Genomic DNA, 56768 nt, shown 5'->3' on the forward strand with positions numbered 1-56768 from the left:
GCCGCCGACCGCGGCGGGCAGCGCGAGCCCCGGCAGGCCGAGCGCCCGCGCGAGATGGCGCCACAGCGCCTCGTCGTGCCCCGCCGCCGTGGCGACGGCGGCGCGCACATCGTCGGGACCACAGCGTTTGTGCAGCAGGTCCCGCAATGTGCGCCGGATTTCGGCCTGCTCGTCGGTGAACGCGGCGTCCATCGGCCGCTCCTCCCTGCCACGACTGCGATCTGACGGGGCGTCATCTTAGGTGTCCCCCGCCACGATGCCCAGGCCCGTGCACCGCCGATACGCGATCCGACCGCAAGGCCGCACCTGGTGACGGTCGCCCCACCGGCACCTGGGCGGATAAGTGAACCCGTAACACCGCACGGCCGCCACCTCTACGGGTCCCGTAGGGACCGCCCGCGCGGGACCGTTACGCCGACCCGCCCCGGCCACCCGCGCACGCCCCCGCACTGACGCGCGCACCCTGGCGGGGCATCATGTCCCGCATGACCAGCAGCAGCCAGCCGCCGGGGGCGCCGCGGCGCAGCGCCCTCCGCCGCTTCCTCTCCCCCGGCCCCGACTCCTCGACGACCCAGCTCAGGGCGTACGCGTGGACGTGGGCGATCTTGCTGGCGGTGTGGATCAGCGCGCAGTTCTGGGCGCATCCGGACGGGTCGCGCAGGGCGCTGTACATCGTGCTGTCACTGGTCTCGATCACGCAGGCGCTGAGCGCGCTCGCACTGCTGAGCAAGCGGTCGGGCAGGCGGCGCTGAACCCGCACCGGGGCCGTATCGCCGCCACCTGAATCTGATGTACCGTCAGATTCATGGCTCAACGCCCCCGTGGACAACGTGCTGTGGCGGTCGTCGGCGTCGCCCTGTCGGAGTGCGGACGGGTGGACGACGCCACCGCGTACGCGCTGCACGCGCAGGCGGCCAGGCGCGCGCTCGCCGACTCCGGCCTTGACCGGGCCGTGGTGGACGGCCTGGCCTCCGCGGGGCTCGGCACGCTGGCGCCGGTCGAGGTGGCCGAGTATCTGGGACTGCGGCCGACCTGGGTGGACTCCACGGCCGTGGGCGGCTCGACGTGGGAGGTGATGGCCGCGCACGCGGCGGACGCCATAGCCGCGGGCCATGCCAACGCCGTGCTGCTCGTCTACGGCTCCACCGCCCGCGCCGATCTCAAGGCGGGCCGGCGTACCGCCAATCTGTCCTTCGGGGCGGGCGGCCCGCTCCAGTTCGAGGTCCCCTACGGCCACACGCTGATCTCCAAGTACGCGATGGCCGCGCGGCGCCATATGCACGAGTACGGCACCACCTTGGAGCAACTCGCCGAAGTCGCCGTCCAGGCGCGGTCGAACGCGGCCCGTAATCCCGACGCCATGTACCGCGCGCCCATCACCGTGGACGAGGTGCTGTCGGGGCCGATGATCGCGGACCCGTTCACCAAGCTGCACTGCTGCCTGCGCTCCGACGGCGGCGGCGCCGTATTGCTGGCGGCCGAGGAATATGTGACGGATTGCGCCAAGCCGCCGGTGTGGGTGCTGGGCAGCGGCACCTCGGTGTCGCACACGTCGATGGCGCAGTGGCCGGACTTCACCGTCTCCCCCGCCGCGGTCTCGGGACGGCTGGCCTTCGAGCGCGCCGGGGTGACGCCCGCGGAGATCGACCTGGCGGAGATCTACGACGCCTTCACCTATATGACGCTGGTAACGCTGGAGGATCTGGGGTTCTGCGCCAAGGGCGAGGGCGGCGCCTTTGTGGCGGACGGGCGGCTGACGGTGGACGGGGCACTGCCGGTGAACACCGACGGCGGCGGCCTGTCCGCCTGCCACCCCGGTATGCGCGGGCTGTTCCTGCTGGTCGAGGCCGTACGGCAGTTGCGCGGCGAGGCGGGTGAGCGGCAGGTGCGCAAGGCGGGCGGACGGCTGCCGGAGCTGGCCGTCGCGTCGGGGACCGGCGGCTGGTTCTGCTCCTCCGGCACGATGGTGCTCGGCCGGGGCTGAGGCCGGCGGTCCGAACGGGCCCGTGCCGGTGTCCCGGCCCTGCGCGGCCGGGTGCGCCCGATAACCTTCCCGCGTGCTGCGACGTCTCCTGCTGCCCGCCGTGTGCACCGCCGCGCTGGTCCTGGTGTCGGTGCTGCTGCCCGGCGCCGGACACCCGCGTACGGCGCCGCACTGGACGAACAGGGCCGCCGCGAGCTTCTGGACTCCCGAGCGGATGGCCGACTCCATGCCGTCGTCGGTCCGGCAGCTCGGTCCGGCGGCGGAACCGGGCGCCGTGCCGGGGCCGTTCACCCGCTCCGAGACCGCGACGCACTTCGGGGGCGTCCCGACCGTCGGCATGCTCTTCTCAGTCGACGGCGACATGACCGCGCACTTCTGCACCGCGAGCGTCGTGCACAGCCCCGGCCGCGACCTGATCCTGACCGCGGCGCACTGCCGACCGGGAGCGAACATCGGCTTCGTACCGCAGTTCCGCGCGGGTGCGGCCCGGCAGCCGTACGGGATCTGGGCCGTCTCGCAGGTCTTCACCGACGCGCGCTGGGCGCCCGCGGACGACGCGGAATCCGCCTACGACTTCGCCTTCGCCCGGGTCGCGCCGGACGCGGACGGGCGGCGGATCGAGGAGGTGACGGGCGCCAATCGCCTGACCCGTACACCCGGCTTCCACAACCGCGTCACCGTCATCGGCTACCCGCGCACCTCCGACGACCCGTCCGACGAGGCGATCACCTGCACGACGACCACCTCGCGGCTCGAAGGGCTGCGCCAATTGCAGCTGGTGTGCGCGGGGTACTTCGCCGGCACCTCCGGCAGCCCGTGGCTGCTCGACTACAACACCCGTACCAAGAGCGGCGGTGTCATCGGCCTGATCGGCGGCGAGGACGAGGGCGGGCTGTCCGACCGGATCTCGTACAGCCCCTTCTTCGACGACGCGATCCAGGCGCTGTACCGGAAGGCGGTACGGGCCCGGTCGCATACGCCGCACATGGTGACGGCCAAGCGCTGACGCCCGCCTCACGCGAGCGGCAGGGGCTCAGGCCGGGCGGAAGACGGGGATCACGGGCTGGTCCTCGGGCGGGGTTCCCGCGTCCGCGCCACGGCGGAAATCCGCCCTCAACGGCATGCCGATCCGTAATCCTTGCGCCGCGCAGCCGATGACTTCCGTCATCATGCGCGGCCCTTCGGCGAGGTCGACGACAGCGGCTACGTAGGGGAGGCGGTCGCGGAACGGCGGCAGGTCGTTGAGGTGGACGACCGACCAGGTGTAGAGGGCGGCGAGGCCGGAGGCGGTCTCCCAGACCACGTCCTCGCTCCAGCAGTACGGGCAGAATTCGCGCGGGTAGTGGTGCGCGGCGCCGCATCCGTCGGCCCGGCAGCGCCGGATGAGCAGCCGCCCCTCGGCCGCCGCGTCCCAGTAAGCGCGGGTGAAGGGGTCGGCCTGCGGCAGGTCGAACCGCGCCGCGCCGCTCACCGGAACAGTCCGAAGGCGTCGTCCAGCGACCACGTCTGCCAGCTCACGGCGAAGAACGCGACGAGCGAGATCAGCGCCATCATCGCGTTCTGCCCCTGCTCGGCCCAGTCGTGGATCATCAGGACGAGATAGAGCAGGTTCAGCAGCAGGCCGCCGACGAGGGCGACGGGGGTGAGCAGGCCGGTGATCAGGCCGAGCCCGAGGGCGAGTTCGGCGTAGACCACGACGTACGCCATCAGGCGCGGGCGCGGGGCGACGACCGCCGCGAAGCCGGAGCGCACGAAGGACCAGCGGTGCCGCTCGGCCACATCGGCGGCCCAGGCGATGCCCGTGCCGCGCGCGAACCACGCCTTCTTGTCCTTGTGCCGCCAACTCTCCAGCCACCACAACCCCAGCCCTATGCGCAGTACGGCCAGCCATTCCGGGCCGCTGAGCCAGATCGCGCGCATGCCGGACCTCCTCCGAATCTGACGGTACGTCAGTTCAGCGGACAGTGGGCGGTGTGCGCAAGAGGCCGGACCAAACCTCGCCGACCGATCCGTTCCGGGCTACGCTCACACGCGCGCGAGCAGTTACCTTCCGGTACCGCCGCAACTCGTTCTCGTACGACTTTCAGGCCCCGGGAGTTCTCCATGTCCCACCTCAGCAAGGCCGGTTCGGGCACGCCCGCGAGCAGCGCGACCGCCGAGCCGGACGCCATCGTCATCGGCGCGGGACCCGGCGGCCTGGCCGCCGCGGCCGCGCTCAGACAGCGAGGGGTACGCCCCCTGGTGCTGGAGCGCTCGGAACACCTCGGCGCCTCCTGGCGCGCCCACTACGACCGGCTGCGGCTGCACACCACACGCCGGCTGTCCGCGCTGCCCGGCCTGCAGATCCCGCGCGCGTACGGCCGTTGGGTCGCCCGCGACGACGTGGTGCGCTACCTGGAGCAGTACGCCGAGCACCACGACCTGGACATCACCACCGGCATAGCGGTGGAGCGCGTCGACCGCGCCGCGTCGGGCTCGGGCTGGGAACTGCCCGCCAACGGCGGCCGGGTGCTGACCTCGCCGGTGGTCGTCGTCGCCACCGGCCACAACCACGCGCCGCACGTACCGGACTGGGAGGGCCGCGACACCTTCCCCGGCGAACTCCTGCACTCCGCCGCCTACCGCAACGCCGCCCCCTACGCCGGACGCGACGTGCTCGTCGTCGGCGTCGGCAACAGCGGCGCCGAGATCGCCGTCGACCTCGTAGAAGGCGGCGCCGCCCGGGTACGGCTCGCGGTCCGCACCCCGCCGCACATCATGCGCCGCTCCACGGCGGGCTGGCCCGCGCAGGCCAGCGGCATCCTGTGCCGACGGCTGCCGACCCGCGTCGTCGACCGCGTCGCCCCGTACATCGAGCGGGCCAGCGTGCCCGACCTGTCGGCGTACGGCCTGCCCCGCCCGGAGACCGGCCTGTACGAGTGCGTGCTCGACGGCTCCATCCCCGTGCAGGACGTGGGCCTGATCGAGGCCGTACGCGCCCGGCGGGTCGAACCCGTCGCCGCCGTCGAGCGTTTCGACGGCGACAAGGTGCACCTGGCAGACGGCTCGCAGATCAGCCCCGAGGTCGTCATCGCCGCCACCGGGTACCGGCGCGGCCTCGAACCGCTCGTCGGCCATCTCGGCGTACTCGACGGGCGCGGGCGCCCGGTCGTGCACGGCGCCCGCTCCCCCAAGGGCGCCCCCGGCCTGTACTTCACCGGATTCACCAACCCCATCAGCGGCATGTTCCGCGAAATGGCCATCGACGCCCGCCGGATCGCCCGGAAGGTGTCCCACACCCGCTGACCCGTACGCGCCCGCTCCGTACGCACCGCCGCGGCGACCGGTCGTGCGCGCGCTGACGCACGCCCGCTCCCCCACCCCCTCTCTCCCCATGGCCGCCGACCCACTTGGGCGCCCCGAATCCCGCACCCCCGCGAGGGCCCGGACGCCGCGCGTCCGCACCCCGCGCGGGGCCGCACATTTCTTTTCCGTGACCCGACTGTTCCTGACAGGTCGTCAGTTCAGTAATCTGACTATGCGTCAGCTCTGTAGACCCAGCAGCAGGAGGGGGCGAGACCGATGCTCGGATCCACGTTCAGCACCCGCAGTCCCGGCCCGGGGCCCGTCGCGCGCGGCGGGCCGGACACCGATGTCGGCGGCCGTCCGCTGCACGCCCCCGTACCCGACCTCGACCGGTTCTTCCGGCCACGGACGGTGGCGGTGGTCGGCGCGTCCGACACCGAGGGGCGGCCCAACACCGGCATCACGCGACAGCTCCTGACCTGGTCGCAGCGGGTCGGCGCCCAGTTGCTGCCGGTCAATCCCGGCCGGGAGACCGTCTTCGGCCTGCCCTGCCACGCCTCGGTGACCGACCTCCCGGAGGACGTGGACCTGGCCGTGCTGCTGGTCGCCGACCCGCTGCCGGTGATCGAGCGACTGGGCGAGGCGAAGGTCTCCTTCGCCGTGGCCTTCGCCTCCGGCTTCGCCGAGACCGGCGCCGAGGGCGCGGCGGCCCAGACCCGGCTGGCCGAGGTCGTCGCCCGCTCCGGCATGCGGCTGCTCGGGCCGAACACCAACCTCAACGCCTTCGAGGAGTTCCGCGAGGACCTCACGGGACCCGCCATCGCGCTGATCACCCAGTCCGGCCACCAGGGCCGCCCCCTGCACTCCCTCCAGCAGCTCGGCATCCGGCTCAGTCACTGGGCGCCCACCGGCAACGAAGCGGACCTGGAGACCGCCGACTTCATCTCCTACTTCGCCGGGCAGCCCGAGGTCGGCGCCATCGCCGCGTATGTGGAAGGGCTCAAGGACGGCCGGTCGTTCTGCCTCGCCGCCGACCGCGCCGCCCGGCGCAAGGTGCCGGTGGTGATGGTCAAGGTGGGCCGCACCGACGCCGGGGCCAGGACCGCCGCCTCGCACACCGGCAAGCTCACCGGCACCGATTCCGTGATCGACGCCGCCCTGCGGCAGTTCGGCGTGATCCGCGTCGACGGGCTCGACGAACTCCAGGACACCGCGGCCCTGCTGGCCCGCGCCCGGCCGCCCGCCGCGGACGGGGTCGTCGTCTACTCCATATCCGGCGGCACCGGCGCGCACTTCGCCGACCTGGCCACCTCGGCCGGGCTGCGGCTGCCCGCGCTGTCGGAGGCCAAGCGCACCGAACTCCACCAGTGGATCCCGGACTACCTCAACGTCGCCAACCCGGTCGACAACGGCGGCCACCCGGTGGGCGACTGGCGCGGCCGGAAGATCATCGACGCGATCCTGGCCGATCCGGCCGTCGGCGTACTGATCTGTCCCATCACCGGCCCCTTCCCGCCGATGAGCGACAAACTGGCGCGCGACCTGGCGGACGCGGCCGAGGAGACGGACAAGCTGATCTGCGTGGTGTGGGGCTCCCCGGTCGGCACCGAGGACGCCTACCGCACGACCCTGCTGGGCTCCTCCCGGCTGGCGACCTTCCGGACCTTCGGCAACTGCGTCACCGCCGTGAAGGCCTACCTCGACCACCACCGCTTCACCGCCGCCTACCGCTCGCCCTTCGACGAAGCGCCGCGCACACCGTCGTCCTCGGCGCGCAAGGCGCGCGGCCTGCTGCGCGCGGGCCACCAGCTCAGCGAGCACGCGGCCAAGCAACTGCTGCGGGCGTACGGGATCCGGGTGCCGCGCGAGCAGTTGGTGACCAGCGCGGCGGGCGCCGTCCGGGCCGCGGGCCTGGTCGGCTACCCGGTGGTGATGAAGGCTTCCGCGGCGCAACTCGGGCACAAGACGGAGCTGGGCCTGGTCAGGCTCGGCCTCACCTCGGCCAGCCAGGTCAGGGACGCCTACCGCGAACTCACCGACACCGCCCGCGCCGCCGACATCGACCTCGACGGCATCCTGGTCTGCCAACTCGTCGAGCGCGGCGTGGAGATGGTGGTCGGCATCTCGCCCGACCCGCTCTTCGGCCCGACCGTCACCGTGGGACTCGGCGGAATCCTGGTCGAGGTCCTCGCCGACACCGCCGTACGCGTACCGCCCTTCGGGCCGGACACCGCGCGCGGCATGCTGGACGACCTGCGGGGCCGCAGGCTCCTCGACGGGGTCAGGGGGGCGCCGCCCGCCGACACCGACGCGCTCGTCGACGTGGTCATGCGCGTGCAGCGGATGGCCATGGAGCTGGGCGACTCGCTCGCCGAACTCGACATCAACCCGCTGATGGTGCTGCCGCGCGGGCAGGGCGCGGTCGCGCTCGACGCACTGGCCGTCTGCTACTGACCGCGCCGACACGTACGCCGACGATTCGCCCCTCCCGGATCCGTGCCGGAACGGTCCGCGCCGCAACAGTCCGTGCCGCAACAGTCCGTGCCGGAAGGGCGCACGCCGACACGTCCCGCTCCCGGACGCCGCGCGCCCCATCGTCCCGCGCCCGAATGCCCCGCGCCCGCTCTTCCCGCTCTTCCCGCTCCGACCGAGGATTCCCATGGCCGACTCCCCCTCCACCGACTCCGACAACACCGCCGCCGACTCCGCTGAGTCACCGGATGATTCCGCTGAGTCAGTTGTACGTCACGCCACTGACAACGGGGTCGCGTGGATCACGCTCGACCGCCCGCACGCCATGAACGCCCTGACCTGGGACCAGCGCGAACGCCTGATCGGCCTGCTCGAAGCGGCCTCCGCGGAACCGGACGTGCGGGCCGTCGTACTGACCGCGACCGGCCGGGCGTTCTGCGCGGGCGCGGATCTGAGCGGAGGCGCGAGCGCACCGGCCGAGCGGGTGCCGGGCGATGTGGCGCGGACGATCAGGCGCGGCGCGCAGCGGCTGATCGCGGCGGTGCTGGACTGCGAGAAGCCGGTGGTCGCGGCGGTCAACGGCACCGCGGCCGGGATCGGCGCCCACCTCGCCCTCGCCTGCGACCTCGTCATCGCCTCGGAACGGGCCACGTTCATCGAGGTGTTCGTCCGGCGCGGCCTGGCCCCCGACGGCGGGGGCGCGTATCTGCTGCCGCGGCTGATCGGCCCGCAGCGCGCGAAGGAACTGCTCTTCTTCGGCGACGCGCTGCCCGCCGCCGAGGCGGAACGCCTCGGGCTGGTCAACCGTGTCGTGCCGGCCGCCGAGTTGGACACGACCGCGCGCGCCTGGGCGGATCGCCTGGCCGCCGGGCCCACGCGCGCGACGGCGCTGGCCAAACAGCTCGTCAACGCCTCCCTCGACACCGACCGCGCCACCGCGTTCGCCGCCGAGGCGGCGGCGCAGGAGATCGTCATGACCACCGCCGACGCGCTGGAGGGCGTCCGCAGCTTCACCGAGCGGCGGCAGCCGCACTTCCGGGGCCGGTGAGCCGATGCCCGGAACTCGCCACACGCCAACCGCCGAGAAACCCCGTTCCCGGCGATCGACGTCACCCCGACGTCACCTCACTCTTCCTATCTGACGATCCGTCAGATTCAATGGAAGGGTGATGGGACATGCGGGAATGGCGGAGACCGCCGTGCGCTACCTGAGGTCGGTCGGGGCGGCGACAGCCGTGGCGCCGAGCGCCGGAGGTCCGGCGGCGGCGCCTGCCGTACTGCCGGGCGCCACACCACCGGGCAGGGCGCGTACCCCACTGCGGGCGGTGGGCCCGGACGAGCGGGCGCCGGTGGACCAGGGAGAATTCCGCGGGGTGCTCGGCCGTTTCGCGACCGGGGTCACACTGGTGACGGCGGCCTGCCCCGACGGGCCGGTCGGCTTCGCCTGCCAGTCGTTCGCGTCGCTGTCGCTGGATCCGCCGCTGGTGGCGTTCATGGTCGGGCGTACGTCCACGACCTGGCCGCGCATCGCCCGCTCGGGCGTTTTCTGCGCCAACGTACTGACGGCGGGGCAGGCCCTGCTGTGCAGGCAGTTCGCGGTGAGCGGCGCGGACAAGTTCGCGGGCGTGGACTGGACGCCCGCGCCCGTTTCTGGATCGCCCCGGATCGGCGGCGCGTCCGCGTGGATCGACTGCGCGATCCACGCGGTGCACACCGGGGGCGACCACCTCGTGGTGGTGGGCCGGGTGGTCGCGCTGGGCGCGACGGACGGCGCCGACAGCCCGGACGCCCCGGCCGGCCCCGAGAACCCTTCCGGACCTTTGCTGTTCTACCGGGGCGGATTCGGAACTTTCGCTCCTTTCGGTCCGTTCACCCCGTAACCGCCAACGCCGGTACCGCGGCGCCCGGTCGGCGGCGGATGACGAGGGACATCAGCGCGGCCACCGCGCACAAGGCACCGGAGGAGTACCAGACGACGTCGTACGAGCCGAACGCGTCACGCGCGACACCTCCCAGATAGGCGACGAGGGCGGCGCCGATTTGGTGGGAGGCGAGGACCCAGCCGAAGACGATCGCGCTGTTCTCGCCGTAGTACTCGCGGCACAGGGCGATGGTCGGCGGGACCGTGGCGACCCAGTCGAGGCCGTAGAAGACGATGAACAGCACCATCGGCGGATGGACGCTGTCCGCGAGCAGGATAGGGAGGAACATGAGGGAGAGTCCGCGCAGGCCGTAGTAGATCGCGAGCAGGCGGCGCGGTGATATGCGGTCGGTGAACCAGCCGGAGGCCACCGTGCCCGCGATGTCGAAGACGCCGATCACGGCCAGCAGGGAGGCGGCGGCGGTGACGGGCATGCCGTGGTCGTGGGCGGCGGGCACGAAGTGGGTCTTGACCAGGCCGTTGGTGGACGCGCCGCAGATCGCGAAGGTGCCCGCGAGCAGCCAGAACGGTCCGGTACGCGCCGCGTCGCGCAGGGCTCGCAGCGCCCGGCCGGCGGCGCCCGCGACCGGTGCGGGCTTGGGGGTGAACTCGGCGGCGCCGTAGGCCGCGAGGCCCACGTCGGCGGGGTGGTCGCGCAGCAGGAACCAGACGAAGGGGACGACGGCGAGCGCGGCGCAGGCCACCAGCGCGGCGGCCGGGCGCCAGCCGTGGTGTTCGGTGATCCAGGACAGCACGGGCAGGAAGACCAGTTGTCCGGCCGCGCCGCCCGCGGTGAGGATGCCGGTGACCAGGCCGCGGCGGGCGACGAACCACCGGTTGGTGACGGTGGCGGCGAAGGCCAGCGCCATCGAGCCGCTGCCGAGACCGACGAGCACGCCCCAGCACAGCACGAGTTGCCACACCTGCGTCATGTAGACGGTCAGCCCCGCGCCGAGCGCGATGGTGACCAGCGCGCACGCCACCACGCGCCGGATGCCGAAGCGGTCCATCAGCGCGGCGGCGAAGGGCGCGGTGAGCCCGTACAGCGCGAGGTTCACCGAGACCGCGAAGCCGATCGTGCCGCGCGACCAGCCGAATTCGGTGTGCAGCGGGTCGATCAGCAGTCCGGGGAGCGAGGCGAAGGCGGCGGCGCCGACGAGGGTCACGAAGGTGACGACGGCGACGGCCCAGGCGCGGTGCGGTCGTACACGGGCGCCGGGACGGGGGCGGGGGCGGGGACCAAGGTCCGGAGCGACGCCGGATACGGCTCCAGGCACGACACCGACACCGACACTGAGATCGACACCGACGCCGGGTACGGCACTGGTTACGGCGGCTTCGCCAGGTGTGGCGGCCGGCCCTGGTGCGGCGGTCACGGTGTCAGGGACCTGACCGGCGGAGTGCGATGTCTGCGTCACTCGAACAGTCTCCGGAGATCGGTACCGCCGGACGAGTGGCCCGATGGCCATGATGTGAAAGGATCGGGCCATGGCCGTTTTCCAGCACCCCGACCGGCACAAGGTCGCCGTCTTCGCACTCGCCGGGGTGATCCCGTTCGAACTGGGCATCCCTCTGCGGATCTTCGGCGCCGCCCAGGCCGTCGAGGACGGCAGGAAGCTGTACGAGGTCGTGACGTGCAGCGTCGCCCCCGGCAGCGTCCGTACCGACGCCGATTTCAGCGTCGTCGTCGAGCACGGGCTCGAAGCGCTGGCCGAGGCGGACACGGTGGTCGTGCCCGCCTCGCACGAGTTGGGGCCCGTCTACACCGAGGGGGTGCTGACGCCCGCGCTGGCCGCCGCCTTCCGCCGGATGCGGACCGGCACCCGTACCGTCTCGATCTGCACCGGCTCCTTCCTGCTCGCCGCCGCGGGCCTGCTCGACGGCCGCCCCGCGACCACCCACTGGAGCAGCGCGGACCACTTCCAGCGGCTCTTCCCCCAGGTCAAGGTGGACCCCGACGTCCTCTACGTCGACGACGGCGACGTCCTGACCTCGGCCGGGGTCGCGGCGGGCATCGACTTGTGCCTGCACATCGTGCGCCGCGACTTCGGTACGGCGGTGGCGAACGGGGTCGCGCGCCGCACCGTCGTCCCGCCGCACCGGGAGGGCGGCCAGGCGCAGTACATCCGCAGGCCGCTGCCGGAGCCGCAGTTGGCCAGTACGGAGCGGGCGCGCTCCTGGGCACTGGACCGGCTGCACGCGCCGCTCACACTGCGGCAGCTCGCCGAGCGCGAGTCGATGAGCGTACGCACCTTCACCCGGCGGTTCCGCGAGGAGGTGGGGATGAGCCCGGGACAGTGGCTGACGCAGCAGCGCGTCGAACACGCCCGCCACCTGCTGGAGTCCACCGACCTCGGGGTCGACCAGATCGCCGGGCAGGCGGGTTTCGGCACGTCGGCGTCGATGCGTCAGCACCTCCAGGCCGCGCTCGGCGTGTCACCGACCGCGTACCGCCGCACGTTCCACAGCGCGGCCGGACGGTAGGCCCTGAGGGTCCGCAAGACGCGGAGGGCCGGGAGAGGTGAGTCAGAAGGTGAGCACGCCGCGCGCCACCCGCCCGTGGGCGGCGTCGTCCACCGCCTTGGCGAAGTCCTCCACCGGGTAGGTCTCGGTGACGAGTTCGTCCAGCAGCAGCCGCCCCTGCCGGTAGAGGTCGGCATAGAGGGCGATGTCGCGCTGCGGGCGCGACGAACCGTATCGGCAGCCGAGGATCGCCTTGTCAAGGAACATCGAGGAGACGCGGAACGACGCCTCCGCGTCGGCGGGCGGCACCCCGAGCAGCAGCGCCTGGCCGTGCCGGTCGAGCAGGTCGATCGCCTGCCGGATCAGGGCGGTGCGGCCCACGCACTCGAAGACGTGGTCGGCGCCGTGCGGCAGCAGGTCGCGTACGGAAGCGGCGTCGGCGACGAAGTCCGTGGCGCCGAACTGCCGGGCCAGCGGTTCCTTGGCCGGGTTGTTGTCGACGGCGACGACGCGGGAGGCGCCCGCGATCCGCGCGCCCTGGAGGACGTTGAGGCCGATGCCGCCGGTGCCGATGACGACGACGCTCTCCCCGAGGCCGACGCGCGCCCGGTTCAGGACGGCGCCGACACCGGTCAGCACACCGCAGCCGATCAGGGCGGCCGAGGTGAGCGGGATCTCCGGTGCGATTTTCACCGCCTGGACGGCCTTGACGACGGTCAACTCCGCGAAAGCGGAATTCGAGGCGAAGTTGAAGAGCGGCTTCCCCTGCCGCGTGAAGGGCTTTCCCGGGCGGCCGATGGCCTGACGGCACATGGTGGGGCGGCCACGGTCGCATTCGGGGCACGTCCCGCAGTTGGCGAGCGTCGAGAGCGACACATGGTCGCCGACCACCACGTGGGTCACCCCCGCGCCGACCGCCTCGACCACGCCCGCGCCCTCGTGGCCGAGCACGACCGGCACCGGGAACGGGATCGTCCCGTCGATCACGGACAGGTCGCTGTGGCACAGCCCGGCCGCCGCGATCCGTATCCGCACCTCACCGGGCCCCGGCGCGCGGACCTCCAGGTCGTCCACGACCTGTGCCTGCTGACCGTCGAAGACGACGCCCCGCACCAGCGCCTGGACGTCACCATTGGTGCCGCCCGCATTCCCGTCACCATTAGTGCTGCCTACCGTGCCGCCGTGCCCGCTCATGTGCGCCCCCTCAAGGGTGTCAAGGGTGTTGGGACGAGACGGAGACCACCTCGCCCGTCAGATAGGAGCTGTAACCGCTGGCCAGGAAGACGATCGCGTTGGCGACCTCCCAGGGCTGCGCGGCCCGCCCGAACGCCTCGCGCGCGGTCAGTTCCGCCAGCAATTCGTCACTGGTGACCTTCGCGAGGTTGGCGTGCATCGCCAGCGACGGCGCGACCGCGTTGACCCGTACGCCGAACTCGGCCGCTTCCACGGCCGCGCACCTGGTCAGCGCCATCACGCCCGCCTTGGCCGCCGCGTAGTGCGCCTGCCCGGCCTGGGCGCGCCAGCCCAGCACGGACGCGTTGTTGACGATCACCCCGGCGCCGCGCTCCCGCATGTGGCGCAGGGCGGCCCGGGTGCAGCGGAAGGTGCCGTTCAAGGTGACGTCGAGGACGGTCGACCACTGCGCGTCCGTCATGTCGACGAGCGCGGCGGTGCCGCCGAGGCCCGCGTTGTTGACCAGGACGTCCAGGCCGCCGAACCGCTCGGTGACGGCCGCGAAGAGCCGCCGCACATCGTCCTCGGCCGTCACGTCGCACGGCACGGCCAGCGGCGTCCGGCCGGTCAGCTTCTCCAACTCCGCGGCCGCCTCGGCCAGCCGCCGCTCGTGCCGGTCGCTGATCGCCACGACCGCGCCCTCCTCGGCGCAGCGCCGCGCGGTCGCGAAGCCGATACCGCTGCCCGCCGCGGCCGTGACCAGGACCGTACGACCGCGCAGCAGGTCGTGCGCGGGTTCGTACGGCGGCTCGCTCCCAGGGCCGTACCGCGGCGGTACCGACGAAGGCAGGCGCGGGCGAGACGCGCTCACCCTGATGGCCTCTTCGTCCTCGGACGCGCTCACCCTTTCGGCTCCCTCGGCAGCCCCAGCGCCCGCTCCGCGATGATCGTGCGCTGCACTTCGTCCGAGCCGCCGTAGATGGTGTCGGCGCGGGAGAAGAGGAACAGGTGCTGGGCGGCGTCGAGTTCGTACGGCGCGGCCGGTGTCCAGTCGCGCGGGCCGGTGGCGGCGGACGGGCCGCGTACGGTCATCGCCAGCTCGCCGAGCCGCTGGTGCCAGGCCGACCAGAGGAGTTTGGCGGCGCTGGGCGCGGCGAGGTCGGCGGTGCCGAGGGTGCGCAGCGCGTTCCAGCGCATCGTCCGCAACTCCGCCCACAGCCGTATCAGCCGCTGCCTGATCATCGGATCGGTGTCGGCCCCTGTGCGCCGCGCCGCCTCCGTGACCTCCGCCAGCTCCCGCCCGAAGCCGATCTGCTGAACCAGTGTGGACACGCCGCGCTCGTGGCCGAGGAGCGCCATGGCGACCTGCCAGCCGCCGCCCTCCGCGCCGACGGCCCCGACGGCGCGGGCGCCGTCGAAGAACACCTCGTTGAAGTCGGCCGCACCGGACATCTGCCGGATCGGACGCACGTCGATCCCCGGCTGGTCCATCGGCAGCAGCAGGAAGCTCAGACCGTGATGGCGGCGCGAGCCGGGCTCGGTGCGCGCGAGCAGAAAGCACCAGTCGGCGTCACGCGCCAGTGACGTCCAGATCTTCTGCCCCGACACCCGGTACGAGCCGTCCGCCGGATCGCGTACGGCGGCCGTCCGCACGCCCGCGAGGTCGGAGCCCGCGCCCGGCTCGCTGTACCCCTGGCACCACAGCTCCTCGCCGCGCGCGATCGGCGGCAGGAAGCGCTCGCACTGCTCGGGTGTGCCGTGCGCCTCCAGAGTGGGCGCCAGCAGCTTCTCGCCGATGTGTCCTGTGCGTACGGGGGCGCCCGCGCGGGCGTACTCCTCGCCCCACGCGACCTGCTGGGCGAGCGTCGCGCGCCGGTTGCCGCCGTACGTACCGGACCAGCCGAGGCCGATCCAGCCCGCCGCGCCGAGAGTACGTTCCCAGGCCCGGCGGTCGGGCGCGGCGCGCATGTCGGTGGCGACCGGGCTGTTGGCGGGGGCGTTGGCAGGGGCGTTGGCGGGGGCGTTGGCGGCGAGCCACTGGCGGGCCTCCGCACGGAAGGCGTCGACCTCGGGTCCGAAGGTGAAGTCCATGGCGCTCCCTAGGCGTTGGGGCGGTCCTTGGCCGCGGCGGCCCTGCGCATGGCGTCGAGCTGTTCCAGCAGGGGCATGGGGTCGGTGCCGATGGTGGCCGGGATGACGTCGGCCAGCCGTTCCGGCGTCCAGGGCCCGTCCTGCGACCAGGCGGAACGTATCTCCCTGGGCTGCGCCCACAGCGCGATCTTGGGGCCCGCGACCGTGTAGACCTGCCCGGTGGTGTCGGCGGCGCGGTCGGAGAGCAGGTAGACGACGAGCGCGGCGACGTCCTCCGGCTCGCCGATCTCCTTCAGCTCCATGGGCACGCCCGCGGACATCCTGGTACGGGCCACCGGCGCCACGCAGTTGGCGGTGACACCGTATTTGTTCAGGCCGAGGGCCGCGCTGCGGACGAGCGAGATGATGCCGCCCTTGGCGGCGGAGTAGTTGGCCTGCGAGACGCTGCCCTGGTGGTTGCCGCTGGTGAAGCCGATCAGCGTGCCGTGGCCCTGGCGGCGCATGACCGCGCTGGCGGCCCTGAAGACGGTGAAGGTGCCTTTGAGGTGGGTGGCGATGACGGGGTCCCACTCGTCCTCCGCCATGTTGAAGAGCATGCGTTCGCGCAGGATGCCGGCGACGCAGACGACGCCGTCGAGCCGTCCCCAGCGGTCGGTCGCGGCCGAGACGATCCTGTCGCCCGCCGCCATCGTCGACACGTCGTCGGCCACGGCGACCGCCTCGCCGCCCGCCGCCTTGATCTCCTTCACCACCGACTCGGCGACCTCACTGGCCGGTTGGCCCGCGCCGTCCATGGCGACGCCGTAGTCGTTGACGACGACTCTCGATCCCTGCGCGGCGCAGGCGATGGCGACCGCGCGTCCGATGCCGCGCCCCGCGCCAGTGACGGCCACGACTTTTCCGGCCAGGAAGTTGCCCACGTCACGCCCCTTCTCATCGTTTCTGACGGACCGTTAGATTTGACGGGTCGTTAGATATTACGAGTGCGGACCCCGTCCAGCACAAGACCCGTACACGACCGCGTACGTGACCCCTCACACGATCTGGAGATTCCGGTGGCCCTCCCCGACGCGTTCCTCGACATCGCCCGCCGGGTCAACAACTGGGGCCGCTGGGGTGCGGACGACGAGATCGGCACCCTCAACCTGATCACCGACGAGGTGGTGCGCGCCGCCGCCGCGACCGTACGCAGTGGCCGCCGCGTACCGCTCGCGCTGCCGCTGCGGCAGGACGGCGTGCAGACCGGGCTGATCCCCGGCCGGGTCAATCCGCTGCGCACGATGGTCGCGCTCAACCAGGAGATCTTCGGGCCCGGCACCATCGCCACCAGCGACGACGTGGTGACCCTCGGCCTTCAGGCCGGAACGCACTGGGACGGCCTCCCCCACGTCTCGCACTCGGGCCTGATCTACAACGGGCGTCCGGCCGACTCGGTGACCGCGCACGCGGGCGCCGCCTTCAGCGGCATCGAGAAGGTCACCTCGGTGGTGTCGCGCGGTGTGCTGCTGGACGTGGCGCGCGCGCTCGGCGTCGACCGACTGCCAGGTGACCACGCGGTGACACCGGAAGACCTGTCCGCGGCGGAGGAGTTGGCGGGCACCGCGGTACGGGCCGGGGACGTGGTCCTGGTGCGGACCGGCCAGATACGGGCGTACCTCGGCGGCGACAAGGAGGCGTACGCGTATCCGTCACCCGGCCTGTCGATCCGCACGCCGGAGTGGTTCCACGCACGGGATGTGGCGGCGGTCGCCAACGACACGCTGACCTTCGAGATCTTCCCGCCGGAGGTCGAGAATCTGTGGCTGGCGGTGCACGGGCTCGACCTGGTCGAGATGGGCATGCTCCAGGGCCAGAACTGGAATCTGGAGGGCCTCTCGGCGGCCTGCGCCGAGGAGGGGCGTTACGCGTTCTGGCTCGATGCCACGCCGGAGCCCTTCGTGGGCGGGGCGGGCGCCCCAGTGGCTCCGGTGGCGGTGCTTTGAGCGGTGCTGTGAGCGGTGCTGTGAGCGGTCCGGCGGCCCGCGTCCTAGGTGAGGACCGGGGCCTGACGGCGGTCGACCTCACACCAGATCTGCTTGCCCGCGCCTTCCGGCTGCCAGCCCCAGCGGTCGGCGAGGCCGTCGACCAGTTCCAGACCGCGACCGCCGGTCTCGTCGCGATGCGCGTGCCGGGGGGCGGGCGGAGCCTCGCTGCTGTCGGCCACCTCGACCCGGACCGGGGAGGCGGGCGCCGCGGGGAACAGCATCCGCAGGACGGCGGGGCAGCCGGTGTGCACCACCGCGTTCGTCACCAGCTCGGAGATGAGCAGGATCAGCGTCTCCGCGACCGGCTCGTCGGCTCCTATACCCGAACCCACGAGCCGGGACCGCGCCCAGCGACGCGCCCGTCCCACCTCCGCGGGGTCCACACCGACCTCAAGCTGCACCTGAAGCACCTGCACCGCTCACACCATCCGAACCGGCGGACACAACGCCTCGCTTCTGCCCGAGATCACCGTGCGTGACCCCGGCACAACACAGCATGATTGACCTACAGTCACGCCAACAAGCGCTTCGGGCATATTCCAGCGCAACGGAGTACGCGTGCTGCATACTGTGCGGCACATCCGACGGGGATTCGAACGCCCAGCCGTGACGCCCGTCCGACTCAGCCGGACGGCGCCTCTGGGCAGCCTGGAACCTACACGCACCCGATGGAGCGTACCCGAGGTGTTCCCCGACTCCACTGCGTGGCAAGTCACGCATCGGACACAACACCGTGCGGACGCTCCGTAATCGGAGGGTCAGCGAACGGCCACGGTGTGTGCGCAGCGTCATCACAGCAGCCATTCGGCAAGCATGTCCTCGTCAGCCGCGGACTCCTGGCCGCACACGGAGGGTATCCAGGAGCGCTTGATGTGCAGCTGCACATCCGCCTCCCAGGTGAAGCCCATGCCGCCGAAGACCTGCAGGCAGTCGCGTGCGTTACGGGTCGCGGCCTCGTCGGCGAGCAGGCGCGCGGCGGCGGTCTCGTACGGGTCGGCGGTGACGGCCGCCGCGTAGAGCGCCGTACGGGCCAGTTCGGCGCGGACCAGCATCTCGGCGCAGAGGTGCTTGACCGCCTGGAAGGAGCCGATCGGTCGTCCGAACTGCTCGCGCTCCCGGGCGTGTTGCACTGCCATACGCACCATCCGCCCCGCGCTCCCCACCCGTTGCGCGGCCTCCAGTACGGCCGCCTCGCGCCGTAACGCGACGGCTCGCGCGGGCACGGTCCCGTTCAGCGTTATTTCCGATATGTCCGCCATGGTGAGCAGATGCAGCGGGGTCAGCGGGTCCACCGACCGCAGCGGCTCGGCGCGCCGCCGTACGGCGGACGCCTCGGCGACCGTGACCTCGGCCGTTTCCCGGTCAGCGGTGAGGACGAGCACGGCGTCCGCCGCGTCGAGGTGGGCGACGGAGTGCGGGCCCGCTACCCTCGCGTCGAGAAGGGTGACCACGGCCTCGCCGGTCGCGGCCCCCGGTACCGCTCCTGCCGCGAGGTGGGTGGCGGTCAGCGGGCCGGGCACCAGCGCGCTGCCCGCCTCCTCGAAGAGCAGCGCGGCCTCCGGCAGCCCGAGCCCGACGCCGCCGTCCGCCTCGGGCAGGCGCAGCCCGAAGAAGCCGGTCTCGCCGAGGGCGCGCCAGATGTCCCGTGGCGGGGTGGCGGTACCGCCTTCCGCCTCGGCCGCGTCCACGGCGGCGCGCAGGGCGGTCCGGTCGAAGCGGGCGGCCAGCAGGTCCCGCAACGCGCCGACCAGGGCGCGCTGGTCGTCGGTCAGCCGGAAGTCCATGGCGGTGCGCTCCTCTCCGGTAACCCTCTCGGCTCCTTGGGCAGGCCGAGGACGCGTTCGGCGACGATGTTGCGCTGGATCTGCGAGGTGCCCGCGGCGATCGTGTAGGACAGCGAGCTGAGGCGTTCGGCCGTCCACGGGTGGTCACCGTCGGGGGCATGCGGACCGAGGACGGTGGCGGCGGTGTCGTAGAGGAGTTGCCTCGCCTGGGAGTAGCGGAGCTTGAAGACGGAGGCGCCGGTGCCGGGGACGGCGCTGCCGCCGGTGCGCAGGGCGTGCTGGGAGGCGCTGACGTTCCACTGGGTGAGGCGCCACAGGACGGAGAATTCGGCGGCGAGCCGGCCGAGTGTGCGGCGGACGGCGGGGTCGTCCCATGTGCCGTTGGCGCGGGCCGCGCGGGCGACCTCGCCGAGGGTGCGGCGACAGGCGACGACTTCGCCGACGAACGCGGTGCCGCGCTCGAAGGACAGCGTCACCATGGTGACCCGCCAGCCGTCGTCCTGCGCCCCCACCCGGTTGCCGACCGGCACCCGGACCTCGTCCAGGAACATCTCCGCGAATTCCGTCGATCCGGCGAGTGTCCGCAGCGGCCGTACCCGTACTCCCGGCGCGTCCATCGGCATCGCCAGCCAGCTGATGCCGTGGTGCTTGGGCGTGCCGTCGGCGCGCGGGGTGGTGCGCACCAGCAGCTCGCACCAGTCGGCGACTTCGGCGTGCGAGGTCCAGATCTTGGAGCCGGTGACGACGTATGTGTCGCCGTCGCGGACCGCGCGGGTGCGCAGGGACGCGAGGTCGGAACCGGCGTCCGGCTCGCTGAACCCCTGGCACCACACCTCCTCGCCCCGCAGGATCGGCGGCAGCCAGCGGCGGCGCTGCCGCTCGGTGCCCTCGGCCGCGATGGTGGGCCCCGCGTGGAGCAGGCCGACGAAATTCGCGCCGACGTACGGCGCTCCGGCCCGCTCGGTCTCCTCCAGGTAGATCAGGTGCTGGGTGGGGGTGGCGCCGCGGCCCCCGGCGTCCTCGGGCCAGTGCAGTCCCGCGTAACCGGCCTCGTACAGCAGCCGCTGCCAGCCCGTGTCGTACGCGCGCCGTCCCGGCCAGTCGCGGGGGTCGGGGGGCGGCGGCAGGGTGGGCAGCACCTTGCCGAGCCAGGCGCGCAGTCGGGCGCGGAACTCCTCTTCCTCGTCGGTGTACGCGAGGTCCACGGTCCGCTCACCCCGCTCCGTAGACGGGTTCCGGCGCAGTCGCCTCGGCGAGCAAGGCGCCCACCACGGGACCGAGTTCGACCGGCCGCCAGCGGCGTCCCACGTCGGTCCGCGGGCCGTGCCGCCAGCCGTCGGCGACCGATACGGCGCCGCCCTCGACCTCGAAGACCCGCCCGGTGACCCCGCGTGCCTCGGATCCCGCGAGCCAGACGACCAGCGGGGAGACATTGGCCGGGTGGTAGACGTCGAAGCCCGTGGCGGGCCGGGCGACCAGGTCCGGCATCGCCTGCTCGGTCATCCGCGTCCTGGCGGCGGGCGCGATGGCGTTGACGGTGACGCCGTAGCGCGCCAGCTCCACCGCCGCGACCTGGGTGAGCGCGGTGATCGCCGCTTTGGCGGCGGCGTAGTTGGCCTGGCCGACGCTGCCGAGCAGCCCCGCGCCGGAGGTCGTGTTGATCACGCTCGCGTTCACTCTCTCACCCGCCTTGCTCCGCTCCCGCCAGTGCGCCGCCGCGTGCCGCAGCGTCGCGAAATGCCCCTTGAGATGGACCTGTACGACCGCGTCCCACTCCTCCTCCGTCATCGACACCAGCATTCGGTCCCGCAGCACCCCCGCGTTGTTGACCAGCACGTCAAGCCGGCCCCAGCGCTCCACCGCCGCGTCCACCAGCGACCGCGCGCCCGCCCACTCCCCGACCGACCGCTCGTGCGCGACCGCCTCACCGCCCGCCGCCCGGATCTCGGCCACCGCCTCGGCCGCCGACTCCACGTCGTTGACGACGACCCGGGCGCCCTCGGCGGCGAAGGCCAGCGCGTGCTCCCTGCCGATCCCGCGCGCGGCCCCGGTGACGGCGACCACCAGGCCGTGGGCGACCCCGGCACCCCCGGCGGCTTCGCCAACCGCCTCACCGGTCAAGGTCGAGGCCCAGCATCCGGATGGCGTTGCCGCGCAGCAGCTTGTACGTGACCTCGTCCGACAGCCCCGCCATGTGCTCGGCGGCGACCTGCTTGGTATTGGGCCACGTCGAGTCGACGTGCGGGTAGTCGGTCTCGAACATCGCGTTGTCCTCGCCGATGGTGTCCAGCGAGGCGACACCGTGCATGTCACGGAAGAAGCAGCAGTAGATCTGCCGGCGGTAGTACGTGGACGGCGGCTCGGGTATCAGGTCCTTGACCCCGCCCCAGGCCCGGTGCTCCTCCCATACGTCGTCGGCGCGCTCCAGCGCGTAGGGCACCCACCCCATCTGCCCCTCGCTGTACGCCAGCGTCAGCCGCGGGAACTTCACCAGCACCCCGGAGAACAGGAAGTCCATCATCGACGCCATCGCGTTGTTGAAGCTCAGGCTGGCCTGGACGGCCGGGGGCGCGTCCGGTGAGGCGGCGGGCATCTGCGACGACGACCCGATGTGCATGTTCACCACCGTGCCGGTCTCCTGACAGGCGGCGAAGAACGGGTCCCAGTAGCCGGAGTGGATCGACGGCAGCCCGAGGTAGGTGGGGATCTCGCTGAAAGTGACGGCGCGTACCCCTCGGGCGGCGTTCCTGTGAATCTCCGCCACCGCGAGGTCGACGTCCCACAGGGGAATCAGGCACAGCGGGATCAGCCGGCCCCCGCTGTCACCGCACCACTCCTCCACCATCCAGTCGTTGTAGGCCCGCACACACGCCAGAGCCACCTCCTTGTCCTTCGCCTCCGCGAACGTCTGCCCGCAAAAGCGCGGGAACGTCGGAAAGCACAGCGACCCCTCCACATGGTTGAGGTCCATGTCCTTCAACCGCTCGACCGGATCCCAGCACCCCCGCCGCATCTGCTCCCGGGTGATCCCGTCGAGCGTCATCTCGTCCCGCGAGAACCCCACCGCCGCGATGTTCCGCTTGTACGGGAACTTCAGGTTCTCGTAGACCCACCAGTCGGTGGGCGGTCCATCCGGATCCATCGTGATCCGGTACTTGCCGCCGACGTAGGCCAGTTCGCCGATCCCCGCGGTCAGCGGCTGCGGCCCCCGCTCGCGGAACTTCTCCGGCAGCCAGGTCGAGAACAGATGCGCGGGCTCGATGACATGGTCGTCGACGCTGATGATCCTGGGCAGTTCCATCGGCCACTCCCTCATTGCATCCGGATGACGCTTCCGATCGCCAATCTGACGAGGCATCTGATCTGATGGACCGTCAGATATACCGTATCGACCCGCCCCTGGACCGACAAGCGGCGACGACTTACCCTTCTGAGAAATCTGACGCTTCGTCAGTTATGGTGCCGGGAGGCGATCGGCATGGATCCGACCATCGCGACACTCAGCGGCTCCCGCACCCTGTGGGAGCTGCTGGACCGCCGCGCCGCCCTCAGCCCCGACGCCCCCGTGCTGTTCGACACCGAGGACCGCCGCGTCACCTTCGGCGAACTGCGCACACGGGCCCTGCGCGTCGCCGGCGGCCTGTACGGACTCGGGGTGCGGCCCGGCAGCCGCTTCGCCTGGCAACTCCCCACCCGGGTCGAGACCGTCGTCCTCTCCCTGGCCCTGGCCCGGCTCGGCGCGGTGCAGATCCCGGTCATCCCCATCTACCGCGACCGCGAGGTCGGTTACGCCCTCAGCCGCACACGGGCCGAGTTCTTCGCCGTACCCGGCACCTGGCGCGGCTTCGACTACACCGCCATGGCAGACCGCCTCGATCTCGCCGAGCGCCCGTCCGTCCTGGTCGCCTATGACTCCCTTCCCGAAGGCGATCCCGGCGCCCTGCCCCCGCCGCCGTCCGACGGGACCCCGGTCCGCTGGATCTACTGGACCTCGGGCACCACCTCGGACCCCAAGGGTGTTCTGCACTGCGACCGCGGTCTGATCGCGGGCGGTTCCTGTCTCGCCCACGCGCTGGAGATGCGGCCCGAGGACATCGGTTCCATCGCCTTCCCCTTCGCTCACATCGGTGGACCCGACTATCTGGTGATGCTGCTGCTGTACGGCTTTCCGGCCCTGCTCCTCGAACAGTTCGCCCTCCCCGCCTCGCTGGACGCCTACCGGTCCCACGGCGTCACCATGGCGGGCGGCTCCACCGCCTTCTACTCGCTCTTCCTCACCGAGCAGCGCAAGCAGCCCGGCCGCACACTCATCCCCACCCTGCGGCTGCTGTCCGGAGGCGGCGCCCCCAAGCCGCCGGAGCTGTACCACGAGATCGTCCGCGAACTCGGCTGCGATCTCGCCCACGGCTACGGCATGACCGAGGCGCCGATGATCACCATGGGCTCGCCCCGTGACACCGTGGACCAACGGGCCACCACCGAGGGCCGCCCGCCCGCCGCGATGGAGATCCGGATCGCCGACGACGGCGAGGTACTGCTGCGCGGTGAAGCCGTGTGCCTCGGCTACACCGACCCCGCCTTGACCGCCGAATCCTTCGACACCCGGGGCTATTTCCACACCGGTGACCTCGGCCGCCTCACCGAGACCGGTCATCTCGTCCTGACCGGCCGCCTGAAGGACGTCATCATCCGCAAGGGCGAGAACATCTCCGCCAAGGAGATCGAGGAACTCCTCTACCAGCACCCGGCGGTGGGCGATGTCGCCGTCATCGGCCTACCGGATCCCGACCGTGGTGAACGCGTCTGCGCCGTGGTCGAACAGCCGCCGGGGGCCGGTCCCCTCACCCTGGCAACCGTCACCGACCATCTGCGCCGCTCGGGTCTCGCCGTCCATAAACTCCCCGAGCAACTGGAGATCGTGGACGCCCTGCCCCGCAACGAGACCCTGCGCAAGGTCCTCAAATTCAAGCTCCGCGAGCGCTTCGCCGACGCTCACGGGCGGACGAACTGAGCACGCTGCCCGGCTGGCGAGATTGGCCGAAAGGGGCCGCAGGCAGAGGCCGGTTCAGGCCGAGAGCGGCCTGGCGGTGTCGTCCGTCGCGGCTTCCAGATCCGGATAGACCTCGAAGAGCCGTCGTACGCCGAGGGCGGCCAGCACCCGGTTGACGTGCGCGCCGCCGCCGTAGCCCTCGGTGGGCGCCGTCACCGCGGGAACGTCCTCGGGCAGCACGATGCGCAGGCGGCCCGCACAGGACCGCATCAACCGCCGGGCGCCGATCAGGACGCCGACTCCGCTGGAATCACAGAAGCGCACGTCAACGAGGTCGAGTACCACCCGGCGCCGCCCTGCGGCGACCGCGTCGTGAACCTTCTGCCGGACCGCGGGAGACGAGATCAGGTCCATCTCACCCGCGACCGTCACCACCACCCAGCCGTCTCGCTCGGCCTGGGTCACCAGCACCGGTTCCCACCTCGCCTCGCCGTCGACTTCAGGAACATCATCACCATGACCCTATGCCCGTTCTCCGTCGTAACTCTGCAATGTTCCGGTCACACCCGGATAACAGACCGCCAAAATCGATCACAGTCAGCAGCAGGTTGGTGCAAAGCGACGCACGTCGCAGGAGGTGCCCGTTACATTCGACCTGAGCGCATTCGGGCGCGCTGAACACACTCGACTACGGTCGGTGGTCGGGCAAGGGGCGACAGGGCAGGCGACGAGGCAAGGGGGCGGCAGATGGCGACACCCGCACCACCGCGCTGGGACCGCAAGATGCAGCAGCGGCTGGCGCGCGGTGAGGAAGCCGCACTCGGCGAGCTGTACGACCGTTACGCCTCACTCGTGCACGGCCTTGCCTATCGCGTGATGGGCGACGACGAAGCGGCCGACCTCATCACCCGCGAGGTGTTCGGCTACATCTGGGAAAATCCGGACGCCTACGACCCGAAGCACGGCTCGCTGCGTTCGTGGATAGCGACGCTCACCCAGCGGCAGGCCGTACACCGGCTGCGACAGCAGTCGAACCGGGGCCGGTCCACGCCGGACGAGGTGGAGGCCCGGGTACGCGAGGCGAACACGGCGGCCCGCGCCGACTTCATCGTCACCTCGATGCCCGCGCCGCTGCGCGCCGCCCTCGAACTGGCCTACCGCGAAAGGGTCGACTACCGCACCGCGGCGGCCGGGCTCGGGGTGAGCGAGGACGAGGCGCGCCGTCGGCTCCGGCTCGGGCTGCAACTGCTGTCCACGGCCATGGAACCGGGCGAGCAGGGCGACGACCACCCGCTGGACCCCCGGGGACAGCGAGGGCGACGATGAGCGGTCCCGCGTTCCACAACGGCGACGGCCCGCACGGCGGGGACGACGGCGAGCCGCGCGTCCCGTACCAGCGCGAGCAGCCCGAGCAGCCCGGGACACGGGAGACACGGGAGACCGCGCACCGGCAGCCGCCCGCGGAGACGCGCCAGCCGGTGCCCCAACTGCCGCACTACGACCACCGCACCCTCAAGTCGCTGCTCGGCGCATGGGCGTTGTCGGTGTGCTCGCACGACGAGGCGCTGGCGGTCGAAGTACATCTGACGGACTGCGCCACCTGTGCGGATGAGGCGCTGCGACTGCGGGACGCGGTGGGTCTGCTGCACCAGGAGGATTCGCTCGACCTCGATCCGCTGCTGCGGGCACGGGTGTTGGAGGGCTGCCTCGGCCGCCGGCCGGCGCGTATCCCGGTGCCCGAATGGGCCGGACCGTTCGACGCGGAGGCCGCCCGGCTGGACGCGCTGCTGCGCGACCTCGGCGACGGCTACTGGAGGGCGCCGGTCGAGCTGAAGTGGCACGACGGCGAGCAGCGGTCGACGGAGTTCACGGTCGCGCAGGTCATCGGTCATCTCACCGCCGTGGACAGCCTGATCGCCAGGTCGCTCGGGCTGCCGCCGGACGGCGGCGACCCGTCGGCGGACCCGCCGCGTTCCGGCCTCGGCGGGCTGGGTCTGGGCATCGGAATGGGCATCGCCTCCCGCGCCCGGCTGCGCAACGCCCGCAATATGGGCGACTTCCCGCTCACCCCGGTCGAGCGCACCGCCGCGCACTGGGCGACGCACAGCATGCTGCCCGGAGCCACCGTGCGCTCCCTGTGGCGCGAGCAGAGCCACAGCCTGGTGCGTACGGTCTCCTTCGCGGGCGGCGGCGCGGCCGGGCTCGACGTCGACTACGGCTCGTTCGCGCTGCCGTTGGAAGACGCCTTCCTGGACCGGGCCTTCGAGTGCTGGATCCACGCGTCGGACATCGCCGAGGCCGTGGACTATCCGTACGATCCCCCGGCGCCGCGCAATCTCAACCGCATCATCGACCTCGCCGCGCGGCTGCTGCCCGAGGCGCTGGCGGACCGGCGCAGGGCGGGTCTGACCACCTCGCCGACGCATCTGGTGACGGCCGGCACGCCGGGCCGTTCGCTGCTGCTCGAAGTCGAGGGCAAGGGCGGCGGCCAGTGGTATCTGCCGCTGGACTCGCCCGGCGCCGTCGCGTCCCCGGAGGAGATGGTCGCCCATGTGGCGATGGACTGCGTCGAGTTCTGCCAGTTGGCGGCGGGCCACATCGAGCCGGATCGGATCGCGGTCGGCCAGATCGGCGACCGCGACGTCATCCGTGACGTGCTCTTCGCCACGGCGTCCCTGTCCCGCCTCTGAGGCGCCTCTTACCTGATCCTGATAGGGGGGCCGGGCGAAGAGATCTCAGGCAAGAGCCCCGTCAGGCGAAGACGACCGTGCGGTGGCCGTTGAGCAGCACCCGGTGCTCGCTGTGCCACTTCACCGCACGGGCCAGCGCCTGGCACTCCACATCGCGCCCGATGGCGACGAGCTGTTCCGGCGTGACCTCGTGGCCGACCCGCTCGACCTCCTGCTCGATGATCGGCCCCTCGTCGAGGTCGGCCGTCACATAGTGCGCGGTGGCGCCGATGAGCTTCACACCGCGGGCGTGCGCCTGGTGGTAGGGCTTGGCGCCCTTGAAGCTCGGCAGGAAGGAGTGGTGGATGTTGATGATCTGACCGGACAGCTCACGGCACAGATTGTCGGAGATCACCTGCATGTAGCGCGCGAGCACGACGAGTTCGACGCCTTCCTTGCGCACGATCTCCAGCAGCCGCGCCTCGGCCTCGGCCTTGGTGTCCCTGGTGACCGGCACATGGTGGAAGGGAACGCCGTAGGAACCCACAAGTTCCTGGAAGTCGGTGTGGTTGGAGACCACGGCGGCGATCTCGACCGGCAGCGCGCCGATGCTGGTGCGGAAGAGCAGGTCGTTGAGGCAGTGCCCGAATTTGCTGACCATGAGCACGACCCGCATGCGCTCGTCGGACGGGTGGATCCGCCAGTCCATGTGGTACGCCTCGGCGATCGCCGCGAAGCTGGCGCGCAGCTTGTCCACCGTCACGGCCTGCTCGGCCGAGAAGTGCACCCGCATGAAGAACAGGCCGGTGTCCTGGTCGCCGAACTGCTGGCTGTCGACGATGTTGCAACCGGTCATGAAGAGATAGCTGGAGACCGCGTGCACGATGCCCTGTTTGTCCGGGCAGGACAGGGTGAGGACGTACTGCGGGTCAGGCTGCGGCGGCTGCTGTTCGGTCACGCCGTCAGCCTCGCACAAACCGACCCCCTCGGGTCGGACTGTCCGTCAAGCGGAACCCACGGATATCGCGCGCCAGGTGCGGCCGGGAAAGTCAGGTGCCGCCGGAAAACACGCACCAGGTGCGGCCCGGGGACGTACGAACGTCCAACGGTCACGCCGACCGTATGTAGATCGCCAGCACCTCCAGCGAGCGCGGCGGCGTGTCCGGGTCGTCGCCGTCGGCGGCGGACATCCGTACGTGGGCGTCGCGGGCGGCGCGGACCGCCTCCGGCCAGGCGTGGTGGTCGAGATAGGCGGTGACAGGTGCGTCGGCGCCCACCTGGTGCAGGATTTTCAGGACGCGCAGCACGGCGACGTCAACGAGCGCGGCCTCCTGCGAGTCGCGGAAGATCGTGCCCACGTACTTCTCGGCGGACCAGTTGTCGAGCCAGGTGTCCTCGACGAGCCGGTAGACGGCGTCCGTGACGTCCCCGTATCCCTCGCGGCCGGTCTGCCAGACCTCCCGCTGGAACACCGGGTCGCTGATCATGTGCAGCGCGGAGCGCACATTGCTGCGCCAGCGCCACCAGGGCATGTCATTGAGCGGCATGCCCCCCATCGTGGAGGAGTGACGGCCGCGACGGGAAGACTTCTCCGAACCTTGCACAATGGCGCATCGTACGTTCTCCACCGACGCCACCCGTAATTCACCTGATAGTGACCGCCCGTTCGCTTGCGGTCACCCCGGCGTTGGGTGCGGGCCGGAATCTTCGGATGACATGAGGGAACGGCGTATCCGCAGGGTTCGCACGGCTGCCGTCGCGCTGCTGGCCACAAGTGCGCTGCTCAGCGGGTGCGGTGTGCTTCCCGGGGGTTCGGGCGGCTCCACGGGACCGCTTGTGGTGATGACGTGGGCGCCGGTCGACACGAAATCGACCAATATGCCAGGAATGCTCGCCATGGCGCAGGCATTCGAGAAGTACACCAACGAACAGGGCGGTCTCAACGGCCGCAAGCTGAAGGTACTGACCTGCAACGAACGCCATGACGCGGTCGCCGTCACGGACTGCGCGCAGCAGGCGGCGAAAGCAGGCGCGGTCGCGGTCGTCGGTTCCTACAGCGAAGAGGGCGGCAGTTTCACCACCGCCCTGGAGTCGAACGGCATACCGTACATCGGCGGCTACGGCATCACCGCCGACGAGTTCCAGAGCCTGCTGTCGTACCCGGTCAACGGCGGTCTGCCCGCGCTGCTGGCGGGCAGCGGACGGCAGTTGGCGGACCTGTGCAAGAAGGTCAATCTGGTGCGGCCCGACACGATCACCGGTGACCAGTTCCCGATCTTCCTCGACCAGGGGCTCAAGAGCGGCGGCCGCCCGCCCGCGCGCGACATGCTCACGGCCGACGACTCCAACGACTACACCGACATCGCCACCGCGGCGGTCGGCAACGACAAGCCGTCCACCTGCGTCTCCGCGGTGCTCGGCGACCGCACCAGCACCTTCTTCGACTCCCTGCGCCGGGTCGGCGAGGAGCAGCCGAAGGTGCGGCTGTCCTCGGTGCTCGGCAGCGTGCAGCAGTCGGTGGTCGACTCGACCGGAGGCGCGGGCAGCCCGCTGGAGAACGCGTACGTCACCGGCTGGTACCCGCCCGCGTCCGACGCCAAGTGGGCCGAGATGAAGTCGGTGGTGAAGAAGTACGCGTTCGGCGACGACCGGATCGACGTCGCCGACCCGGGGGTGCAGACCACCTGGGTCGCGTACACCGTCTTCGCCAAGGTGGTGCGGGCGATGGACGAGAAGGTCAGCGTGAACGCGGACAATCTGCACCGCGCGATGGATGCCACGACCCGCCTGTCGACCGGCGGCCTCACCCCGGACCTCGGCTGGACGCAGAGCGATCTGCTGGGCATCCCGAGCCACTCCCGGATGGTGAACTCCAAGGTCACTTATCAGGTGGTACGCGACGGGCGGCTGGTGCTGGCCCGGCCGGGCTTCGTGGACCTGACCAAGACGCTCAGGCAGAACTCGTCCGGGCAGAACTGAGCGCCCCGACCGGCCCGTACGCCCCCGTAACACCCCGTCCAGGACACGCGACGCCCCGTCCAGGACGCGCGCGCACTCACACCCCCGCCGCGTACCGCCAGAAGTCCCGCATCACCTGGGGCGGCGTCGGGCCGGTCATCGAGCGCTGCGTGAAGAGGATGCCGACGGCGCCGGTCGACGGCGTGATGTGCGCGGTGGTGCCGCTGCCGCCGACCCAGCCGTAGCGGCCGAGGACGTTCCAGGGGTCGGTCTCCGCGACGTCCACCGAGCCGCCGAAGCCCCATCCCTGGCCTTCGAGGAACAACGCGCTCGCGTCACGCTGGGACCGCGTCAGGTGGTCGGTGGCCATCATCCGTACCGAGCGCGCCGACAGCAGCCTGCGGCCGTCCGCGGTCCCCTCGGCGAGCAGCATGCGGGCGAAGGCGAACCAGTCGTCGACGGTCGAGACGAGGCCGCCCGCGCCCGAGGTGAAACCGGGCGCCTCGGTCCACTCCTCGCCCGGCGGGTCCGACAGTTCGATACCGCCGTCGGCACCCGTCCCGTAGGCGCTGGTCAGCCGGTCGAGCGCGGTGGCGGACACGGTGAAGCCGGTGTCGGCCATGCCGAGCGGTTCGAAGATCCGCTCGGCGAGGAACTCGGCGAAGGAGCGGCCCGAGACCCGGGCGATCAGCGCGCCCTGGATGTCCGAGCCGGTGTTGTACAGCCAGGCGTCTCCCGGCTGGTGGAGCATCGGGATACGGGCCAGCGCCGCCAGCCAGTCGTCGGGACCGCCGAAGCCCGACAGCCGCGCCGGGCCCTGCTTCAGCTCGGTGAACAGCGGTTGCAGGGCGGGCAGCGAGAAGTCGCTGGGCATGCCGTACCCGGCCCTGAAGGTGAGCACGTCGGCCACGGTGACCGGCCGGGCGGCCGGGACCACGTCGTCGAGCGGGGCGTCCGGGGTGCGGACGACGACCGGCGCGGCCAGTTCCGGCAGCCAGGTCGCGATCGGGTCGTCCAGGGCGATCCGGCCGTCGTCGACGAGCATCATCACGGCAGCGGCGGTGATCGGCTTGCTGACGGAGGCGATCCGGAAGATCGCGTCCCTGGTCATCGGCACGGCGCCCTCAAGGTGCGCGGAACCGACCGCGGCGACCTCCACCCGGTCGCCGCGGGCCACCAGACCCACCGCCCCCGGAATCGTGCCGTTGTCGGTGTACGGCTCCAGGACGCCGCGCAGGCCCGCCGCCGGATCGGTCGTGGAACTGTTCGTGGGACGCGTCATCGGTCCACCTCTCGCATGGTGCGGTCGAGAGGAAGACTGTCGCGTCGGCGCGGATTCATCGGTCGGGCGCGGATGTGTCGGGTCCGTCACCGTCCGTCCGCGCGGCGCACGCGTATAAGCGCACAGGAGCGCATAGGCCCGCAAGGAAACGCGCGGAGACGGGCACGAGTGACGCGTATACGCGCGTGGCCTCGCAGACGAACGGCCCCGGCTCAGAGCTGGCTGTACTGCCGCTCGGTGAGCCCGTACTGCTTCGCTATGACGTTCCACAGCCGGACCGCGCGCTTCTTCTGCTCGGTGGCGGTGCCGCTCTCGCGGTTGCCGTCCTGGGCCGCGCCGGTGCTGCGGGCGTGGCCGCCCTTGCAGACGCTGTGGTTGTGCGCGGCCTGGTCGGCCCAGCTCGCGTAGTGGCCGTCCGCGGCGGCCGACGCCTGCCACGCCTTGGTGAGGGCTTCGGTCAGGTCGGCGTGGTCGGGCAGCTTGTCCACCGAGAGGCCGCCGAGCTGGGTGACCAGGCCGGTGCGCTGGGTGGCGGCGGACCGCAGGTCGGCGGCGGCGGGGCCGAGATTCTTGCAGTTCTTGATCGACTCGACCGCGCTCACCACGGAGCTGCGGCTGTTGCCGCTGGTCTTCAGCAGCGCGTCGAGGCCCTGCGCCTGCTGCTTGACGGCGTCGTCGGCCGCGGAGTCGCTGCTGCCGCTCGCGGACGTGCTCGGCGCGGTGGACGCCTGGGTGCTGCTCTTCGACGCGGTGTTGTCCGCCTTGGCGTCGCCGCCCTTGTTCAGCAGCCCGCCGACCACGAGGCCCGCGACCACGCACCCGGCGACGACGATGCCGATCACCATGAGGGGCGACAGCCTGCGGCGCGGACCGTCGTCCTGGCCGTGCCCGCCGTCGTAGCCGTATCCGGGGTCGTACGGCTGCTGCGGGGGCTGGCCCATGCCGCCCTGCTGCTGCCCGTACTGCTGCTGTTGCTGTTGCTGGGACGGCGGCTGGATGATCCGCTGGCGCAGCGGTTCCGGGCCCGGCACATCGCTGCGGAACAGGTGGTCGTAGTCGCTGTCGTGCTGCGGCCCCGTCTGGGGCTGCTCCTCGTACCCGCCGCCGCCCTGGCCCTGCCCCTGACCCTGGTCGTACGACTGCTGCCCGTACTGCTGCTGGCCGCCGTACGACTGCTGCTGGTCGTACCCCTGCTGCCCGTAGCCGTCGTAAGGCTGCTCATAGGACTGCTCGTAGGACTGCTGCGGGGGCGGGGACTGCGGGCCGCCGTACTGCGGCTGCTGTTCCTGCTGGTCCCGGTCCTGGAAGATCGACAGCGGCAGCGCCTGGGTGGCGTCGGCGACGTGCTGCTGCGGGGCCGGAGGCGGTGCCTGCGGCGGGACGGGCGGCAGCGGCGGTACGGGGCCGGGCCCCTGGCCCGCGGCCGCCATCGGCATGCCGGGGTCGCCGCCGGGGTAAGGGGGCAGCATCTGCGTGGCGTCGGCCACCGGGACGGCGGGCGGCGGCATGCTCCCGGGATACGGCGGCAGCATCTGGGTGGCGTCGGCGGGCTCGGGCAGCGGGGCGGGCTCGCCCCAGGGCGAGCCGCCGGCCGGCTGCACATGCTCCCCGTAGGGCGGCTGCTGCCGCCCCGCGGGCACCACGACGCCCCGGTACGCCTCAGGCGTCTCCTCGCCGCGTCCGTCGGTGTGCATCGCCGCTGACTCCCGCCTATGCCCTGTCGTCCGTTGCCGGATCCTTCCGAACCATCCGCCAACGCTACCGGGTTAACCGGACCATCAACCACGTACCCGAACGAGTGAACGTCATGACACACCGAGAGGGCGGAAGTACCGGGCGTACCGGGCCCGTTCCCGCAAGGTCTCTCCAGCGCTTTGGCCACCGCCAGGGAACGCGGTGTCGGTCGCGTAACGATTCGGTGATGGTCCGCTATGCGGCGTCCTGTTCCTCCAGACGGGCGCCGAACTCGCGGACCACGGGCTCCGCCGCGTAGGGCTCCAGGCGGCGGCGGAAGTCGTCCAGATACTCCGCGCCGCGGTTGGAGCGCAGACCGGACAGAAGGGTGACGGCGCGGGTGCCCGTGTTGCAGGCTTCCTCCAGTTCGCGCTGCTGCACCTGGGCGTCGGCGAGCAGCAGCATGTCGATGGCACGGCGCCTGGTGCGCGATTCGGGGTGCGCGGCGAGCGCTTCCTCCGCGCGGCGCGCGGCGGGCGCGGCCTGGCCGAGGTCGCGGTGACAGTGCGCCAGTTCGTCGGCGAGGTAGGCGTGGTCGAAGTGGGCGATCCAGGGCGGGTCGTCGTCGGGCCGGGAGTGTTCCATGGACTCGACCGCGAGGTTGGCCACCGTGGCGAAGGTGCGGGCGTCGCCGAGCAGCGCGTGGCCGCGGGCCTCCGCGGCGTAGAACATCGCCTCCGCCGTGGGCGTCACCTGGCCGCGGGCGCCTTCCTGCGCCGCGCGGGCGAGTTGGGCGATCTCGCGCGGGTTGCCGAGCGAGGCGGCGAGGTGGCTCATGCTGGCCGCGAGGATGTAGCCGCCGTAGCCGCGGTCGCCCGCCGCCTGGGCCAGCCGCAGCGCCTGGATGTAATAGCGCTGGGCGAGTCCCGGCTGTCCGGTGTCGACGGCCATGTAGCCCGCCAGTTCGGTCAACCGCGCGACGGCGCCGAAGAGTTCCCTGCCGACCTGGTCGCGGTAGGTGCCCGCGAGTAACCCGGACACCACGCTGTTGAGGTAGTGGACGACGACCGGGCGGACGTGTCCGCTGCCGAAACGGTGGTCCAGGTCGGTGAGCGCCTGCGTCGTCGCCTTGACGGCCTCGACGTCCGACATGCCCACCCTGGCGCCGCCGTTGCGGGCGACGCCCTGGTCGGGGCGGGTGATCAGCCAGTCGCGGCTGGGCTCGACGAGGGCGGAGGCGGCGACCGTGGAGCCGGTGAGGAAGTCGCGGCGGCCGACGTCGCTGCGCCACAGCTCGCAGACCTGCTCAATCGCGCCGAGGACGGTCGGCGCGAAGTGCAGACCTATGCCGGTGGCCAGGTTCTTGCCGTTGGCCATGCCGATCTCGTCGATGGACACGGCGCGTCCCAGCTTGCGGCCGATCGCCTCGGCGATGATGGCCGGGGCCCGGCCGCGCGGCTGCTGACCCCGCAGCCAGCGGGCCACGGACGTCTTGTCGTACCGCAGGTCGAGGCCGTGTTCGGCACCGCACATGTTGACCCTGCGGGCGAGCCCGGCGTTGGAGCAGCCGGCCTCCTGGATCAGTGCCTGGAGCCGTTCGTTCGGTTGCCGTGCCACAAGCGGTCGTGCGGCCATCAATTCCCCCACTTCGACGATGCGAACCTCGTCCTGGTGACAGGTGCCCATCTCACCACCGAAAAATGCCCTGTTAGAGCGGCATTTCATGTCGTTTTCGCCTTTAGCGGAACGAGCGGAACGACACGCGGACCCCAAGTGACTACCCGGATACGGGCCCGGATCGCGCACGCGCCCCCGGGCGTGCACCAGTGCGCCCGCCATGAGCCGAGGGGCAGGCCCCCGTAACTCACGCTGACGAGGGAAGTTGTGCAGCGCGTGGAAGACACCATCGGAGCACCGCGGCAGCTCACCGCCCAACTTCTCGACACGGCCGTCCGATACGCGCAGGAGCGGCACTGGGACGTGCTCCCCGGCTCCTGGATCGAGGACGACACGGGCGGCCCCGCGGTGTGCTCCTGCGCGTCTCCCACCTGCCCGGCTCCCGGCGCCCACCCGACCCGGCCCGACTGGGCGGCGCACGCCGGCGGCAGCGCCGACGCGGTACGGCGCATGTGGGGCAAGCAGCCGCGCGCCTCGGTGCTGTTGCCGACGGGCCGTACGTTCGACGCGATCGACGTGCCGGAGGTGGCGGGGTGCCTGGCGCTGGCCAGGATGGAGCGGATGGATCTGCCGCTTGGCCCGGTGATCTGCACGCCCGACCGCAGGCTGGTCTTCTTCGTCCTTCCCGGCGCCACCGTCAAGGTGCCCGATCTGCTGCGGAAGTTGGGCTGGGCGCCCGGCTCGCTCGACCTGCGGGTGCGCGGCGAGGGCGACTGGATCGCCGCGCCCCCGACGCGGACGGGGCCGGGCGCCTCGGTGCAGTGGGCGCGGCAGCCGACCGCCCTGAACCGGTGGCTGCCGGACGTCGAGGAGTTGCTGAGCCCGCTGGCGTACGCGTGCGGGCGGGAGTTGGCCGCGGCGAGGGGTCGCTGACCCCACGCGGGGGGCTCACGTTCCCGAGTCTTTCGGTCACTGTCAGTGGTCACGTCTAGGGTTGTCGGACGTAGACCTTCACGCGTCGTCCGACCAGCGGCGCGCCGAGGGCAGGGGCGCGAGACGGGGAGAGGTGCCGCCATGTCGGAGCCGCAGAGGTCGCAGGAGGAGCAGGAGTCGCAGCGGAAGCTGAAGCCGTACCGGCCGGTGCCGTACGGGAGGACCGCCGAGGAGGTGTCCGAGGCGGCCGGCGACACCGATCCGGTCGCTGTGCGTGTGCGCGGGCTGTGGAAGCGGTTCGGCGAGCAAGTGGCCGTGGCCGGGATCGATCTGGAGCTGCCCGCCGGCCGCTTCATCGGCCTGGTGGGGCCGAACGGGGCGGGGAAGACGACCTCGCTCTCCATGATCACCGGCCTGCTGCGACCGGACGACGGCAGTGTGCGGATCGTGGGCCACGACGTGTGGACGGACCCGGTCGGTGTGAAGTCCAGGATCGGCGTGCTGCCGGAGGGCCTGCGGCTGTTCGAGCGGCTTTCGGGGCGTGAACTGCTCGGTTACACCGGCCGGTTGCGCGGTCTGCCGGGCGTTGAGGTCGACAAGCGCGCCGGTCAGCTTCTCGACGTCCTGGACCTGTCGGCCGCGCAGAACAAACTGGTCGTCGACTACTCCACCGGCATGCGGAAGAAGATCGGACTGGCCGCTGCCCTGCTGCACAATCCCGAAGTCCTCTTCCTCGACGAGCCGTTCGAGGGCGTCGACCCGGTATCCGCCCAGGTCATCCGCGGTGTGCTGGAGCGCTATACGGAGTCGGGCGGCACGGTCGTCTTCTCCTCGCACGTGATGGAGCTGGTGGAGAGCCTGTGCGACTGGGTCGCCGTGATGGCCGCGGGAAAGATCGTGGCGCGCGGCCCGCTCGCCGAGGTGCGCGGCGCCGCTCCCTCGCTCCAGGACGCCTTCTTGTCGCTGGTGGGCGCCGACCGGCGCGACGGGCAGGCGCTCGACTGGCTGAGCGGCGGCAAGTGATGACCGCCTCGGCCACCGCCCCGCTCGCCGCTCCCGCGCCGCCGCCCCCGCCCGGTCGCGGTTCCTCGCTCACGCCGGTCTTCGTACGGCTCAAGCTCACCCTCTTCCGCAACGGCCTGCGCCGGTCCACCGGCCGTACGGTCGGCTGGTCCCTCGGTGTCGCCTTCGCGATGCTGTACGCGCTCGGCATGGGCGCCGGAATGGTCGCGCTGCGGAACAACCACTACGCACCGTCCGCCGCCGTCACGGTGACCGTCGTCCTGGTCGTGGGCTGGGCGATCATGCCGCTGTTCTTCTTCGGCGGCGACGACACACTCGACCCGACCCGGCTGGCGATGCTGCCGCTACGGCCGCGCCCGTTGATAACGGCGCTGTTGGTGTCGTCGCTGATCGGCGTCGGTCCGCTCTTCACACTGCTGGTGTCGACCGGGGCGGTCATCGCGGTCGCGCACGGCGGGGCCGCGTGGGTCGTCGCCGTCGTGGCCGTGGCCCTGACGCTGCTGCTGTGCGTGGCGCTGTCGCGGGCGGTGGCCGCCGCCAACACCCGGCTGCTGACCAGCCGCAAGGGCCGCGACCTCGCCCTGCTCAGCGGTCTGTTCGTGGCGGTGGGGGCCCAGCTCGTCAACCTCGGCGTCAACTCGCTGTCGTCCGACGGCGGTCTGCACCGGGCGACCTCGGTGGCGTCCGTACTGCGCTGGATTCCGCCCGCGCCCGCCGTGGACGCGGTGCGTTCGACGGCGCGCGGGTCGTACGGCCTGGCTGCCGTGCAACTGGCCCTCACCGTAGCCGTGCTGGCGCTGGTCCTGCGCTGGTGGCACACCAGCCTGCACCGGCTGATGGTCTCGCCCGACGCCTCCACCCTCCAGGCAACGCCGGAACGCGAGGGGTCGAAGGCGCGGGGCGGGGCGGCGGCGGGCCCTTCGCTGCTGACCCGGCTGCTGCCCGGACGGCTGGTGGGCGGCCGGACGGCCACGGTGATGGAACGGCAGTTCCGCTACCTGTGGCGCGACCCGAGGTCGAAGGCGGCCTGGGCGACCGGACTGGCCGTCGGGCTGCTGCTGCCGCTGGTCGCGGTGGTGCAGCACGGCACCGTCTACCAGTGCCTGTGGGCGGCGGGACTGCTCGGCATGCAGATGTACAACCAGTTCGGCATGGACGGCTCCGCCTTCTGGACGGTGTCGGCGACGATCACCACCCGCAGGGACGCGGCTCTCGAACTGCGGGGCCGGGCGCTGACGTTGGCCGCCGTCGCCGTGCCGTACGTCACCGTCGTCACCACCGGCGCGGCGCTGCTGCTCCACCGGGTGTCGGCGCTGCCCGAGACGCTGGGGCTGTCCTTCGCCTTCCTGGGCGCGCTCATCGCGACCGGCAGTTACGCGAGCGTCCGCTACCCGTACGCCCTCCCGCAGGACAACCCGTTCGCCAACGCGGCGCCCGGCCAGGGCGGTCTCGTCGCGCTGAACGTCGTCGGCGGCACCTTCAGCGGCGCTGCGCTGTCGCTACCGGTGATCGCGCTGACCCTCGCCCTCCACTTCAACGATCTGCATTCGCTGTTGTGGCTGGTGCTCCCGGTGGGCGCGGTGTACGGGTTCGCGGTCGCGGCGGTCTCGCTGCGGTTCACCGCTCCGCGGCTGCTCGATCGTCTTCCGGAGATCCTGGGGGTGGTGGCGAAGGCGTGACGGCGGGCGGGTGCGGGGGCAGGCGGCCGTCGTGATCCTCGCGGGCGTCACTGTGCTTGCTGGCCTCGTGGCCGTTGTGCGCGCGGTGCCGTACGCCGCGCAATTCCGCGGTCCAGTAGAGCAGCGCGAGGGCGGGCAGGGCGGCGCCGAGCAGGGTCACCGAGGTCCAGCCGCCGGCGTGGTAGGCGTACGAACCGGCCTGTGAGCCGATCGCGCCGCCGACGAAGAAGGTGGCCATGAAGGCGCTGTTGAGCCGGGACCTGGCCTGGCCGTCGAGCCGGTAGATCACCTGCTGGCCGAGGATCAGGGTGGTCTGCACGGCCATGTCGAGAAGCACCGCGGCGGCGCCGAGCGCGATGACGCTGTGCCGTCCCACTCCGGCGAGACCGAAGGCCAGGGCGGCGGTGACGAAGGCGACGGCCGTCATCGGCCGGACCAGGCCGCGGTCGGCCCAGCGTCCGGCGAGCGGCGCCACCAGTGCGCCACCCGCGCCCGCGAGCGCGAAGAGGCCGACCTGCCACTGGCTGTAGTGGAAAGGATCGCTGGTCAGAACGTAGGAGATGGTGGTCCAGAAGACGCTGAAGGCACCGAACATCGCGGCCTGGTACAGCGCCCTGCGCCGCAGCGCCGGGTGCACGCGCAGCAGGCGGGCGGTGGAGCGCAGCAGCAGCCCGTACGAGAGCGTGGCGGCGTCGGCTCCGGGAGCGTGGCGCGGCAGGGACCTGCGCAGCACCAGGGTCAGTACGGTCATCAGCCCGGCCGAGGTCAGGTAGACGACCCGCCAACTGGTCGCGTCCGCCAGCAGGCTGCCGAAGGTACGGGACAGCAGGATGCCGGTCAGCAGGCCGCTCATCACCTGCCCGACGACCTTGCCGCGGCTCTCGTCCGGCGCGAGGTCGGCGGCGAAGGGCACGAGGATCTGGGCGACGACCAGCGTCGTGCCGACGATCAGCAGCGCGGCGAGCAGGACGGCGAATCCCGGTGCGAGACCGGCCAGCACCAGACCGGCGATGGTGAGGGCGAGCAGGACGGTGGCGAGGCGGCGCTTCTCGATGACGTCGCCGAGCGGGACGATGAGCAGCAGGCCGGCGGCGTAACCGAGTTGGGAGACGGTGACGAGGCTGCCCGCGGCGACCGCGCCGATCCCGAACGTCTGGCGCAGCTCGCTGAGCAGCGGCTGCGCGTAGTAGAGGTTGGCGACGGTCAGACCGCAGGCGACGGCGAGCAGGACGATGAGGCGGCGGGGCGGGCCGGTCACGGGGACCGGAGTGGCGCCGGAGGCGGGTCCTGGCGTTGCGGAGGCGGGTCCGGACGCGGGCGCCGACGCGGGTATGTGTACGGGTTCGGGCCCTGGGGACGGTGCGTCGGACGACGGCTGGGACATCGATACCTCGTCGAAATGGAAACCGGTTCAACCAGTTCCGAAGGTACCAGTTAAACCGGTTCCCCGGTAGAGTGGCCCGTATGACCGCGAACGGCATCGACGCCTACGCCCCGGCCCTCGACGGCGGCCGTACTCAGCCGCGTTTCCGTGAGGGCGCCGGGCGGCTGTGCCTCGACTACCTGCGGACACTGCGCTACCGGGGCACGCCCGCGGTCACCGAGGAACTGGCCGATCCGGAGGCGCTGATCGCCTGGGTACGGCAGTGCGGCCCCTGCTCCGACGCACCCGGCACCCCGCCCGTACCCGCCCGGCTCCGCGAGGCCCGCGCCGTGCGTGAGGCGGTCCACGCGCTGGTCGGCGCCGCCATGGACCCCGGCAGGGAACCCGGCGCGGCCCCCGGCTCCGGCCTCGGCGACACCGCCCGCACCCGGCTCAACCGCGCCGCCGCCCACGCCGTCCCGGCCCCCCGGCTCACCCCCTCAGGCGACCTCCGGTGGCACGCGGACGACCCCCTCACCGCGACCCTCGCCCTGATCGCCCGCGACGCCCTCGACCTCGCCGCCACCCCCGAACTGCTGCCGCGCCTGCGCCCCTGCGCCTCCCCGACCTGCGGCGCCGTCTTCCTCGACCAGTCCCGTCCGGGGACGCGCCGCTGGTGTTCGATGGACGTGTGCGGCAACCAGGCCAAGAAGTCGGCGCTTCGGGCGCGCGGGGGGGGCGGGGGCGCGTAGCCGGTGACGTCAGGGGCTGAAGTGCAGCGCCCGCGCGAAGGCGTCGATGTCGTCCATCGCCCGGAGCACCCGCCCCGGATCGGGCGCCGCCGTCATCACCAGCACGTCCGCACCGTACTCGGGCACGCGCCACGCGTAACGGAGGCCGATGGTGATGCCGTTGTCGTCCGGGTCGACGAAGTAGCGCATCACGCGGATGCCGGTGCCCAGGTGCTCACTGCCGAAGTCCTCGACGATCGGCGGCTCCACGGCGTACTCCGCGTCCGCGTGGGTGAGCTCCCGCAATTCGCCGGGCAGTTCGCCCTCGATCTCGAACTCCGCCCAGTACACGGCCAGCGGATTCCCACGCGGGCCGTCCAGGTGAAAGTGCAGCCCGTACCCCGGATAGACCCGCGGATAACGCTCCATCCCGTACGTCAACGCGTCGGCCAACTCCCCCACCTCGCCGGGGCCCGGCGTCAAGGCGCTGTCCTCCCAGTGCCTCTCGGCCATCACCCGCGCGTACGCGGCGGCTGCCGGGAACTCCTCCTCGCTCCCCGGCACCGGCCACCGCGGCGGCACCCACACCCACCGCGAACCGTCCACCCGCCGGGCGTCCAGCCGCCGTCCGTCCAGCCGGCTCCCGCTCACGCGTAGCTCCAACGGAACGTCGTCATCAGCGCGTCGAACAACTCGGCCAACGCCCTGGTGAACTCGCTGCCCGGATCGCCGTCCCCCACCGTCGAGAACGCCACCGCGAGCCACCGTCCCGCGCCCTGCCTCGGCACGGGGACGACGTAGTCGACATGCCGCGCATACGTCTCCACGGGTTCGCTCTCGCGGAGCGACGGCGGCTCCACGTACTCCCACCGCACCCCCAACGTCCCCGCGACCTCCCGCACTTCCCCCGGCGTCCCGCCCCGCGCCTCCCCCACCAGCCGCCCCAGCACTGCCTCCGCCCCCGTGTCCTCCCCCGCCCACTCCCCCGCCACCTCGGCGACCACGAACGACGCCCCCACCACCAGCCCCGCCCGCGCCCTCACCGGCACATACAGATCCAGCCCACCCCCCGCCCGCGCCTCCCGCGCCATCCCCTCCACCCTCCGGCGCACCTCCGCCCGAAACGCCATCCCCTTATCCCTCGGCACCCCCGCCGGAATCCGCTCGATCCCCCGAAACACCTTCTCGTCCAACGCCGTCGCCGTGCCTGCCCGCAGGGGGATTCGGGCCCAGCCCGGGGGCAGCACGAGGGTGTACCCGACGGGGGTGGTCGATGTGCTCACCGGGCCGCCTCCGCCGGGTGCCTGCGGCGCAGCCGCACTTTGGCCAGCCACGCGGTGGCTGGAGCCAGGAGGGGGACGGGGGCGAGGTAGACGATGCCGGTCGACGCGACCGCCAAGGCGTTGAACAAGCCTCCGAGCCAGATATAGGCGAGCACGCCGGAGGCCCAGCCGCGCATGCGAAACAGCCCGAACATGCCACACCACAGCAATAGTTGTCCGGTAGCCGACAGCGACAACGTCTCGACGGTGAAGGTGAACCTGCTCGGGCGAAGTAGCGGCGCTGTGACGGCTAACAGGCCAAGCCCGGCGAACGGCACCATGCCCCCAGTCCGAATCAGCCTGTCGCTACGCGTCAGGAGGGGATCACCATTCGCGTTGCTCACGTAGAACACACAGACCTCGTCATCCCGCGCGCCACGGTCACCATGCCGAGCCAACCTCTCTCGTATACCGATCCTTGAAGGCTCCGTACGGACCGTAGTCCGGCTTCTCCGGCAGGGCGTCGCTGCCGCCGACCGCTTTATCCACAGCGTCCACGGCAGTGGCCGCAATCCACGTCCCCTGGAACGCGCCCTTATAGCCCTCAGCCCCCTGGCTGGCCAGCCGCACAGCGGCACTCTCCGGATACGCGGCCCGCATCCGGACCACGTCCTTGTAGAGGTTCGCCGTCTCGCGGTCGCCTCCGACGAGCACCGCCTCTCGTTGGGAAGCCTCAGCCATCGGGGTGGCAGCCTCCTCCACGGCCGCGTGGCGACCGGCCCGCTCGGCTGAGGCTTTGGCGATGTTGCGGACGTGGCGGGCCCTGGCACGCGCCGCTGCTGTAGCGCCGCGACGGTTGACGGTGGCGGACGAGCGGTCGAGAACGGACCGGGAGGCCCGCGTGGCGGTGACGGCGGCCTGCTCGTCGGCAGCGGCTTGAGCGGCGAGCTTCGTCGCGGCACGTACCTCTTTGAGGCCGTTCAACGCGGCGCCGCCGATGCCCATCGTCAGCAGGCCGAAGATGTCCATGCCGACGTCGAGCCAGGAGCAGTCGCCTGCGGCGGCGAGGGCGATGTGTCCCGCTAGGACGCCGGCCGCGAGCCAGACGGCGAGACCGGCGATCCAACCGGCGGGGGTGGTGAAGATCGCGACAATCGCGATGACCGTGGCGACCCAACTCATCACATCCGCGACAAGCGAAATCGCCCCCTTCACCCCGTCGATCTCGTTCTTGCGCCGCTCCCACCAACTGTCCTTGATCTTGTCGTTGATCTCGTGCCGGATGCGCGCCGCGTAGTGCGACGCCCGCTCGTCGCGATGGGCCTCGACCGTGGTCAGGGAGCGGCGGTGCTTGGCAAGCGGGTCGCCGCTGGAGCCGGAACCCGAGCCGGAACCCGAGGCGGAGTCGGCGTCCTCAGGGGGAGCCGTCTCGGCGTCGGCGCGCGCGTCTCGCAGGATGCGGTCGGCATCGGACTGGATGGTCTCCAATTCGGCGGCCCAGGCGGTGAGATGACCGTGGACGCGTTCGTAGCGGCCGGCGGTCTCGCGCAGGTGGACTTCCAGTTCGCGGGCCTCGTCGCGGAGTTTGGTGGCGTAGCGGCCTTTGAGGCCGTCGCCGGTGCCGATGACCTTGAGGTCGGCGGCCTCGGCTCTGAGCATGCCCGCGAGGTGCTTCATGTGGGCGACCTCGTCGCGGATGGACTCCGGGTCGCCGGGGGTGGGGTCGGTGTCGGTGAGGGGGTGCCAGTCGCGCGGGCGCGGCTTGGTGGTGGTCGCCACAGGGGTCAGCCGCTCTTGGCGAGATGTTCGTCGGTCTGCTTGAACGTCTCGCGGGCCGCGCCGACGAGTCCGCCGACGGACTCGATGCCGCCGATGAGCTTCTTGCGGTACCAGTCCCAGTTGTCGACGAACGCGTCCATCGCCCCTGCCACCGCGCCCGACCCCCAGATGTGGTGCAGGTCGTCCCGATGGGCCTTGATGCTCTTGAACTCGAAGTGCAGCTTCGTCAAAAGCCGCTCCGAATCGGCGAGCACCTGATCCGTCACCTTGAGATCCGCCATGCCCGTACCCCGCCCACCCTCGTTGTCGCCGTCATATGCCGCGTTACCTACGGACTGACAACGACCCCGATCCGCCTCGGGGTTACGGGTGAATCGGAGGTGACGGCGCGCGGCGTGTAAGGCGGGGCCTTCCGAGGGTCAGTTGGCGATGCTGCCGCGCCATTCGGGGAGCAGTTCGTCCAGGAGGGCTTCGACGCGGGGCGGGAGGCCGCGGCTGGGGCCGTTGAGGGAGTCGCTGCGGGCGATGAGGGAGTCGGCGGCGGCCTGGAGGCGGGCGGGGTCGCCGGTGGCCTGGGTGGCGCGGAGGAGTTCGAGCCAGAGGCGCTCGTCGTTGGGGGAGACGACCAGGGCCGTCTCGATGGCGGCGACGGCCGCCTTCGGCTTGGCCGCGTCGAGGTGGAGGGCGGAGAGCGCGAGGGCGATCTCGGCGACGAGGACGGGGTGTTGGGCGTCGACTATCTCGTGGGAGAGCCAGCCGTAGCGACCCGCGGTGCGGTCCTGGAGGAGCGGGCCGCGGGCCAGCGAGAGGGCCTGGGTGAGCAGGCGGCGACGGGCGGTGGGGTCGGAGGCGGCGCTGCCCTCGGTGGCCTCGTGGTGCAGGGTCTGGAGGACGTCCCAGTCGGAGACGACGGAGGACGCGAGGACGATCCGGCCGGTGCCGTCGATGGTGAGCCGGGCGATGCCGCCGGGGTCGGTGCCGAGCCAGTCGCGGAGGCGTTCGACGAGGGCGTCGCGTACGTCCTCGGTGACGCCGCGCGGCCAGAGCGCGGAGGCCAGGACGCGGGGGTGGACGCCTTCGCGGTGCAGGAGGAGCAGGGCCAGGGCCTCGTGGAGGAGCTGGCTGCGCTCGGCGGACGGCTCGTCGACGCCGACGAGTTCGAAGGAGCCGAGCAGGCGCGCGTACACGCCGGGCCGGCCCTGGTCGGAGAGGTCCACCATGAACGGCGGGGCGTCGGAGGCCGACCCGGCGCCGTCCTCGGCGCCCGCCTCGGCGAACAGCCGCAGCACGGCCTGGTACTGGTCGGCGGGCAGCACCTGCGCTTCGAGGTCGAGGCCGAGCAGCGGGGCGAGCAGCCGTCCCGCGGAGGTGATCTCCAGCTCCCAGGCGGCGCCCGGCATGTCGGGACGGCTGGAGGCGACGAGGTAGCCGATGCCGAGCCGGCCCGCGTCGGAGGCGAGTTCGGCCAGCCGGTTCGCCTCCTCCTCGGTGGGCTCGGCGGCGAGCAGGACGAGGTGCGGTGCCCATTGGGTGTGCTGGGCGCGGCCGGTACGGCCGGTGAGGACGCTGTCCTGGCCCGCCGTACGCAGCGCGCCCGCCCGCTGCGCGGTCTCCGCGGACATCGTCTCGATGACCTCGGGCACGTCGGCGAGGTGCCGGACGCGGGCGGGGGCGAGGGCGGTGAGGTCCTCGGCGAAGCCGACGAGGGTGACGGTCATCCGGTCCGACCAGCCGTTGGTGGCCAGCTCCGAGGCGACCGAGGCCAGTACGGCCTCGCGGTCGGCGGCGGCTCCGGACAGCGAGACGATGCCGGGCACCGCTTCGAGGTTGAGCAGCAGCCGCGCGCCGTCGAGCGTGCCGAGCGCGACCAGGCCGGGGTACGGGGCCGCCGCCGACACGTCCGCGTCCTCGGTGAGATCGGCGCGGTCGAGCCGCCAGAAGGTCTGGTCCTGGCCGAGCTGCCAGGGGGCCGGCGGCTGGCCCTCGGGCCAGGCCAGTTGCAGGTGCAGGGCCTCGTCGGTGAGCCAGGCGGCGTAGACGGTCGGGAGCTTGAGGCCCTCGGCGTCCATGCGGCCGGACAGCGCGCGCAGCGCGCGGTCGAGGAAGGCGACGGTGTCCTGGTCGGCGCCCACGCGCAGCGCGTCGGCGGCGTCGGCCTGCGGCCCGGTGGGGGTGCGCGGCGTGCGCAGGCTGCCCGCGGTGACCGACTGCCACAGGGCCGTACGACGCCGGCGGCCGAGGGCGGCGAGCAGGCCCGCGGCCAGCAGCGGGGCGGCGATCAGCGCTTCGGACAGGTCGAAGCCGTGCGAGTGGGAGGAGGAGGACGCGGTGAAGGCGGCGGTGGGCCCGTGTTCGGGGGCCGTCTCGGCGTGGGCCGGGGTGGTGACGGCCGCGTGGCGACCGCCGGAACCGCCCGTACCGTCAGAGCCCGTACCGCCAGAGCCCGTACCGCCCGTGCCTGTTCCGCCGGGGCCCGTTTCGGCCGAACCCGCGTGGGAGCCGGAGCCGTTGGAACCGGAGCCGCCCTGGGCGCCGGTTCCGCCGCCGCCCTGCTCGGCCGCGTGCTGGGCGGAGGCGTGCGCGCCCTCGGCCGTGGTGTCCTTGGCTCCGCCGTGTTCGGCGTAATGCTGCACGTCGGGCGCGACATGCGTGGCCGCGACGGGCATCTCCACGAGGTCGCCGCCGTGCGCGTCGGAGGGCATCTCCATCACCCAGCCGGGCCGGATGAGGCTGGCCTGGGACAGCTTGGAGCCGTCCGGCTGCACGCGGTCCTTGTTGAGCTGGTAGATCTCGTTGTACCTGCGGCCGTCCCCGAGGTGGCGCTGCGCGATCTCCCACAGCGAGTCGTGGTGCCGGCCCTCGGGCGGCTGGATCCGGTAGAACTTGGTGTCCTTCTGCGCCGACTGCCCCGCGCTCTGCTGCGATCCCGCCGCGTGCTGGGTGGCCTGCTGATGCGGTACGGCGGCGCTGGCGGTACGTGCCTGGTGCTGCTGGCCGGGGGTCTGCTGCGCGGTGGCGGCCACGCCAGGGCGCGCCTGGCTCTCGTGCTGGTTGCCCTGGCCGAGCTGGGACAGACCGGGGACGAGGCCCGCGGTGCTCACGCCGACGAGCAGCAGCGCCGCGATCAACTGCCGTGCCAGCAACTGGCTCGGGCCCGAGCCCGGCACCCGGCTCGGCATGCCCACGCCGGAGACCGCCGCCTTGGTCTCGACCAGCACGCACGCCGTGAACTGCGCCCAGGCCAGCCATACGATCACGGCCAGCGTGTTGACGAACGTCTCGCTGGTGATGGGCTGTTGCACCAGGTCGGAGTCGAAGTGGTGCGGGAACGGCGACCCGATGAAGTACAGGAGCGCGCCCGGCACACCCACCACGAGCACGGCGAGCGCCAGGAACGCGCCGAGCGCGCGCACGAAGTCGCCGAACGTACGGCGCCTGCGCGGCGGGCGCGCCGCCGCCCCACCCTGCTGCGTACGGTTACGTCCCGTGGCGGTCGTGCGTGCCATGGCTGCTTCCTCTGCCTTCGGTTGGAGCGGCTGGTGCTTCGGCTGAAACGGTTGGTGCTGAGGACTTGCTGGTGGCGGACTAGTTGGCCGGGCCCGTGACGGACTCGGCCGCCGCCGTACCGTGGACGACGATGTTGTGGTCGTAGAAGAAACCGGTGAGCATCGGCTCGTACGTGAGCTGGACGGTCACCTCCACCCGGTTGGGCAGGGCGGAGGTGCAGTAGGAGGCGTTGACGTCGGCCGGGCTCAGCCCGGACTGCTCGGCGAAGATCCTGACCCTGCCGGTGCAGGCCCCGGTGTTGATCACGGGCTGGGTGCCCGCGGGGGCGTTGCGCAGCGCCTCGACGTCGATGTCCTGGGCCGCGTAACGGGCCGCCTGCTCGGCTATGTCGGCGGCGCGCTCGCGCTTGGAGATCGACAGTCCGCCGTCGACGACGAAGGCGGCGAGCGCCATGAACACGACGGCGAAGATGAGCATCGCGGCGGTGCCGGAGCCGCGGTCGGGGCGGCGTACCACCCTCCGTACCACCCTTCCCGCGAGGCGCCGTACGACGTGCCGTGTCGCGTGCATCGTCACTCCGCCCGTCGGTACGGGTCGAGCGGTGAGGCCGCCGTCGACGTGATCGTCTTGTTGATCTTGAGGCCGAGCGAGGCGAGGCCGCGGATGGTGCAGCTCACCTCGACCCTGAAGAGCGTGTCGGCCTTGAAACCCGGGCTGGTCTGTTTCACCGACAAGGTGCCGGCCACGCAGGTGTCGCCGAGGTCCGCCTGGGCCGCCGCGATCGCCTCGGACATGGCGACGCCCTGAGTGCGCTGGATCGACCCCGCGCGGGCGGCGTCCCTGGCGGCGCCGTCCACCGCGCCCCGGCCGTCGACGAGTTGGCCGAAGGCGACCAGGATCAAAATGAACAGGATCATGATCGGGGCGAGGATCACCACCTCGATGGTGGACAGCCCTCGGTCGGCCCGCTCCCCCACACATCCGCTGAGCGGTGCGGTTCGCAGTCGGGTACGCATCGGATCAGCCCCCGTTGTCCGGTACGAAGCGCTCCACCGGCCCCTGGGAACTCTCGTTCACCTTGAAGTGGAAGCCGGGGAAGATGGTCGGTACGTCGGCCGTGACCCGTACGCCGACCGTGATCGCGTCCGGCTGCAAGGACGTCACCTTGCGGCCGTCCAGCAGATTCGGTCCGAGCTGGTCGATGCGGTCCTCGGCCGCGCTGGTCGCCTTGCCCGACCAGCCGCCGGGATCGGCGTCGGCCTCCGCCCGTGCCTTGCGAGCGCCGGCGTGCGCGGCCGCCTGCGCGACATGGTCGGCGAAGGAGTACAGACCGAACTGCACCGTCGCGAAGATCATGAAGAACAGGACCGGGGTGAGGAAGACGAACTCGATCGCGGTCATCCCGCGGTCGCCGCCGGTAGGCGCCCCCGCGCCGCTTACCGCTCTCGTGCTCGTACGGCCGACCGTGGTCGTACGGCTGCCCACGCCGCTGTCGCCGCGGGCGGCGTCCAGCCTGCGGCGTACGGCGTGGTGCAGCGCGTCGATTCGTCGTTCCATCACGGATATCGGTTCCGGCCTCAGCAGGTCTTGCTGTCCGTGGTGTTCGAGATGCAGTTGCCGACGTCGGTGGCCTTGCCCTTGAGGGCGCCGTTGATGATGACGGCGACCACGCCGACGACGGTGACGACCACCGCGGAGATGATCACCCATTCGACGGCGGAGGCGCCGCGGGACAGGCCCTCGGAACGGGCGCGCTCGACGCGCCCCTTGAGGAAGGTGAGAAGGAAGTCGACAGCCGGATGGCTGACCTTGGACAAGCGGTTCATGGTTCAAGTCCTCTCGACTCGACGCTCGGCATTTCGATGACAGTGGTGCTCAGGAGGGACGGTGACGATCGGAGACAGTGGTGCTCAGAGACGTTGGTGGTCAGACCTGGAACACGCGCATCGCGGCGGGAAAGATCAGGAAGACCAGGAAGCCCGCGCACAGCAGGAGTTGCGCGACGAGCATGGACTGGGACTTCTCGCCCGCGGATCCCTCGATCTCGGCGAGTTCCCGGTGCCGCATCGTCTCGGCGCGCGAGGCGAGCGACTCGCGGACCTTCGCGCCGTCGTCGGCCACCAGGCCGAGTGTGACGGAGAGGTCCCTCAGCTCCTCGACGCCCAGCTCGTCACCGAGTCTGCCGAGGGCCACCCACTGGCTGGTGCCGGTGATCCGGGCGTCGGCCAGGCAGTTGCGGATACGGGTCAGGGCCCAGCCGTCGCTGATCTCGGCGGCGGCCATCAGGGCCTCGGGCAGACCGCGGCCACCCGCGAGGTTCATCGACACCAGGTCGAGGTAGGCGCCGATGACCCGGCGCAGGTCCTTGCGCTTGTCGGCGGCGTCGCGGCGCACTTCGAAGTCCGGCAGGAGGAAGAAGACGCCGCCGCAGATCAGGGCCATCCAGACCGGGATCACGGGGTTGCTGCCCATGCCGAGCTGCCAGATCACGGCGAAGAGGAACGGCCCGAAGATCACACCGGCCGCGGCCAGGATGATCTTCGTGGCCAGGAAGTTCTCCCAGCTCCGGTCGAGCACGGCGAGGTCGGCGCGGAGCGAGCGCTGCTCCCAGCCCTGCTGGAGGTAGAAGTTCGCGACCCGCTGGCCGACGCGGCCCTTGAAGTCGGTCGGTGCGGATTGCGCCGGTCCGCCGCTGACCGGGCCCGCGGCGCGCATCGCGTCGATCTGCGCCACCGTGTGCACGGCGCTGCGCTTGCCGGGCATGAGCGCCCGGATGAGGACGAAGACGCCGAGGCCGACGGCCGCGCCGACCAGGCAGGTGAAGAGGATGTTGTTCATCGTGCCGCCCCCTGACCCGGGATGGCCTGGCCCGGTGCGCCGCCGTGGCCGGGCACACCGCCGTGGCCCGGCGCTCCATGGCCCGGTGCTCCATGCCCCGGTGCTCCATGGCCCGACAGCGGCTGGCCGGGGGTCGCCTGGGCGTGTGCGCCGTGGCCCGGCGGCACTCCGATGCGCTCGGCGGCCGAGATCCGCTCCGGCTCGTGGACCAGGAACCGGTCCGGCGTCTCGATGTTCGACAGCTTCCGCAGCCACCAGAATCCGGCCGCGAACAGCGCGCACACCAAGGTGAGTACGGCCTGGCCGATCGCCGTGCCGTACGGCTCGACGAAGCTGCGGTTGAAGATGGCCAGGCCCAGCACGAAGGCCACGGACACCACGACGACGATCTGCACACTGCGCCGGGTGCTCGCGCGCTGCGCCATCACGCGCTGCCGCATGTCCACTTCCTCGCGGGCCGACTTGGCGAGCGCGCCGAGCACTTCGCGCAGACCGGGGCCGCGCAGGCGGGCGTTGAGGATGAGCGCGGCGATGATGATGTCGGCCGACGCGTCGTTGATCTCGTCGGCGAGATGCTGGAGCGCTTCCGGCAGCGGAGTGCGCGACCTGAGGCGGTCGACGAGCGACGACAGGTGGCCGCGCAGCGCGGGTGCGGCGGCGCGGGCCGAGGCGGGTATGGCCTGTTCGAGGCCGACTGCGCCCGCGATGGTGTCGCGCAGCGACTCGGTCCAGGCCGCCAGCGCCTCGACGCGCTTCATCGCGGCGCGTTCCTCCGCCGCGCCGCCGAAGAGCTTGTCCCAGGTGAAGACCAGCACGGCGGTGGAGACACCGAGGACGGCCCAGCGGGTCAGGCCGAGGACGGCGAGTCCCGCGACGATGGCGAGCGAGCCGCGCTGCGACACGAAGCGCATGAACTCCGCCGCTTTGTCGCCGGACGACTCACCCGGCGCAGTCGCACCGGGTTTCGGCGCCCAGCCGCGCATCGCGAGGACGAACAGCGCGATACCGCCGCCGACGGCGGCTCCGGCGAGCAGTCCGTAGAGCACGGACAGGGAGAAGATCCCGGTCATTACCGCCACACCCCCGTGGGCTGGTAGCCGTTGGCGAGGAGTTCCTCGAGACAGGAGATCGGGGCGTGCGGCAGTGCCACGCCCTCCCGCCCCTCGGCGAACACCTCGCTGGACAGTACGCGGCCGTCCACGCCGTTCACCTCACGGACGGAGGTGACCATACGGCGCAGGGTGCCGCCGCGCTGGAAGTCGTTGCGTCGCTGCACGAAGACGACGAAGTCGATGGCGCCCGCCACCAGCATCTGCGACGCCTCGACCGGCAGCCGCTCGCGCGCCTGGAGGGCGTAGGTGGAGATGCGGTTGAAGACCTCGGCGGAGCTGTTGGCGTGGATAGTGGACAGGGAGCCGTCGTTGCCCTGTGACATCGCGTTGAGCATGGTGACGATCTCGTCGCCGAGGACCTCACCGACGATGACGCGCGAGGGATTCATGCGCAGCGAGCGGCGGACCAGCTCGGCCATCGAAATAGCGCCCTGGCCTTCGGAGTTGGGCAGCCGCTCCTCGAACGCCACGACGTTGGGATGGATCTCGGGGAACTGGTCGAGGCCGAGTTCCAGCGCGCGCTCGACGGTGATCAGGCGCTCGTGCGGCGGGATGACGTTGGCCAGCGCGCGCAGCAGCGTCGTCTTTCCGGCGTTGGTGGCGCCGGCGATCATCACGTTCTTGCGGGCGAGGACGGCGGCCGCCAGGAAGGAGCCCAGCTCCGGGGTGAGCGTGTAGTTGCCGATCATGTCGGACAGGAAGACCTTGCCGAGGCGGGCGCGGCGGATGGACAGCGCGGGGCGGCGCGTGACGTCCATGACGGCGGAGAGCCGGGAGCCGTCCGGGAGCCGCAGGTCGAGTTGCGGGTTCGCGGAGTCGAAGGGGCGCGAGGACAGGCCGGAGTACGCGCCGAGCACCTGGATCAGCTCGATGAGTTCCTCGTCGGACTCGGCGACCGGCTCGGCCTGGAGCTCACGGCCGTCGGAGTAACCGACGAAGACCTGGTCGCAGCCGTTGATGTCGATGTTCTCGACCTCGGTGTCGTCGAGCAGCGGCTGGAGCCTGCCGACGCCGAAGAGCGCGGCGTGCACGGCTGCCGCGTACGCCTCCTCGGCCTGCGCGTCGGGCGGGGTGCGGCCGAGGTTGATCTCGGCGCGGGCGTAGTCCTCCAGGATCTGCGCGATGATCGCCCGCGCGAACTGCCGCTCGTCCTCGGGTGACATGGCGGGTTCGCCGGTCACCTGGTCCAGTCGGCGCTGTTCCGAGATGCGGTCGCCCGCCTCCTGCCGGAACCGCTTGACCAACTGGTGGTCGACGGTGCTCATCGGAGCACTCCGTACCGGTGCGGTACGTCGGCGGTGATCTTCCGGGCCGAGCGGATCAGGAGTGACTTGTCCAGTCGGCCCCGGCGGCGGCCGTTGAGGGTGTCGGCGCCCGCCGTGTCGTGGGCGAGGGTGCCGACGACCCGTGCGGAGATCTGCGAGGCCACCAGCATCTCGTTGACCTGGCTGGCCTGCCGGGCGCTGTGGCTGGGGTCGGTGATGAGCACGATGCCGATCGGCGGGTAGCCGAGCGCGGCGGCGGCGCCACGCTGCGAGCCGTGCAGTTTGGCCGACAGCGCACCGGCCCTGTCCCGTACCCGCGCGAGGTGCTCGGGTTCGGTGCGGGCCACCAGGAGGACGAGGGCGGCGTGCGAGAAGAGGTCGAGGGTGGGCGAGTCGGCGCCGATCCGGCCGCAGTCGGCGATCACGTCGGCGGCGCCGTTGGGCGACTCGGCGAGCGTGGCGAACGCCTGGCCGAGCATCGGCCACAGTCCGGACAGACCGGCGGCCTGTTCGGCGCTGCCGATGCCGACGAGGACGTCGAGTCCGCCGGCCAGCGGCTGGGCGTGGTCCCACAACTGCTCGGCGGCCAGGCCGCGTCGGGCGGTGGCGGCCAGCGAGAGCAGGCCGGTGTTGGGGTCGAGCATGCCGCCGTGGGCGGCGGGTGAGCGGTAGACGAGGTCGCCGCCCGCAGGGTCGGCCTCCGCCAGCAGGACCCGGCGCGGCCATACGGCGGCGAGCGCGACGGCGCTGGTGGTGACGCCCGGTGAGCCCTTGTCCGCGGCGATTGCGATCAGTGCCATGACGTATTCGCCCGCTCGCTCAGTTCTTGCTGTCGGGCATGAGCACGAGCGCCACTTCGTTCGCCGCGGCGGCGAGGGTGAGCTTGCCCGCGATCGAGGAGTCCGCGATCACGGTGACCAGGGTGTCGCCGCCACCGAGCCCGGAGGAGTCGGACCTCACGGACTTGATGACCAGGCTGTCACTGATCAGCGTGTTGGCGCCCGCTCCGCTGCTGTCGCCCGAGGAGCCGTTCTGCCCCTTGGCCGCGTCGTTCCCCACCAGATACGCCGCGACGGTGTGGCCGTTGGCGAGACCGTCGGGGAACACGCCCTGTTTGAGGGAGAGTCCGACCAGCGACTTCCCTGCCGGGAGGGCGCTGCTGTTCGTCACCATCTCCTTGACCAGGACGGAGCCTTTGACGATGTTCGTGGACGCCCGGTAGTTCTTCTCCAGGTCGCCGCGCTGCTTCCACAGCACGAAGTTGATCCCGGAGTCGTCGGAGACCATGACCTCGCGGAGCGCGGAGGCGGGAATCCGGTCACCGACCGGGATAGCCTGGTCGATCTTCACGACCGAGATCTTGTTCCCCGCGCGCATGACCATCACGGTGGCGCCGAGCGCGCCGACGAGAATGAGCAGCACGGCCAGTGCGGCCAACGCGGGTTTGCGCTCCCGCGACACTGTCGGCAGCCGCTCTCCGCCCATCGGCGCCCCGTGCATGGGCGCGGATCCGGACTGACGGCTGTTACTGCCGCCGCCCGCAGCGGAACGTTCTCTGGTCCTCACGTCACTGCCCCCGTCGAGCCGGCGTGCTTCTTCGAAATCGGTTGCGTGGGGAGAGACTGCCGCGCTCCTGTCCGGCGACAGCCCGCAGGCCGATGTCAAGTCACCGCACGCTATCAGCGCCTTACAAACACCCTCAAGGCGCATCCCGTGACAAGCGACTCACAGCCTTGCAACAGAACGGAACGGCTTCCGTGACATGCCCACGCTCGGGCCGCACGCTACCCCACCCGCCCCGTCCACCCCTCTTCCCTCCGGCCTGAGGACCACTGTCCCACTCGCGACGGGGGCCGTGTCCAGCCCTGTTCCCGGCCTGTGGATAAACCGGTGCAGGTTATCCACAGGCCGGGCACCTGGCCCCCCACGACCGGCCTCCAGCGGATATCGTCCTGAGAAACCAAGTCGAATCCGGGGGAACGAGGAACGTCGTGCGTCTGTCGTTGACCGTGGTCGACCCGCTCGGCGGGGACCGCGCCGATGTTGTGGTGGAGACCGAGTCCGCGTCGACCGTCGCGGATGTCGCGCGCGAGCTCGGACGGAGAGTCGGCGGCGGCGGCGCGGAGATCATCTCGATCTCCGGCGGCCCCTCCCGCGCCCCCGGATCGCCCGCGGTGTACGTGGACGGGTACGCGGTCGACCCGAGTTGGTCGGTGGCCCAGTCACCGCTGCGCGAGGGCGCGGTGGTCAGCCTCTACGACCCGGCGGGCTGCCTGCCGGGGGAGCCCGCAGGTGTGGTCGAACTCCGGGTCGCGGGCGGCCCGGACGCGGGCGCGGTCCACCGTCTGGGCATCGGCAGGGTGGAGATCGGGCGCGGCGCCTCGTCCCGGATCCGGATCGACGACTCGGAGTTGGCGGAGCGGGCCGCGGTGCTGACCGTGGGCATGGGCGGCACCTGCCAGGTCACGGTCGGCGGTGACACGAAGGAATGGCCGCTCGGCGACCAACTCTCTCTCGGCAACAGCCTTCTGGAGCTGGGCCCCTATATCCCGCCGAACGCGGCGCTGCATCCCGGCGAGGACGGGGCGACGTACGACTACAACCGTCCGCCGCGGCTGTCGCCGCCCGAGCGGACCACCGTCTTCCGGCTGCCGACCCCGCCGAAGGAACCGGCCGGCCGGCCGCTGCCGTGGCTGATGGCGGTCATGCCGCTGCTCATGGCCGTGATGATGGCCTTCATGATGCACCGCATGATGTACCTGTTCATGGCGGTCGTCAGCCCGATGGTCATGGTCGGCAACCACTTCATGGACAAGAAGAACGGCCGTAAGTCGTACGCGAAGACGGTCACCGAGTTCCGCGAGCGCAAGGAACGCATCGAGCAGGACGCCAACAAGGCGCTTGACCTCGAACGCAAGGACCGGGCCGCGGCCTCGCCCGACCCGGCCACCGTGCTCAACACCGCGACGGGGCCGCGCACCCGGCTGTGGGAGCGGCGACGCGGCGACGCCGACCACCTGCTGATCAGGGTCGGCACGGCGAAGCTGCCGTCCGAGGTGATCCTGGACGACCCGGAGCAGGAGGAGCACCGCCGCAAGGTCACCTGGGAGATCGACGACGCCCCGGTCGCGGTGGAGTTGCGCAGGCTCGGCGTGATCGGTTTCGCGGCGCCCGGCGACGACGCGCGGGCGATGGGCCGCTGGGCGGTGGCGCAGATGGCGGCGCTGAGCAGCCCGATGGATGTGCAGTTCTATGTGCTCACCGAGCAGTCGGGGCAGCAGAGTTGGGACTGGGTGCGGTGGCTGCCGCACTCGCGGCCGACCGACGGGCAGGACGCCAGCGCGCTGCTGGGCACGGACGCCGAGACGGTCGCGGCGCGGGTCGCGGAGCTGACCTCCATTCTGGACGGACGGCAGAAGGCGAAGCAGAAGTCGGGCAGCGCTGCCAATCACGCGGCCTTCTTCAAGGACCCGGACATCGTGGTGATCCTCGACGGGTCGCGACGGATGCGGTCGCTGCCCGGCGTGGTGCAACTGCTGCGCGAGGGCCCCGGTGTCGGGATGTTCGCGATCTGTCTGGACTCCGAGGAGCGCTTCCTGCCCGGCGAGTGCCAGGCCGTGGTGATAGCGGAGTTCGAGGCGCCCGCCGTGGACGCGACCGTCGCCTCCGTTCCGGAGACCGCCGCGTCGGCCGTGCCCCGGCAGGGCGGCTTCCCCTCGGTGAACGCCTGGTACGCGGGCGCGCGGCAGGCCCAGGCGGTGGCGGCGGAACCGGCCTCCGGCGCCTTCCGGTTGCGCGTCGAGCAGGCGGGGGTGGCACGCATCCGCAAGGTGCGGCCCGACCTCGTCTCGCCCGCCTGGTGTTCCCGGCTGGCCCGCTGCCTGTCGCCGATCCGGGACATCAGCGGTGACGCCGAGGACTCCGCGATCCCGTCCGCCAGCCGCCTGTTGGACGTCCTGGAGATCGAGCCGCCGACGGCCGACGCCATCGCCTCGCGCTGGCGGCTGAGTCCGATCTCCACGCAGGCGGTGGTCGGCGAGTCCTACGACGGTCCGTTCGCGATCGACATCCGCAAGGACGGGCCGCACGGCCTGATCGCGGGTACGACGGGTTCGGGTAAGTCGGAGCTGTTGCAGACCATCGTGGCCTCGCTCGCGGTGGCGAACACCCCCGACGCGATGACGTTCGTGCTCATCGACTACAAGGGCGGTTCGGCGTTCAAGGACTGTGTGCAACTCCCGCACACCGTGGGCATGGTGACCGACCTCGACGCCCACCTGGTGGAGCGCGCGCTGGAGTCGCTGGGCGCGGAGCTGAAGCGGCGCGAGCACATCCTGGCCGAGGCCGGGGCCAAGGACATCGAGGACTACACCGACCTGATGCGGCGCCAGCCCGAGCTGAAGCCGATGCCGCGGCTGCTGATCGTGATCGACGAGTTCGCCTCCATGGTCCGTGAACTGCCCGACTTCGTCACCGGTCTGGTCAACATCGCCCAGCGAGGCCGTTCGCTGGGCATCCACCTCATCCTCGCCACGCAGCGGCCGAGCGGTGTCGTCTCACCGGAGATCCGGGCCAACACCAACCTCCGGATAGCGCTGCGCGTCACCGACGGCAGCGAGTCCTCCGACGTCATCGACGCCCCGGACGCGGGCAACATCTCCAAGTCCACTCCGGGCCGCGCCTATGTGCGGCTCGGTGCGACCTCGCTGGTCCCCTTCCAGTCCGGCCGGGTCGGCGGACGGCGGCCGGGCGCGGTCGAGAACGTGACGGTGGCGCCCTGGGTGGGCATCGTCGACTGGTCGCAGCTCGGCCGTTCGGCTCCCCGCCGCCCCGCGGGCGCCAAGGGCGAGGAGGACGAGATCACCGACCTGAAGGTGCTCGTCGAGGCG

At 71.6% G+C, this 56768-nt stretch carries 53 protein-coding genes (1 of these 53 running past the window's edge); 18 read left to right on the forward strand and 35 right to left on the reverse strand.

All coding sequences use genetic code 11. From position 1 onward, the window contains the following. Positions 1-192 (reverse strand): acyl-CoA dehydrogenase family protein (locus BGM09_RS03590; RefSeq protein WP_188279903.1); only part of this gene is annotated, 192 nt, incomplete at its 3' end. A gap of 293 nt (positions 193-485) precedes the next feature. On the opposite strand from BGM09_RS03590, the gene BGM09_RS03595 reads away from it, so the two are divergent. From BGM09_RS03595 to BGM09_RS03605, 3 genes are all read left to right on the forward strand, one after another. Further along, positions 486-752, forward strand: a complete 267-nt coding sequence (locus tag BGM09_RS03595) for a hypothetical protein (RefSeq protein ID WP_188279904.1) — start codon at positions 486-488, stop codon at positions 750-752. Positions 753-805: 53 nt separating this feature from the next. Next, positions 806-1984 carry an acetyl-CoA acetyltransferase gene (locus BGM09_RS03600; protein ID WP_188279905.1) on the forward strand — a complete coding sequence of 393 codons (1179 nt, stop codon included), beginning with the start codon at positions 806-808 and terminating at the stop codon, positions 1982-1984. 73 nt (positions 1985-2057) lie between these two features. Next, complete coding sequence (locus BGM09_RS03605) at positions 2058-2990, forward strand: trypsin-like serine peptidase (protein WP_317452507.1); 933 nt, start codon at positions 2058-2060, stop codon at positions 2988-2990. Positions 2991-3017: 27 nt separating this feature from the next. Here the strand turns inward: BGM09_RS03605 and BGM09_RS03610 are convergent, their stop codons facing one another. Then, a complete protein-coding gene (locus tag BGM09_RS03610) occupies positions 3018-3455 on the reverse strand; it encodes a Zn-ribbon domain-containing OB-fold protein (protein ID WP_188279906.1) in 438 nt (145 codons plus the stop codon). Further along, the gene (locus BGM09_RS03615; RefSeq protein WP_188279907.1) at positions 3452-3904 is read right to left on the reverse strand and encodes a DoxX family protein; all 453 of its coding nucleotides are present in this window, start codon (positions 3902-3904) and stop codon (positions 3452-3454) included. The genes BGM09_RS03610 and BGM09_RS03615 overlap by 4 nt, the downstream gene beginning before the upstream one ends. Before the next feature lie 183 nt (positions 3905-4087). Here BGM09_RS03615 and BGM09_RS03620 point away from each other — a divergent pair, with 183 nt between their 5' ends. The 4 genes from BGM09_RS03620 to BGM09_RS03635 all read left to right on the forward strand — a co-directional run bounded on the left by BGM09_RS03620 (position 4088) and on the right by BGM09_RS03635 (position 9621). Beyond that, positions 4088-5269, forward strand: coding sequence for a flavin-containing monooxygenase (locus BGM09_RS03620; protein ID WP_188279908.1), 1182 nt, complete (start codon positions 4088-4090; stop codon positions 5267-5269). 276 nt (positions 5270-5545) lie between these two features. Next, positions 5546-7723 carry an acetate--CoA ligase family protein gene (locus tag BGM09_RS03625; RefSeq protein WP_188279909.1) on the forward strand — a complete coding sequence of 726 codons (2178 nt, stop codon included), beginning with the start codon at positions 5546-5548 and terminating at the stop codon, positions 7721-7723. Between the two features lie 205 nt (positions 7724-7928). Continuing rightward, entirely contained in the window at positions 7929-8789 is an 861-nt protein-coding gene (locus BGM09_RS03630) for an enoyl-CoA hydratase/isomerase family protein (RefSeq protein WP_188279910.1), read from the forward strand. A 121-nt stretch (positions 8790-8910) separates the two neighbouring features. Next, entirely contained in the window at positions 8911-9621 is a 711-nt protein-coding gene (locus BGM09_RS03635) for a flavin reductase family protein (protein ID WP_223186262.1), read from the forward strand. Here BGM09_RS03635 and BGM09_RS03640 read toward each other — a convergent pair. After that, entirely contained in the window at positions 9611-11131 is a 1521-nt protein-coding gene (locus BGM09_RS03640; RefSeq protein WP_411158251.1) for an MFS transporter, read from the reverse strand. The two genes, BGM09_RS03635 and BGM09_RS03640, sit on opposite strands and share 11 nt — an antisense overlap. Positions 11132-11150: 19 nt before the next feature. Between BGM09_RS03640 and BGM09_RS03645 the strand changes: the two genes are divergently transcribed. After that, positions 11151-12146: a GlxA family transcriptional regulator gene (locus BGM09_RS03645; RefSeq protein WP_188279912.1), complete on the forward strand. Its 996-nt coding sequence runs from the start codon at positions 11151-11153 to the stop codon at positions 12144-12146. Positions 12147-12188: 42 nt separating this feature from the next. On the opposite strand, the gene BGM09_RS03650 is transcribed toward BGM09_RS03645, so the two are convergent. From BGM09_RS03650 to BGM09_RS03665, 4 genes are all read right to left on the reverse strand, one after another. Beyond that, complete coding sequence (locus BGM09_RS03650; RefSeq protein WP_188279977.1) at positions 12189-13238, reverse strand: Zn-dependent alcohol dehydrogenase; 1050 nt, start codon at positions 13236-13238, stop codon at positions 12189-12191. 100 nt (positions 13239-13338) lie between these two features. Then, complete coding sequence (locus BGM09_RS03655) at positions 13339-14148, reverse strand: SDR family oxidoreductase (RefSeq protein ID WP_188279978.1); 810 nt, start codon at positions 14146-14148, stop codon at positions 13339-13341. 50 nt (positions 14149-14198) lie between these two features. Continuing rightward, on the reverse strand, positions 14199-15389 hold the full coding sequence (locus BGM09_RS03660; protein ID WP_188279913.1) for an acyl-CoA dehydrogenase family protein: 1191 nt from the start codon (positions 15387-15389) through the stop codon (positions 14199-14201). Positions 15390-15397: 8 nt separating this feature from the next. Beyond that, positions 15398-16309 carry an SDR family oxidoreductase gene (locus BGM09_RS03665; protein WP_188279914.1) on the reverse strand — a complete coding sequence of 304 codons (912 nt, stop codon included), beginning with the start codon at positions 16307-16309 and terminating at the stop codon, positions 15398-15400. 135 nt (positions 16310-16444) lie between these two features. On the opposite strand from BGM09_RS03665, the gene BGM09_RS03670 reads away from it, so the two are divergent. Then, positions 16445-17371: a cyclase family protein gene (locus BGM09_RS03670; RefSeq protein WP_188279915.1), complete on the forward strand. Its 927-nt coding sequence runs from the start codon at positions 16445-16447 to the stop codon at positions 17369-17371. 44 nt (positions 17372-17415) lie between these two features. On the opposite strand, the gene BGM09_RS03675 is transcribed toward BGM09_RS03670, so the two are convergent. The 5 genes from BGM09_RS03675 to BGM09_RS03695 all read right to left on the reverse strand — a co-directional run bounded on the left by BGM09_RS03675 (position 17416) and on the right by BGM09_RS03695 (position 22498). After that, a complete protein-coding gene (locus tag BGM09_RS03675) occupies positions 17416-17829 on the reverse strand; it encodes an ATP-binding protein (protein WP_188279916.1) in 414 nt (137 codons plus the stop codon). Between the two features lie 375 nt (positions 17830-18204). Next, positions 18205-19197 carry an acyl-CoA dehydrogenase family protein gene (locus BGM09_RS03680; protein WP_188279917.1) on the reverse strand — a complete coding sequence of 331 codons (993 nt, stop codon included), beginning with the start codon at positions 19195-19197 and terminating at the stop codon, positions 18205-18207. Next, a complete protein-coding gene (locus BGM09_RS03685; RefSeq protein ID WP_188279918.1) occupies positions 19182-20402 on the reverse strand; it encodes an acyl-CoA dehydrogenase family protein in 1221 nt (406 codons plus the stop codon). Before BGM09_RS03685 ends, BGM09_RS03680 begins: the two co-directional genes overlap by 16 nt. 7 nt (positions 20403-20409) lie before the next feature. Next, on the reverse strand, positions 20410-21318 hold the full coding sequence (locus BGM09_RS03690) for an SDR family oxidoreductase (RefSeq protein WP_188279919.1): 909 nt from the start codon (positions 21316-21318) through the stop codon (positions 20410-20412). Then, positions 21308-22498: an amidohydrolase family protein gene (locus BGM09_RS03695; RefSeq protein WP_188279920.1), complete on the reverse strand. Its 1191-nt coding sequence runs from the start codon at positions 22496-22498 to the stop codon at positions 21308-21310. Before BGM09_RS03695 ends, BGM09_RS03690 begins: the two co-directional genes overlap by 11 nt. A gap of 177 nt (positions 22499-22675) precedes the next feature. On the opposite strand from BGM09_RS03695, the gene BGM09_RS03700 reads away from it, so the two are divergent. Further along, positions 22676-24208: a class I adenylate-forming enzyme family protein gene (locus tag BGM09_RS03700; RefSeq protein ID WP_188279921.1), complete on the forward strand. Its 1533-nt coding sequence runs from the start codon at positions 22676-22678 to the stop codon at positions 24206-24208. 54 nt (positions 24209-24262) lie between these two features. On the opposite strand, the gene BGM09_RS03705 is transcribed toward BGM09_RS03700, so the two are convergent. Continuing rightward, positions 24263-24652: an STAS domain-containing protein gene (locus BGM09_RS03705; protein ID WP_188279979.1), complete on the reverse strand. Its 390-nt coding sequence runs from the start codon at positions 24650-24652 to the stop codon at positions 24263-24265. A 282-nt stretch (positions 24653-24934) separates the two neighbouring features. On the opposite strand from BGM09_RS03705, the gene BGM09_RS03710 reads away from it, so the two are divergent. Together BGM09_RS03710 and BGM09_RS03715 are read left to right on the forward strand one after the other, a co-directional pair. Beyond that, positions 24935-25513: a sigma-70 family RNA polymerase sigma factor gene (locus tag BGM09_RS03710; RefSeq protein ID WP_188279922.1), complete on the forward strand. Its 579-nt coding sequence runs from the start codon at positions 24935-24937 to the stop codon at positions 25511-25513. Beyond that, the gene (locus tag BGM09_RS03715) at positions 25510-26877 is read left to right on the forward strand and encodes a maleylpyruvate isomerase N-terminal domain-containing protein (RefSeq protein WP_188279923.1); all 1368 of its coding nucleotides are present in this window, start codon (positions 25510-25512) and stop codon (positions 26875-26877) included. The genes BGM09_RS03710 and BGM09_RS03715 overlap by 4 nt, the downstream gene beginning before the upstream one ends. A 61-nt stretch (positions 26878-26938) precedes the next feature. Here the strand turns inward: BGM09_RS03715 and purU are convergent, their stop codons facing one another. Then, positions 26939-27814 carry a formyltetrahydrofolate deformylase gene (gene purU, locus BGM09_RS03720; protein ID WP_188279924.1) on the reverse strand — a complete coding sequence of 292 codons (876 nt, stop codon included), beginning with the start codon at positions 27812-27814 and terminating at the stop codon, positions 26939-26941. A gap of 151 nt (positions 27815-27965) precedes the next feature. Next, entirely contained in the window at positions 27966-28412 is a 447-nt protein-coding gene (locus tag BGM09_RS03725; protein WP_188279925.1) for an SCO4402 family protein, read from the reverse strand. A 160-nt stretch (positions 28413-28572) separates the two neighbouring features. Here BGM09_RS03725 and BGM09_RS03730 point away from each other — a divergent pair, with 160 nt between their 5' ends. Then, a complete protein-coding gene (locus tag BGM09_RS03730; RefSeq protein WP_188279926.1) occupies positions 28573-29835 on the forward strand; it encodes an ABC transporter substrate-binding protein in 1263 nt (420 codons plus the stop codon). A gap of 76 nt (positions 29836-29911) precedes the next feature. Here the strand turns inward: BGM09_RS03730 and BGM09_RS03735 are convergent, their stop codons facing one another. The 3 genes from BGM09_RS03735 to BGM09_RS03745 all read right to left on the reverse strand — a co-directional run bounded on the left by BGM09_RS03735 (position 29912) and on the right by BGM09_RS03745 (position 34405). Further along, positions 29912-31096, reverse strand: coding sequence for a serine hydrolase domain-containing protein (locus BGM09_RS03735; protein ID WP_188279927.1), 1185 nt, complete (start codon positions 31094-31096; stop codon positions 29912-29914). A gap of 212 nt (positions 31097-31308) precedes the next feature. Further along, positions 31309-32790: a hypothetical protein gene (locus BGM09_RS03740; protein WP_188279928.1), complete on the reverse strand. Its 1482-nt coding sequence runs from the start codon at positions 32788-32790 to the stop codon at positions 31309-31311. A gap of 235 nt (positions 32791-33025) precedes the next feature. Then, positions 33026-34405: a transcriptional regulator gene (locus BGM09_RS03745; protein WP_188279929.1), complete on the reverse strand. Its 1380-nt coding sequence runs from the start codon at positions 34403-34405 to the stop codon at positions 33026-33028. A gap of 258 nt (positions 34406-34663) precedes the next feature. On the opposite strand from BGM09_RS03745, the gene BGM09_RS03750 reads away from it, so the two are divergent. From BGM09_RS03750 to BGM09_RS03760, 3 genes are all read left to right on the forward strand, one after another. After that, positions 34664-35320, forward strand: a complete 657-nt coding sequence (locus BGM09_RS03750; protein WP_188279930.1) for a bifunctional DNA primase/polymerase — start codon at positions 34664-34666, stop codon at positions 35318-35320. Between the two features lie 141 nt (positions 35321-35461). After that, complete coding sequence (locus BGM09_RS03755) at positions 35462-36343, forward strand: ABC transporter ATP-binding protein (RefSeq protein ID WP_188279931.1); 882 nt, start codon at positions 35462-35464, stop codon at positions 36341-36343. Continuing rightward, positions 36343-38022, forward strand: a complete 1680-nt coding sequence (locus BGM09_RS03760) for a transporter (RefSeq protein ID WP_188279932.1) — start codon at positions 36343-36345, stop codon at positions 38020-38022. The genes BGM09_RS03755 and BGM09_RS03760 overlap by 1 nt, the downstream gene beginning before the upstream one ends. Here the strand turns inward: BGM09_RS03760 and BGM09_RS03765 are convergent. Then, positions 37961-39280: an MFS transporter gene (locus BGM09_RS03765; protein WP_317452508.1), complete on the reverse strand. Its 1320-nt coding sequence runs from the start codon at positions 39278-39280 to the stop codon at positions 37961-37963. The two genes, BGM09_RS03760 and BGM09_RS03765, sit on opposite strands and share 62 nt — an antisense overlap. 206 nt (positions 39281-39486) lie before the next feature. Between BGM09_RS03765 and BGM09_RS03770 the strand changes: the two genes are divergently transcribed. Continuing rightward, the gene (locus BGM09_RS03770; RefSeq protein WP_188279934.1) at positions 39487-40137 is read left to right on the forward strand and encodes a CGNR zinc finger domain-containing protein; all 651 of its coding nucleotides are present in this window, start codon (positions 39487-39489) and stop codon (positions 40135-40137) included. A gap of 9 nt (positions 40138-40146) precedes the next feature. On the opposite strand, the gene BGM09_RS03775 is transcribed toward BGM09_RS03770, so the two are convergent. The 15 genes from BGM09_RS03775 to BGM09_RS03845 form a co-directional block, all read right to left on the reverse strand. Continuing rightward, entirely contained in the window at positions 40147-40767 is a 621-nt protein-coding gene (locus tag BGM09_RS03775; protein WP_188279935.1) for a hypothetical protein, read from the reverse strand. Further along, positions 40764-41309, reverse strand: a complete 546-nt coding sequence (locus tag BGM09_RS03780) for a hypothetical protein (protein WP_188279936.1) — start codon at positions 41307-41309, stop codon at positions 40764-40766. The genes BGM09_RS03775 and BGM09_RS03780 overlap by 4 nt, the downstream gene beginning before the upstream one ends. A gap of 86 nt (positions 41310-41395) precedes the next feature. Beyond that, a complete protein-coding gene (locus BGM09_RS03785; protein WP_188279937.1) occupies positions 41396-41719 on the reverse strand; it encodes a hypothetical protein in 324 nt (107 codons plus the stop codon). Positions 41720-41819: 100 nt separating this feature from the next. After that, positions 41820-43157 carry a hypothetical protein gene (locus BGM09_RS03790; protein ID WP_188279938.1) on the reverse strand — a complete coding sequence of 446 codons (1338 nt, stop codon included), beginning with the start codon at positions 43155-43157 and terminating at the stop codon, positions 41820-41822. 5 nt (positions 43158-43162) lie between these two features. Next, positions 43163-43438, reverse strand: coding sequence for a hypothetical protein (locus tag BGM09_RS03795; RefSeq protein ID WP_188279939.1), 276 nt, complete (start codon positions 43436-43438; stop codon positions 43163-43165). A 138-nt stretch (positions 43439-43576) separates the two neighbouring features. After that, a complete protein-coding gene (locus tag BGM09_RS03800) occupies positions 43577-46663 on the reverse strand; it encodes a BTAD domain-containing putative transcriptional regulator (protein ID WP_188279940.1) in 3087 nt (1028 codons plus the stop codon). Between the two features lie 79 nt (positions 46664-46742). Then, complete coding sequence (locus BGM09_RS03805) at positions 46743-47234, reverse strand: Tad domain-containing protein (protein ID WP_188279941.1); 492 nt, start codon at positions 47232-47234, stop codon at positions 46743-46745. A 2-nt stretch (positions 47235-47236) separates the two neighbouring features. After that, on the reverse strand, positions 47237-47680 hold the full coding sequence (locus BGM09_RS03810) for a TadE/TadG family type IV pilus assembly protein (protein WP_188279942.1): 444 nt from the start codon (positions 47678-47680) through the stop codon (positions 47237-47239). A gap of 4 nt (positions 47681-47684) precedes the next feature. Then, on the reverse strand, positions 47685-48221 hold the full coding sequence (locus BGM09_RS03815) for a TadE family protein (protein WP_188279943.1): 537 nt from the start codon (positions 48219-48221) through the stop codon (positions 47685-47687). Positions 48222-48241: 20 nt separating this feature from the next. After that, on the reverse strand, positions 48242-48490 hold the full coding sequence (locus BGM09_RS03820) for a hypothetical protein (protein ID WP_188279944.1): 249 nt from the start codon (positions 48488-48490) through the stop codon (positions 48242-48244). A gap of 100 nt (positions 48491-48590) precedes the next feature. Then, positions 48591-49502 carry a type II secretion system F family protein gene (locus BGM09_RS03825; RefSeq protein WP_188279945.1) on the reverse strand — a complete coding sequence of 304 codons (912 nt, stop codon included), beginning with the start codon at positions 49500-49502 and terminating at the stop codon, positions 48591-48593. After that, positions 49499-50572, reverse strand: coding sequence for a type II secretion system F family protein (locus tag BGM09_RS03830; protein ID WP_188279946.1), 1074 nt, complete (start codon positions 50570-50572; stop codon positions 49499-49501). The genes BGM09_RS03825 and BGM09_RS03830 overlap by 4 nt, the downstream gene beginning before the upstream one ends. Then, complete coding sequence (locus tag BGM09_RS03835; RefSeq protein WP_188279947.1) at positions 50572-51879, reverse strand: CpaF family protein; 1308 nt, start codon at positions 51877-51879, stop codon at positions 50572-50574. The genes BGM09_RS03830 and BGM09_RS03835 overlap by 1 nt, the downstream gene beginning before the upstream one ends. Next, positions 51876-52679 (reverse strand): hypothetical protein, encoded by an 804-nt coding sequence (locus BGM09_RS03840; protein WP_188279948.1) that lies wholly within the window; start codon positions 52677-52679, stop codon positions 51876-51878. Before BGM09_RS03840 ends, BGM09_RS03835 begins: the two co-directional genes overlap by 4 nt. 19 nt (positions 52680-52698) lie before the next feature. Beyond that, entirely contained in the window at positions 52699-53379 is a 681-nt protein-coding gene (locus BGM09_RS03845; RefSeq protein WP_223186264.1) for a hypothetical protein, read from the reverse strand. A gap of 491 nt (positions 53380-53870) precedes the next feature. Between BGM09_RS03845 and BGM09_RS03850 the strand changes: the two genes are divergently transcribed. Further along, positions 53871-56768 carry the 5' portion of an FtsK/SpoIIIE domain-containing protein gene (locus BGM09_RS03850; RefSeq protein ID WP_188279950.1) on the forward strand. It continues 1641 nt past the right edge of the window, so the window shows 2898 of its 4539 coding nt (coding positions 1-2898); its start codon is at positions 53871-53873; the stop codon falls past the right edge of the window.

Source organism: Streptomyces sp. CBMA29, from assembly GCF_014596445.1.
GTDB lineage: Bacteria > Actinomycetota > Actinomycetes > Streptomycetales > Streptomycetaceae > Actinacidiphila.

Bases quoted from the DNA above. Each gene is read 5' to 3' on its own strand.
- BGM09_RS03820 (WP_188279944.1), bottom strand. From the start codon at position 48,490: ATGAACCGCTTGTCCAAGGTCAGCCATCCGGCTGTCGACTTCCTTCTC.
- BGM09_RS03640 (WP_411158251.1), bottom strand. From the start codon at position 11,131: ATGGCCATCGGGCCACTCGTCCGGCGGTACCGATCTCCGGAGACTGTT.
- BGM09_RS03810 (WP_188279942.1), bottom strand. From the start codon at position 47,680: ATGCGTACCCGACTGCGAACCGCACCGCTCAGCGGATGTGTGGGGGAG.
- BGM09_RS03740 (WP_188279928.1), bottom strand. From the start codon at position 32,790: ATGCACACCGACGGACGCGGCGAGGAGACGCCTGAGGCGTACCGGGGC.
- BGM09_RS03615 (WP_188279907.1), bottom strand. From the start codon at position 3,904: ATGCGCGCGATCTGGCTCAGCGGCCCGGAATGGCTGGCCGTACTGCGC.
- BGM09_RS03595 (WP_188279904.1), top strand. From the start codon at position 486: ATGACCAGCAGCAGCCAGCCGCCGGGGGCGCCGCGGCGCAGCGCCCTC.
- BGM09_RS03825 (WP_188279945.1), bottom strand. From the start codon at position 49,502: ATGAACAACATCCTCTTCACCTGCCTGGTCGGCGCGGCCGTCGGCCTC.
- BGM09_RS03695 (WP_188279920.1), bottom strand. From the start codon at position 22,498: ATGGAACTGCCCAGGATCATCAGCGTCGACGACCATGTCATCGAGCCC.
- BGM09_RS03620 (WP_188279908.1), top strand. From the start codon at position 4,088: ATGTCCCACCTCAGCAAGGCCGGTTCGGGCACGCCCGCGAGCAGCGCG.
- BGM09_RS03715 (WP_188279923.1), top strand. From the start codon at position 25,510: ATGAGCGGTCCCGCGTTCCACAACGGCGACGGCCCGCACGGCGGGGAC.
- BGM09_RS03625 (WP_188279909.1), top strand. From the start codon at position 5,546: ATGCTCGGATCCACGTTCAGCACCCGCAGTCCCGGCCCGGGGCCCGTC.
- BGM09_RS03845 (WP_223186264.1), bottom strand. From the start codon at position 53,379: ATGCACGGGGCGCCGATGGGCGGAGAGCGGCTGCCGACAGTGTCGCGG.
- BGM09_RS03725 (WP_188279925.1), bottom strand. From the start codon at position 28,412: ATGGGGGGCATGCCGCTCAATGACATGCCCTGGTGGCGCTGGCGCAGC.
- BGM09_RS03600 (WP_188279905.1), top strand. From the start codon at position 806: ATGGCTCAACGCCCCCGTGGACAACGTGCTGTGGCGGTCGTCGGCGTC.
- BGM09_RS03700 (WP_188279921.1), top strand. From the start codon at position 22,676: ATGGATCCGACCATCGCGACACTCAGCGGCTCCCGCACCCTGTGGGAG.
- BGM09_RS03805 (WP_188279941.1), bottom strand. From the start codon at position 47,234: ATGCACGCGACACGGCACGTCGTACGGCGCCTCGCGGGAAGGGTGGTA.
- BGM09_RS03785 (WP_188279937.1), bottom strand. From the start codon at position 41,719: ATGGTGCCGTTCGCCGGGCTTGGCCTGTTAGCCGTCACAGCGCCGCTA.
- BGM09_RS03770 (WP_188279934.1), top strand. From the start codon at position 39,487: ATGACCGCGAACGGCATCGACGCCTACGCCCCGGCCCTCGACGGCGGC.
- BGM09_RS03795 (WP_188279939.1), bottom strand. From the start codon at position 43,438: ATGGCGGATCTCAAGGTGACGGATCAGGTGCTCGCCGATTCGGAGCGG.
- BGM09_RS03635 (WP_223186262.1), top strand. From the start codon at position 8,911: ATGGGACATGCGGGAATGGCGGAGACCGCCGTGCGCTACCTGAGGTCG.
- BGM09_RS03840 (WP_188279948.1), bottom strand. From the start codon at position 52,679: ATGGCACTGATCGCAATCGCCGCGGACAAGGGCTCACCGGGCGTCACC.
- BGM09_RS03800 (WP_188279940.1), bottom strand. From the start codon at position 46,663: ATGGCACGCACGACCGCCACGGGACGTAACCGTACGCAGCAGGGTGGG.
- BGM09_RS03710 (WP_188279922.1), top strand. From the start codon at position 24,935: ATGGCGACACCCGCACCACCGCGCTGGGACCGCAAGATGCAGCAGCGG.
- BGM09_RS03730 (WP_188279926.1), top strand. From the start codon at position 28,573: ATGAGGGAACGGCGTATCCGCAGGGTTCGCACGGCTGCCGTCGCGCTG.
- BGM09_RS03630 (WP_188279910.1), top strand. From the start codon at position 7,929: ATGGCCGACTCCCCCTCCACCGACTCCGACAACACCGCCGCCGACTCC.
- BGM09_RS03830 (WP_188279946.1), bottom strand. From the start codon at position 50,572: ATGACCGGGATCTTCTCCCTGTCCGTGCTCTACGGACTGCTCGCCGGA.
- BGM09_RS03660 (WP_188279913.1), bottom strand. From the start codon at position 15,389: ATGGACTTCACCTTCGGACCCGAGGTCGACGCCTTCCGTGCGGAGGCC.
- BGM09_RS03760 (WP_188279932.1), top strand. From the start codon at position 36,343: ATGACCGCCTCGGCCACCGCCCCGCTCGCCGCTCCCGCGCCGCCGCCC.
- BGM09_RS03645 (WP_188279912.1), top strand. From the start codon at position 11,151: ATGGCCGTTTTCCAGCACCCCGACCGGCACAAGGTCGCCGTCTTCGCA.
- BGM09_RS03735 (WP_188279927.1), bottom strand. From the start codon at position 31,096: ATGACGCGTCCCACGAACAGTTCCACGACCGATCCGGCGGCGGGCCTG.
- BGM09_RS03835 (WP_188279947.1), bottom strand. From the start codon at position 51,879: ATGAGCACCGTCGACCACCAGTTGGTCAAGCGGTTCCGGCAGGAGGCG.
- BGM09_RS03745 (WP_188279929.1), bottom strand. From the start codon at position 34,405: ATGGCCGCACGACCGCTTGTGGCACGGCAACCGAACGAACGGCTCCAG.
- BGM09_RS03755 (WP_188279931.1), top strand. From the start codon at position 35,462: ATGTCGGAGCCGCAGAGGTCGCAGGAGGAGCAGGAGTCGCAGCGGAAG.
- BGM09_RS03680 (WP_188279917.1), bottom strand. From the start codon at position 19,197: ATGGACTTCCGGCTGACCGACGACCAGCGCGCCCTGGTCGGCGCGTTG.
- BGM09_RS03815 (WP_188279943.1), bottom strand. From the start codon at position 48,221: ATGGAACGACGAATCGACGCGCTGCACCACGCCGTACGCCGCAGGCTG.